This is a genomic window from Clostridium lentum (genome assembly GCF_014287815.1).
Lineage (GTDB): Bacteria > Bacillota > Clostridia > Clostridiales > Clostridiaceae > Clostridium > Clostridium lentum.
In genome coordinates this window covers 1-57,671 of record NZ_JACOOQ010000017.1, presented here as the reverse complement: position 1 = coordinate 57,671, position 57,671 = coordinate 1, and the positions used below count along the sequence as shown (strand labels likewise).

General features: G+C 28.5%; 58 protein-coding genes, 2 pseudogenes and 1 riboswitch (1 of these 61 running past the window's edge). Of the genes and pseudogenes, 50 read left to right on the top strand and 10 right to left on the bottom strand.

Annotation, left to right across the window (positions count from 1 at the left end; all coding sequences use genetic code 11):
• The 6 genes and pseudogenes from H8R92_RS10360 to H8R92_RS10330 form a co-directional block, all read left to right on the top strand.
• On the top strand, nt 1–1,050 hold the 3' portion of the coding sequence (locus tag H8R92_RS10360) for a mannitol-1-phosphate 5-dehydrogenase (RefSeq protein WP_186835411.1). Its footprint begins 111 nt before the window's first position; only the last 1,050 of its 1,161 coding nucleotides appear in the window; its start codon lies off the left edge, out of view; the stop codon is at nt 1,048–1,050.
• A gap of 410 nt (nt 1,051–1,460) precedes the next feature.
• Nucleotides 1,461–2,597: an N-acetylglucosamine-6-phosphate deacetylase gene (gene nagA, locus H8R92_RS10350; protein WP_186835410.1), complete on the top strand. Its 1,137-nt coding sequence runs from the start codon at nt 1,461–1,463 to the stop codon at nt 2,595–2,597.
• A gap of 38 nt (nt 2,598–2,635) precedes the next feature.
• Nucleotides 2,636–3,546 (top strand): annotated as a pseudogene (locus H8R92_RS10345) (PTS transporter subunit EIIC).
• Between the two features lie 193 nt (nt 3,547–3,739).
• Entirely contained in the window at nt 3,740–4,318 is a 579-nt protein-coding gene (locus tag H8R92_RS10340) for a TetR/AcrR family transcriptional regulator (RefSeq protein ID WP_022211910.1), read from the top strand.
• 169 nt (nt 4,319–4,487) lie between these two features.
• On the top strand, nt 4,488–6,257 hold the full coding sequence (locus tag H8R92_RS10335; protein WP_186835409.1) for an oleate hydratase: 1,770 nt from the start codon (nt 4,488–4,490) through the stop codon (nt 6,255–6,257).
• Nucleotides 6,258–6,412: 155 nt separating this feature from the next.
• Nucleotides 6,413–6,847, top strand: a complete 435-nt coding sequence (locus H8R92_RS10330; RefSeq protein ID WP_186835408.1) for a GatB/YqeY domain-containing protein — start codon at nt 6,413–6,415, stop codon at nt 6,845–6,847.
• A gap of 34 nt (nt 6,848–6,881) precedes the next feature.
• On the opposite strand, the gene H8R92_RS10325 is transcribed toward H8R92_RS10330, so the two are convergent.
• A complete protein-coding gene (locus tag H8R92_RS10325) occupies nt 6,882–7,349 on the bottom strand; it encodes a GreA/GreB family elongation factor (RefSeq protein ID WP_022211908.1) in 468 nt (155 codons plus the stop codon).
• A 234-nt stretch (nt 7,350–7,583) separates the two neighbouring features.
• Between H8R92_RS10325 and H8R92_RS10320 the strand changes: the two genes are divergently transcribed.
• The 18 genes from H8R92_RS10320 (at nt 7,584) to H8R92_RS10235 (ending at nt 26,005) form a co-directional block, all read left to right on the top strand.
• Nucleotides 7,584–9,884 carry an ABC transporter ATP-binding protein/permease gene (locus H8R92_RS10320; protein WP_186835407.1) on the top strand — a complete coding sequence of 767 codons (2,301 nt, stop codon included), beginning with the start codon at nt 7,584–7,586 and terminating at the stop codon, nt 9,882–9,884.
• A gap of 107 nt (nt 9,885–9,991) precedes the next feature.
• Complete coding sequence (locus H8R92_RS10315) at nt 9,992–10,594, top strand: TetR/AcrR family transcriptional regulator (RefSeq protein ID WP_186835406.1); 603 nt, start codon at nt 9,992–9,994, stop codon at nt 10,592–10,594.
• A 174-nt stretch (nt 10,595–10,768) separates the two neighbouring features.
• Nucleotides 10,769–11,959 carry a phosphopentomutase gene (locus H8R92_RS10310; protein WP_186835405.1) on the top strand — a complete coding sequence of 397 codons (1,191 nt, stop codon included), beginning with the start codon at nt 10,769–10,771 and terminating at the stop codon, nt 11,957–11,959.
• A gap of 200 nt (nt 11,960–12,159) precedes the next feature.
• Entirely contained in the window at nt 12,160–12,315 is a 156-nt protein-coding gene (locus H8R92_RS10305; protein WP_022211904.1) for a zinc-ribbon domain-containing protein, read from the top strand.
• Between the two features lie 148 nt (nt 12,316–12,463).
• Nucleotides 12,464–12,946: a thiol peroxidase gene (gene tpx, locus H8R92_RS10300; protein ID WP_186835404.1), complete on the top strand. Its 483-nt coding sequence runs from the start codon at nt 12,464–12,466 to the stop codon at nt 12,944–12,946.
• 12 nt (nt 12,947–12,958) lie between these two features.
• A complete protein-coding gene (locus tag H8R92_RS10295) occupies nt 12,959–13,207 on the top strand; it encodes a hypothetical protein (RefSeq protein ID WP_022211902.1) in 249 nt (82 codons plus the stop codon).
• Nucleotides 13,208–13,363: 156 nt separating this feature from the next.
• Nucleotides 13,364–14,017 (top strand): HAD family hydrolase, encoded by a 654-nt coding sequence (locus H8R92_RS10290; RefSeq protein WP_186835403.1) that lies wholly within the window; start codon nt 13,364–13,366, stop codon nt 14,015–14,017.
• Nucleotides 14,018–14,353: 336 nt separating this feature from the next.
• A complete protein-coding gene (locus H8R92_RS10285; protein ID WP_022211900.1) occupies nt 14,354–14,692 on the top strand; it encodes a PepSY domain-containing protein in 339 nt (112 codons plus the stop codon).
• Nucleotides 14,693–14,722: 30 nt separating this feature from the next.
• Entirely contained in the window at nt 14,723–15,394 is a 672-nt protein-coding gene (locus tag H8R92_RS10280) for a response regulator transcription factor (RefSeq protein ID WP_022211899.1), read from the top strand.
• On the top strand, nt 15,394–16,755 hold the full coding sequence (locus H8R92_RS10275; protein ID WP_186835402.1) for a sensor histidine kinase: 1,362 nt from the start codon (nt 15,394–15,396) through the stop codon (nt 16,753–16,755). Before H8R92_RS10280 ends, H8R92_RS10275 begins: the two co-directional genes overlap by 1 nt.
• Before the next feature lie 152 nt (nt 16,756–16,907).
• Complete coding sequence (locus H8R92_RS10270) at nt 16,908–17,798, top strand: ROK family protein (RefSeq protein WP_022211897.1); 891 nt, start codon at nt 16,908–16,910, stop codon at nt 17,796–17,798.
• 62 nt (nt 17,799–17,860) lie between these two features.
• Nucleotides 17,861–18,592 (top strand): MurR/RpiR family transcriptional regulator, encoded by a 732-nt coding sequence (locus H8R92_RS10265; RefSeq protein ID WP_022211896.1) that lies wholly within the window; start codon nt 17,861–17,863, stop codon nt 18,590–18,592.
• Nucleotides 18,593–18,795: 203 nt separating this feature from the next.
• Nucleotides 18,796–20,235 carry a glycoside hydrolase family 1 protein gene (locus tag H8R92_RS10260; RefSeq protein ID WP_022211895.1) on the top strand — a complete coding sequence of 480 codons (1,440 nt, stop codon included), beginning with the start codon at nt 18,796–18,798 and terminating at the stop codon, nt 20,233–20,235.
• 37 nt (nt 20,236–20,272) lie between these two features.
• On the top strand, nt 20,273–20,575 hold the full coding sequence (locus H8R92_RS10255) for a PTS sugar transporter subunit IIB (protein ID WP_022211894.1): 303 nt from the start codon (nt 20,273–20,275) through the stop codon (nt 20,573–20,575).
• Nucleotides 20,576–20,615: 40 nt separating this feature from the next.
• Nucleotides 20,616–21,986 carry a PTS sugar transporter subunit IIC gene (locus tag H8R92_RS10250; RefSeq protein WP_022211893.1) on the top strand — a complete coding sequence of 457 codons (1,371 nt, stop codon included), beginning with the start codon at nt 20,616–20,618 and terminating at the stop codon, nt 21,984–21,986.
• Between the two features lie 24 nt (nt 21,987–22,010).
• Nucleotides 22,011–22,322 carry a PTS sugar transporter subunit IIA gene (locus H8R92_RS10245; protein ID WP_022211892.1) on the top strand — a complete coding sequence of 104 codons (312 nt, stop codon included), beginning with the start codon at nt 22,011–22,013 and terminating at the stop codon, nt 22,320–22,322.
• Nucleotides 22,323–22,439: 117 nt separating this feature from the next.
• Nucleotides 22,440–23,165, top strand: a complete 726-nt coding sequence (bglS, locus tag H8R92_RS10240) for a beta-glucanase (RefSeq protein WP_022211891.1) — start codon at nt 22,440–22,442, stop codon at nt 23,163–23,165.
• Between the two features lie 38 nt (nt 23,166–23,203).
• On the top strand, nt 23,204–26,005 hold the full coding sequence (locus H8R92_RS10235) for a carbohydrate binding domain-containing protein (protein ID WP_186835401.1): 2,802 nt from the start codon (nt 23,204–23,206) through the stop codon (nt 26,003–26,005).
• A gap of 61 nt (nt 26,006–26,066) precedes the next feature.
• Here H8R92_RS10235 and H8R92_RS10230 read toward each other — a convergent pair whose 3' ends face one another.
• Nucleotides 26,067–27,581: a bifunctional metallophosphatase/5'-nucleotidase gene (locus H8R92_RS10230; protein ID WP_186835400.1), complete on the bottom strand. Its 1,515-nt coding sequence runs from the start codon at nt 27,579–27,581 to the stop codon at nt 26,067–26,069.
• A 234-nt stretch (nt 27,582–27,815) separates the two neighbouring features.
• On the opposite strand from H8R92_RS10230, the gene H8R92_RS10225 reads away from it, so the two are divergent.
• Entirely contained in the window at nt 27,816–29,180 is a 1,365-nt protein-coding gene (locus H8R92_RS10225; protein ID WP_186835399.1) for a Na+/H+ antiporter NhaC family protein, read from the top strand.
• Here the strand turns inward: H8R92_RS10225 and H8R92_RS10220 are convergent.
• Nucleotides 29,157–29,552, bottom strand: coding sequence for a hypothetical protein (locus H8R92_RS10220; protein WP_022211887.1), 396 nt, complete (start codon nt 29,550–29,552; stop codon nt 29,157–29,159). The two genes, H8R92_RS10225 and H8R92_RS10220, sit on opposite strands and share 24 nt — an antisense overlap.
• Before the next feature lie 118 nt (nt 29,553–29,670).
• Nucleotides 29,671–30,249 (bottom strand): protein kinase family protein, encoded by a 579-nt coding sequence (locus H8R92_RS10215; RefSeq protein WP_186835398.1) that lies wholly within the window; start codon nt 30,247–30,249, stop codon nt 29,671–29,673.
• A 150-nt stretch (nt 30,250–30,399) separates the two neighbouring features.
• Between H8R92_RS10215 and H8R92_RS10210 the strand changes: the two genes are divergently transcribed.
• On the top strand, nt 30,400–30,975 hold the full coding sequence (locus tag H8R92_RS10210; protein ID WP_186835397.1) for a hypothetical protein: 576 nt from the start codon (nt 30,400–30,402) through the stop codon (nt 30,973–30,975).
• 59 nt (nt 30,976–31,034) lie between these two features.
• Nucleotides 31,035–32,276, top strand: coding sequence for an NAD(P)-dependent oxidoreductase (locus H8R92_RS10205; RefSeq protein WP_186835396.1), 1,242 nt, complete (start codon nt 31,035–31,037; stop codon nt 32,274–32,276).
• 40 nt (nt 32,277–32,316) lie between these two features.
• Here H8R92_RS10205 and H8R92_RS10200 read toward each other — a convergent pair whose 3' ends face one another.
• The 4 genes from H8R92_RS10200 to H8R92_RS10185 are packed head-to-tail and all read right to left on the bottom strand — an operon-like array spanning nt 32,317 to nt 35,031.
• Entirely contained in the window at nt 32,317–32,760 is a 444-nt protein-coding gene (locus H8R92_RS10200; RefSeq protein WP_022166363.1) for a gamma-glutamylcyclotransferase family protein, read from the bottom strand.
• On the bottom strand, nt 32,760–33,401 hold the full coding sequence (pcp, locus tag H8R92_RS10195; RefSeq protein WP_022211883.1) for a pyroglutamyl-peptidase I: 642 nt from the start codon (nt 33,399–33,401) through the stop codon (nt 32,760–32,762). Before pcp ends, H8R92_RS10200 begins: the two co-directional genes overlap by 1 nt.
• Nucleotides 33,402–33,414: 13 nt before the next feature.
• Entirely contained in the window at nt 33,415–34,344 is a 930-nt protein-coding gene (locus tag H8R92_RS10190) for a DUF979 domain-containing protein (protein ID WP_022211882.1), read from the bottom strand.
• A 21-nt stretch (nt 34,345–34,365) separates the two neighbouring features.
• Nucleotides 34,366–35,031: a DUF969 domain-containing protein gene (locus H8R92_RS10185; RefSeq protein WP_022211881.1), complete on the bottom strand. Its 666-nt coding sequence runs from the start codon at nt 35,029–35,031 to the stop codon at nt 34,366–34,368.
• Between the two features lie 296 nt (nt 35,032–35,327).
• On the opposite strand from H8R92_RS10185, the gene H8R92_RS10180 reads away from it, so the two are divergent.
• From H8R92_RS10180 to H8R92_RS10170, 3 genes are all read left to right on the top strand, one after another.
• A complete protein-coding gene (locus H8R92_RS10180) occupies nt 35,328–35,768 on the top strand; it encodes a hypothetical protein (protein WP_022211880.1) in 441 nt (146 codons plus the stop codon).
• A gap of 226 nt (nt 35,769–35,994) precedes the next feature.
• A complete protein-coding gene (locus H8R92_RS10175; RefSeq protein ID WP_186835395.1) occupies nt 35,995–36,795 on the top strand; it encodes a glycerophosphodiester phosphodiesterase in 801 nt (266 codons plus the stop codon).
• Between the two features lie 110 nt (nt 36,796–36,905).
• Nucleotides 36,906–37,604, top strand: coding sequence for a pseudouridine synthase (locus tag H8R92_RS10170; protein WP_186835415.1), 699 nt, complete (start codon nt 36,906–36,908; stop codon nt 37,602–37,604).
• Between the two features lie 97 nt (nt 37,605–37,701).
• Here the strand turns inward: H8R92_RS10170 and H8R92_RS10165 are convergent, their stop codons facing one another.
• Entirely contained in the window at nt 37,702–38,124 is a 423-nt protein-coding gene (locus tag H8R92_RS10165; protein WP_022211877.1) for a cytidine deaminase, read from the bottom strand.
• Between the two features lie 106 nt (nt 38,125–38,230).
• Here H8R92_RS10165 and H8R92_RS10160 point away from each other — a divergent pair, with 106 nt between their 5' ends.
• Entirely contained in the window at nt 38,231–38,404 is a 174-nt protein-coding gene (locus H8R92_RS10160) for a hypothetical protein (protein ID WP_186835394.1), read from the top strand.
• Between the two features lie 72 nt (nt 38,405–38,476).
• Here the strand turns inward: H8R92_RS10160 and H8R92_RS10155 are convergent, their stop codons facing one another.
• The gene (locus tag H8R92_RS10155; RefSeq protein ID WP_022211875.1) at nt 38,477–39,346 is read right to left on the bottom strand and encodes a methionyl aminopeptidase; all 870 of its coding nucleotides are present in this window, start codon (nt 39,344–39,346) and stop codon (nt 38,477–38,479) included.
• A gap of 228 nt (nt 39,347–39,574) precedes the next feature.
• Between H8R92_RS10155 and H8R92_RS10150 the strand changes: the two genes are divergently transcribed.
• The 19 genes and pseudogenes from H8R92_RS10150 (at nt 39,575) to H8R92_RS10060 (ending at nt 57,447) form a co-directional block, all read left to right on the top strand.
• Entirely contained in the window at nt 39,575–40,078 is a 504-nt protein-coding gene (locus H8R92_RS10150) for a DedA family protein (protein ID WP_186835393.1), read from the top strand.
• 159 nt (nt 40,079–40,237) lie between these two features.
• Entirely contained in the window at nt 40,238–40,741 is a 504-nt protein-coding gene (locus H8R92_RS10145) for a DedA family protein (protein ID WP_186835392.1), read from the top strand.
• Nucleotides 40,742–40,981: 240 nt separating this feature from the next.
• Nucleotides 40,982–41,713 (top strand): glycerophosphodiester phosphodiesterase, encoded by a 732-nt coding sequence (locus H8R92_RS10140; RefSeq protein WP_186835391.1) that lies wholly within the window; start codon nt 40,982–40,984, stop codon nt 41,711–41,713.
• Between the two features lie 171 nt (nt 41,714–41,884).
• Entirely contained in the window at nt 41,885–42,373 is a 489-nt protein-coding gene (locus H8R92_RS10135) for a QueT transporter family protein (RefSeq protein WP_186835390.1), read from the top strand.
• Nucleotides 42,374–42,376: 3 nt separating this feature from the next.
• Nucleotides 42,377–42,850 carry a preQ(1) synthase gene (gene queF, locus H8R92_RS10130; RefSeq protein WP_022211871.1) on the top strand — a complete coding sequence of 158 codons (474 nt, stop codon included), beginning with the start codon at nt 42,377–42,379 and terminating at the stop codon, nt 42,848–42,850.
• 88 nt (nt 42,851–42,938) lie between these two features.
• On the top strand, nt 42,939–43,607 hold the full coding sequence (locus tag H8R92_RS10125; RefSeq protein WP_186835389.1) for a response regulator transcription factor: 669 nt from the start codon (nt 42,939–42,941) through the stop codon (nt 43,605–43,607).
• Nucleotides 43,604–44,620 carry a sensor histidine kinase gene (locus tag H8R92_RS10120; RefSeq protein ID WP_022211869.1) on the top strand — a complete coding sequence of 339 codons (1,017 nt, stop codon included), beginning with the start codon at nt 43,604–43,606 and terminating at the stop codon, nt 44,618–44,620. The genes H8R92_RS10125 and H8R92_RS10120 overlap by 4 nt, the downstream gene beginning before the upstream one ends.
• Nucleotides 44,621–44,789: 169 nt before the next feature.
• Nucleotides 44,790–45,560: an ABC transporter ATP-binding protein gene (locus H8R92_RS10115; protein WP_022168413.1), complete on the top strand. Its 771-nt coding sequence runs from the start codon at nt 44,790–44,792 to the stop codon at nt 45,558–45,560.
• On the top strand, nt 45,550–47,529 hold the full coding sequence (locus tag H8R92_RS10110) for an ABC transporter permease (protein ID WP_186835388.1): 1,980 nt from the start codon (nt 45,550–45,552) through the stop codon (nt 47,527–47,529). The genes H8R92_RS10115 and H8R92_RS10110 overlap by 11 nt, the downstream gene beginning before the upstream one ends.
• Nucleotides 47,530–48,019: 490 nt before the next feature.
• The gene (locus H8R92_RS10105; RefSeq protein ID WP_186835387.1) at nt 48,020–49,225 is read left to right on the top strand and encodes a BaiN/RdsA family NAD(P)/FAD-dependent oxidoreductase; all 1,206 of its coding nucleotides are present in this window, start codon (nt 48,020–48,022) and stop codon (nt 49,223–49,225) included.
• 181 nt (nt 49,226–49,406) lie between these two features.
• Nucleotides 49,407–49,979, top strand: a complete 573-nt coding sequence (locus tag H8R92_RS10100; protein ID WP_186835386.1) for a prefoldin domain-containing protein — start codon at nt 49,407–49,409, stop codon at nt 49,977–49,979.
• 49 nt (nt 49,980–50,028) lie between these two features.
• On the top strand, nt 50,029–50,586 hold the full coding sequence (locus H8R92_RS10095; protein ID WP_022211864.1) for a hypothetical protein: 558 nt from the start codon (nt 50,029–50,031) through the stop codon (nt 50,584–50,586).
• Nucleotides 50,587–50,642: 56 nt separating this feature from the next.
• A pseudogene (locus H8R92_RS10090) lies at nt 50,643–50,738 on the top strand (aminopeptidase P family N-terminal domain-containing protein); the annotation flags it as partial.
• A gap of 66 nt (nt 50,739–50,804) precedes the next feature.
• A riboswitch (TPP riboswitch) is annotated at nt 50,805–50,906 on the top strand.
• Nucleotides 50,907–51,055: 149 nt separating this feature from the next.
• Nucleotides 51,056–51,868: a bifunctional hydroxymethylpyrimidine kinase/phosphomethylpyrimidine kinase gene (gene thiD, locus H8R92_RS10085; RefSeq protein ID WP_186835385.1), complete on the top strand. Its 813-nt coding sequence runs from the start codon at nt 51,056–51,058 to the stop codon at nt 51,866–51,868.
• A 29-nt stretch (nt 51,869–51,897) separates the two neighbouring features.
• Nucleotides 51,898–52,695, top strand: a complete 798-nt coding sequence (thiM, locus tag H8R92_RS10080; protein WP_186835384.1) for a hydroxyethylthiazole kinase — start codon at nt 51,898–51,900, stop codon at nt 52,693–52,695.
• A 15-nt stretch (nt 52,696–52,710) separates the two neighbouring features.
• Nucleotides 52,711–53,295, top strand: coding sequence for an energy-coupled thiamine transporter ThiT (gene thiT, locus H8R92_RS10075; protein WP_186835383.1), 585 nt, complete (start codon nt 52,711–52,713; stop codon nt 53,293–53,295).
• A 6-nt stretch (nt 53,296–53,301) separates the two neighbouring features.
• Nucleotides 53,302–53,928, top strand: coding sequence for a thiamine phosphate synthase (thiE, locus tag H8R92_RS10070; RefSeq protein ID WP_186835382.1), 627 nt, complete (start codon nt 53,302–53,304; stop codon nt 53,926–53,928).
• Nucleotides 53,929–54,035: 107 nt separating this feature from the next.
• Entirely contained in the window at nt 54,036–55,220 is a 1,185-nt protein-coding gene (locus H8R92_RS10065) for a cation:proton antiporter (protein WP_186835381.1), read from the top strand.
• A gap of 61 nt (nt 55,221–55,281) precedes the next feature.
• Complete coding sequence (locus H8R92_RS10060) at nt 55,282–57,447, top strand: HelD family protein (RefSeq protein WP_186835380.1); 2,166 nt, start codon at nt 55,282–55,284, stop codon at nt 57,445–57,447.
• The last annotated feature ends 224 nt before the right edge of the window (nt 57,448–57,671 follow it).

Below are 57,671 nucleotides of genomic sequence, written 5' to 3'. Positions count from 1 at the left end.
ATAAGCAAGATTAATGAAGATAAATGTTATACAATTCATATAATGGATGTTGAATGTAAAGATGAAAAAGTAGAAAACATTAGTGGTGTTATATCAACAAGTGATGAAATATTAGAAGAAATTAGAACATCAGATATAATTACAACTGCTGTAGGTCCTGTAGTATTGCCAAGAATAGCATCAACTATAGCTAATGGAATTAAGTTAAGAAAGATAACAGGTGTAACTAGTTATTTAAATATAGTAGCTTGTGAAAATGCAATAAAAGCAAGTTCACAATTAGAAGAAGAAGTTAAAAAATATTTAAATGAAGAAGAGATAGCTTATTTAAATGAATATGTAGGTTTCCCTAATTGCTCAGTGGATAGAATAGTACCACCAGTTAAAAGTGAAAATATATTAGATGTAGTTGTGGAAAATTTCTATGAATGGAATGTAGAAGAAAAAGCATTTAAAGGTGAAATTCCTAAAATATATGGAATGAATTTAGCTGATAATTTAATGGCATATATAGAAAGAAAATTATTTACATTAAATACTGGACATGCAATAACAGCTTATTTTGGATATTTAAAAGGTTATAATACTGTTGATGAAAGCATAAAAGATGAAGTTATCCAAGATTTAGTTAAAAAGGCCATGATAGAAAGTGGACAAGGACTTATAGCTAAATATAATTTTGATAAAGAAGAGCATTTTAAATATATAGATAAGATAATTGGAAGATTTAAAAATCCATATTTAAAGGATGATGTAGCTAGAGTTGGAAGAGAGCCTTTAAGAAAATTAAATGAAAATGACAGATTAATTAAACCTCTAATGACAGCAAAGAGTTTTAATTTAGACATAGACAATCTATTATTAGGAGTTGGAGCTGCTCTTAATTATAATAATGAAGAAGATAGTCAAAGTGTAGAACTTCAAAGCCTAATTTCTGAAAAAGGTGTTAAAGAATCGTTAGCTCATGTAGCTAATTTAGCACAAGAACAAGAAATTTTGTCTAAGGTTGAAAAATATTATAATGAAGTAAAAAGTATAATTAGTGCTTAATTTAATATAAATATTAAGAGTGATACCTCATAAATAATTTTAAAAATTTATGAGGTATCATTTTTTTAGATATATTTACTTATTCAAGATATAGATACAATTATTAAGCATATGAAAAATATCATCATTATAGACAACCTTGTTTACATAAATGATTCTCTGTAGGTTATTCAAAGTTGGTAAGTGGTGCTACTGTATTAATTTAAATAGACTAGTTAAGCGTGAGAAAAGAGCAATAAGTATCATTATTGTATTATGACTCTTTTTTGAAAGTTTGGTATTTTAGAAAAATAACCACAAATAATCCATCAACTATGTTAAAATTACATTTTGATGTAACTCTTATAATAGATAAAGAAATAGAGGAAGCATTAGAAAACTTATAATTGTTAACTAAAGGAGTTTTACTAATGATAATTAAAAATTGTAAAATTATATATAAAGATAAAATTGAAGAAGGATCAATATTAATTAAAGATGGTAAAATAGAAAAAATAAATACAGAAGATTTTAAAGGAGAGGTTTTAGATGCTAAAGGTTTATATCTTTCTCCAGGATTTATAGATGTACATATACATGGTGCTGGTGGATATGATACTATGGATGGTACAGTAGAAGCTCTCAATACTATAGCAAAGGTAATAGTGGAGCATGGAACTACATCTTTTTTACCAACAACAATGACTGTATCAATTGAAGATATTAATAAAGCCATGAAGGTCATTAAGAAGCTAAAAGAAGAAGGAACAGAGGGAGCAAATGTTTTAGGTGCACATTTAGAAGGACCATTTATCAGTCCCAAAGCCATTGGTGCTCAAAATCCTAATTTTCTTTTAAAGCCATCCATAGAATCATATGAAAAAGTAGTTGATGGATGTAGTGATGCTGTTGTATCACTTACCTTGGCACCGGAAGTTGAAGGAACTAAGGAACTTATAGAGTATACTACATCTAAAGGTATAGTTTGCTCCTTAGGACACACAAAAGCTACTTATGAGGAAGTAATAGAAGGAATCAACTGGGGAATTAGCCATTCAACGCATTTATATAATGCAATGACAGGTTTTAACCATAGAGAGCCAGGATGCGTAGGAGCAATATTTGATACTGATATTACAACAGAAACAATAGCTGATGGAATTCATATTTCATATCCAGCATTAAAGATAGCTTATAAAGTTAAAAGCACTGATAAAGTAATGTTAGTAAGCGACTCAATGATGGCTTGCTGCATGAGAGATGGTTGTTATTCTTTAGGTGGTCAAGATGTTGAAGTGATAAATGGTGCTGCTAGACTTAAAAATGGAGCCTTAGCTGGTTCAGTATTAACCATTGATAAAGCTGTTGCTAATGTATATAAAAATTGCGGAATACCTTTATATGAAGCAGTAAAGATGGCTACATATAATCCAGCAAAACACTGTAATGTTCATAGTTATAAAGGTTCTATAAAAGAAGGTTATGATGCAGATTTATTGTTATTTGATGAAAATATAACAATAAAGAAGGTATTTGTCAAAGGGAAAGAAGTTTATACTGAAAGATAATTTTTATCTTATCAAAAGAAAAAAGGGGAAATATTATTATCATGAAATATTTGCAAAAGCTAGGTAAATCATTAATGCTTCCAGTAGCATGTTTACCAGTTGCCAGTATACTTATGGGAATAGGATATTGGATAGATCCAGCAGGGTGGGGAGCTAATAATTTAATAGCTGCTTTTATGATTAAGGCAGGTAGTGCTCTAATAGACAATATGGGAATTCTTTTTGCTATAGGTGTAGGTATTGGGATGTCAGATGATAATGATGGGACAGCAGGTCTTGCAGGTCTTGTTTCATGGTTGATGATGACTACTTTATTATCAACTACTGCTGTTGCCATGTTTAAAGGTGTAGATGTATCTGAAGTACCAGCAGCCTTTGGTAAGATACAGACTCAGTTTACAGGTATTTTAGCAGGGATTATTGGAGCTACTTGTTATAATAAATTTAAATCTGTTAAGTTACCAGCAGGAGCTTTAGCAATGTATCATTGTGAAAAGAAGAATAAGAAAAAAAGTAGTATATGGATTATTACTTGCAGGATCAATTTCGGCATTCTTTACAGGTGTTACTGAGCCGTTAGAATTTGCCTTTATGTTTCTTAGCACCAGGACTATATTTTATACATGCAGTATTAAGTGGAATTTCTGCCGTAATATGTACAGTACTTCCTGTAAGAGCAGGATTTGTAGACTGGGTATTAAGTTTTAAGGCACCAATGGCTGAAATTATCTTAGAAGGTTTAGGTGGAAAAGAAAATATTATTTCTATTGATAATTGTGTTACAAGATTGCGTTTAGAAATTAAAGATAAATATAAAATAAACGAAAAGCTTATTAAATCCTCTGGGGCTTCAGGTATAATAAAACCAGGTAAAAAGAGCATTCAAATTATCATTGGAACAAAAGTGCAATTTGTATGTGATGAATTAAAAATATTATATTCAATGTAAGATAAAAAAGGGGCTGTCTAATAAATTATTTTTAAATGATTTATGAGACAGCCCCTTTTTATATATGAAAAACTAGAATATTAAGCTTTATTTTATATTATGGAATATTTACATTTATCTGTGGTACAATTATTTAGAAAGTTATGGAAAAAATATTAGCTATTTTAGCTGGTTAAAGATGGGAGGTTAACATATGTCAGAAATAACTAAAAGGGCTTTTGCAAGTTCGTTGAAAAAGATGTTAGCAAAAAAACCATTGGAGAAGATAAGGATTATAGATATTACAGAATATTGTGGGGTAAACCGTCAGACTTTTTATTATCATTTTAAAGATATATATGATTTACTGGAATGGGTATACACTAATGAAGCCACTAAAGCTTTAGGCGAAAAAAAGACATACGAAACATGGCAACAAGGGTTTAAGCAAATATTTCAATATATTGTGAATAATAAAGAATTTGTCTTAACTACTTTTAATTCTGTCAGCAGAGAATATTTAGAGAGATATTTATATAATGAAGTATATTTATTATTAATTGGTGTAGTAGAGGAAAAGGCAAAAGGCATTCCTGTTAGAGAAAAGGATAAATCCTTTATTGCTGATTTTTATAAGTATGCTTTTGTTGGAATTGTTTTAGACTGGATTAAGAGTGGTATGAAAGAAGAGTCAGATAAAATTATTGAAAGGCTTAATAAACTTATATATGGTAATATGGAAGAAGCGTTGGAAAGGTATAGAACAGACAAGACATATTCATATAAGAAATAAGATTAAAATAGACAAGTGCTAGCATTTGTCTATTTTTTTTACACTTTTATGAATGTGGATAAATATTAGACAGAGGAAAGATATTGTCTATATTAAAGAATATTAATAATCAGTAATATGAATTTATAAATAAAATAAATTATTGAGATAAATAGTGGGAGGCAATTATATGTATTATAGCAATGGAAATTATGAAGCATTTGCTAGACCAGAAAAACCAGCAGATGTAGAGAGAAAATCAGCATATTTAGTTGGCGCAGGGTTAGCTTCACTAGCTGCTGCATGTTTTTTAGTTAGAGATGGCCAAATGAAAGGTGAGCATATTCATATTTTAGAAGATGGAAATCTTCCAGGTGGTGCTTGTGATGGTATTAAAGATAATGAAAGAGGATTTATAATTCGTGGTGGACGTGAAATGGAAAATCATTTTGAGTGTTTATGGGATTTATTTAGATCAATACCTTCTCTAGAAATAGAAGGGGCCTCAGTGCTTGATGAATATTATTGGCTAAATAAGAAGGATCCAAATTATTCATTAATGAGAGCTACTGTCAAGAGAGGTGAAGATGCTCACACTGATGGCAAGTTTGGATTAAGTGATAAAGCTGCATTGGAGATAGTTCATTTATTCTTTACTAAAGATGAGGATTTATATGATGTAAAGATAAAAGATGTTTTTAGTAGTGACTTTTTTCAGTCAAATTTCTGGTTATATTGGAGGACTATGTTTGCCTTTGAGGATTGGCATAGTGCGTTAGAAATGAAGTTATATATACAAAGGTTTATCCATCATATTGGTGGATTACCAGATTTTAAAGCTTTAAAATTCACTAAATATAATCAATATGAATCATTGATTTTACCAATGATAAAATATTTAGAAGCTCATGAGGTAAACTTTCAATATAACACTACTGTTACAAATGTGCTATTTAAAAAAGAAGGTAGTAAAAAAGTAGCTAGTAAAATAATATGTACTCATAATGGGAAAGAGGAAAGCATTGATTTAGTTGAAGATGATCTTGTTTTTGTTACTAATGGAAGTTGTGTAGAAAATTCTACTTATGGTGATAATGATCATGCAGCAGTTTTGAATAATAAGGAAGGTGCATGTTGGAGATTATGGAGAAACATTGCAGCACAGGATAAGTCTTTTGGAAATCCTGATAAATTCTGTACTAATATAGAAGAGACAAATTGGGAGTCGGCGACGATAACAACTTTAGATGATAAGATTCCGCCATATATCGAAAAAATATGCAAGCGTAATCCATTTAGTGGTAAGGTTGTTACCGGAGGTATAATAACTGTTAAGGATTCATCTTGGTTAATGAGTTATACATTAAATAGACAACCTCATTTCAAGGAGCAAAAAGATAATCAATTAGTTGTATGGGTATATGGATTATTTACAGATGTGCCAGGAGACTTTATCAAGAAACCAATGAAGAACTGTACTGGTTATGAAATTACTCAGGAATGGCTATATCATTTAGGTGTACCAGAAGATCAAATTGCAGAAATGGCTAAGCAGTCAGCAAATTGTGTTCCATGCATGATGCCATATGTTACTGCTTTTTTTATGCCAAGAACTGCAGGAGACAGACCTAAGGTTGTACCAGAAGGTTGTGTAAACTTTGCCTTCTTAGGACAGTTTGCTGATACAGTAAGAGATACAGTATTCACTACAGAGTATTCTGTAAGGACAGCAATGGAAGCTGTTTATACATTACTTAATGTGGATCGTGGAGTTCCAGAAGTATTTGGTTCTTGTTATGATATTAGAGTGCTTTTAGATTCAACTTCAAAGATGATGGATGGAAAGAAGCTAACAGATATAAAACTATCTCTATCAGAATCAATAGCACAAAAGACTATGATGAAGAAGGTTTCAGGAACGGTTATTGAAGAATTGTTAATGAAATATAATTTAATATAGGGAAAGATAAGCTGTATCAAGTGAATATAGCTTATTCTTTACTCAATTAAATTAGGTACAAGCAAAGTCGCATATTGTAATGAATTATGTTATAATTTAGTAAAAATATTGGAAAGAGGTGAAGTGTTAGTATTTATGATACTAACGTAAAAGCTATGTTAAAAGAAATATTAAAAAAAGATGAAATATCAGCTATGAAAGCAAGAGATAAGGCTAAGGTAAGCGTATTAAGACTTGTTAATGCTGAAATTAAAGCATATGAAGTTAATAATAGAGAAGATATTTCAGATGAAAATGTAATAAAGATAATAGAAAAAAGTATAAAACAAAATAAAGAGGCTTTAGAGTATGCAAAGCAAGCTAATAATGAAGAAAAAATAGCTGAAGGAAACTTTGCTATAGAAATTTTAACACCATATCTTCCAAAGCAATTAACTGATGAGGAAGTTAATGAAATGCTTAAAGAAATTATTGAAAATGGTAGTTATACAGTTGCAGATATTGGAAAAATAATGAAGGAAATAATGCCAAAGATTAGTGGAAGGTTTGATAGATCAAAAATTAATCCAATGGTAAAAGCATTATTATAATTTATAAAACAATAATGGACTAAAGATTAAATCATTAGTCCATTATTTCTATAATTTCAATTGTATAGTTATCACCTGGAGCATTAACTTTCACTATATCTCCAGCTCTTTTTCCGCTCAATGCTCTTCCTAAATCAGACTCTATGCTGATAAGCATATTTTCAGGATCCATATCCATAGTTGTAACAAGCGTTATTATATCTTCAAAATCATCTTCAATAAACTTAATTTTAGCTTTACTATTAATTCCAAGAACAGATTTATCTAAGCTACTTTCATCTATTACAGTAGCAGTTGAAATCATGGTAAGTAGGTATTGTATCCTATTATCATTTTCTCTATATTCAGCACAAGCTGCTTTATACTCAGCATTTTCAGATCTATCTCCATGAGCAGCAGCAATCATTTTTTCTTTTGCTATTTCTGCTCTTTTCACCGTCATTCTATAATCTAATTCATCTTGTAATTTTTTTATATTTTCTATAGTTAATTGGTTATTCATTATTAAAAGCACCTCCCTAGAAGTATATTATATAATATTTTTATTTAAATGAAATACAAAAAATATATATTGGTAAATAATATTAAAGTATTTATATTTAAAAGTGAAACTTTGTTAAATTTAAGTAAATTGGATAGAATATTGATTGACATATGAAAATGTGTTATATATACTTTAGATGAATATGACACCTTGTCATAATATATATATAATTGGCAAAATGAGGATAAAGGTATGTTACAATTAAAAAATATTAAAAAGACATATAAGATTGGAGAAATTGAAACTCAGGCTCTTAAAGGTGTATCAGTTGCATTTAGAGAAAAAGAGTTTGTAGCTATATTAGGAACTAGTGGTTCAGGAAAGACAACTTGCTTAAATATTATTGGTGGATTAGACAATTATACTGATGGAGACTTAATACTAAATGGTAAATCTACTAAGGATTTTACAGAAAAGGATTGGAATAGCTATAGGAATAATTCCATTGGTTTTATATTTCAAAGCTATAATTTAATTGGACATTTAAGCATTGTTGAAAATGTTGAATTAGGTATGACTTTAAGTGGAGTAAGTGCTAAAGAAAAGCATGAAAAGGCATTAGAAGTTCTTAAAAATGTAGGCTTATCAGATCATTTACATAAAAGACCTAATCAATTGTCTGGTGGGCAGATGCAGAGAGTTGCCATAGCAAGAGCTCTTGCCAATAATCCTGACATAATATTAGCTGATGAGCCAACAGGAGCTTTAGATACTGAAACATCAGTAGAAATTATGAACCTTATAAAAGAAGTGGCAAAAGATAAGCTAATTATCATGGTAACACATAATCCAGAGTTAGCTCACCAGTATGCTGATAGAATAGTTGAATTTAAAGATGGAAATATTATTTCTGATAGCAATCCATATGATGAGAAGAATTATGAAAATAGTGGATTCAAGCTTAAAAAAACAAGCATGAGCTTTGCAACTGCTTTAAAGCTTTCATTTACTAATATTAAAACAAAAAAGGGTAGGACAGCTCTTACTGCTTTTGCTTCTAGTATAGGAATAATCGGTATTGCTACCATAATGTCATTATCTTCAGGATTCCAAGAGCAAATTAACAAATTCCAAAGTGATAGTTTTGCATCATTTCCTATTATGATAACGCAAGAAACTAATGAAATTGATATTGATAAGATTTCAGCAATGCAGAAGGAAATGCTAGGTATTACTGAAAATGAAAAAAGTTATAGTGATGCTAAAGAAGTTTATAGCTATAGTACTGATGAATATGTAATGACTCACAAAAATGTATTTACAGATGAATATATTGATTATATAGAAAATATTAATCCTGAATATGTTCAAAGTATAGGGTATACAAGAATAACTGGAGTAAATCTTTTAATGGAGCAACATGGTGAAGTGGTTCCGGTAAATACTAAAGATATTAATTTTGTATCATATCCAAAGGCTTTAACAGAAGAGGGGGAAGGGTATTTAGAAACAAATTATGATTTATTAATTGGAGAGTATCCACAAAATGCTAATGAGGTAGTATTAGTTATTGATGATAAAAATCAAGTACAAGACACTATTTTAAGGGCATTAGGATATGATCAGAAAACTATTTCTTTTGATGATTTATTAGGGTTAAGACTTAAAGCTATTTTAAATAATGACTATTACAGTGCAACAGATATGGGTATTTATACAATTAATACTAATTATGAAGAAATGTATAGCTCAAATAATGCAATTGATTTAAAAGTTGTTGGAATAATTAGAGGGAAAAAGGATGCAGGACTTGCAATGCTTATGCCAGGACTTGCATATTCAGATGAACTTTCAGAGATAATAATTGCAGATTCTATGAATTCAGATATTGTAAAATCACAGAAAGAAGCAGATTTTAATGTTTTAACTTTTGAAAAGGTTGATGAAACTACTAAGGAGCAGCTTATAGCATATTTAGGGGGAAATTCAACTCCATATATGATAAGTATATTCCCAACTTCATTTGATAATAAAGACTTTGTTGTGAAATATTTAGATGAGTATAATGAAGGAAAAGATGTTGAAGATCAAATTGTATATACTGATTTAGCAGATACTATAATGAGTATGACCAATGGAATAATGACAGGCATAACTTTGGTTTTAATTGCTTTTGCAGGAATATCATTAGTTGTTTCATTAATAATGATTGGAATAATTACTTATACATCAGTTTTAGAAAGAACGAAAGAAATTGGTATATTAAAAGCCTTAGGTGCTAGTAAAAAGGATATAACAAGAGTATTTGATGCTGAAACATGTATATTAGGTGTATTTTCAGGAGTATTAGGGATAGCTATAGCATACGGTCTAACATTCCCTATAAACTCAGTTATTTACAAAATGACAGATCTTAAAAATGTAGCTCAGCTTCCAGTAGTTTATGCTGTAATGCTTGTAATTATAAGTACAATTCTTACTATGCTTGGAGGACATATTCCAGCCAAGATGGCATCAAAGAAAGATGCAGTTGAAGCTCTTAGAAGTGAATAGTTTAAAATAAATAATAGCGGCTTTCTTTTGAGAGCCGCATTAATATTTATAAATATAAAATAATAAATGATATAATATATATTATTTTTATAGATGGGAGCTATTATATGCCGACTAATACTTTTTTTAATTTACCAATAGAAAAGAAAGAAAGGATTATAAATGCAGCCAAAAGTGAATTTGTAGAATATTCTTTTAATGATGCATCTATTAATAGAATTATAAAGAATGCTGAGATTTCAAGAGGATCATTTTATATGTATTTCGAAAATAAAGAAGACTTATTTTTATATATATTAGATGGATATAGAGAAGAAGCTTTAGCTGAAATAGTTAGTAGTCTTAATGGTGAGAAGTGTGATATATTTCAAATGGGAATTTATATTTATGATTATGCTACCAGTGAATATCTTAGTAAAGAAATGTATGAATTTATTATAAAGACATTACATAAGGTGGATATGAATTTGATCAATTATTTTTTTAGACTTGATTGTAGAGAAATTAAACTTAACGTTGCTAAAAAGTATATAGATTTATCTAAGATAGTTTTTACTGATGATGAAGAACTTTTAAATATATTAGAAGTAGTAGAAAATACAATGATTACGGAATTGATAGCTGTACTTTTAGGAAAACACAATTGTTCTATAGGAAAAGCAAAGCTTATTGGCAAATTCAATATTATAAAAAATGGAGTATTAAAATAGAGAATGATAAGCTAATGGATATGAATACCATGAAGTAAGAGTTCATCAAATGTTTATGAATATAAAAATAAGACTATAAAAAAGATAGGTTATATTATACAATATAAATGTACATATATAAGAGAAAAAATGAGGAAAAATATAAATAATAAATTAATTAAAGGGGATAAGAATATGAAAAGATATAATAGAATATTTACAATAGTTATAGATTCTTTAGGAATAGGAGCTATGGATGATTCGAAGGAATATGGCGATATAAATGTAGATACACTTGGACATATAGCAGAATCAGTAGATTCTTTAAATATTGCTAATCTTCAAAGAATGGGGATAGCAAACCTACATAAAATAAAACATGTAGCAAGTATAGAAAATCCACTTGGATATCAAATGAAATTAAAAGAAGCAAGCGTTGGTAAAGATACAATGACAGGTCATTGGGAAATGATGGGTCTTCATATAACTAAACCATTTAAAACTTTTACAGATACAGGATTTCCAAAGAATCTACTAGATGAATTAGAAGTAAAAACAGGACATAAGATTGTTGGAAATAAAAGTGCTAGCGGGACAGAAATATTAGATGAATTAGGAGAGCACCAAATGAAAACAGGAGACATGATTGTTTATACTTCTGCAGATTCAGTTCTTCAAATTTGTGGTCACGAAGAAACTTTTGGATTAGATGAATTATACAGATGTTGTGAAATAGCAAGAGAAATAACTTTAAAGGATGAATGGAAAGTTGGTAGAGTTATAGCAAGACCATACGTAGGCGAGAAAAAAGGTGAATTTAAGAGAACGAGCAATAGACATGATTATGCTTTAAAGCCATATGGTGAAACAGTTTTAAATGTTTTAAAAGATAATAATTATGATGTTATATCAGTAGGAAAAATAAGTGATATCTTTGATGGAGAAGGAATCACTGAAAGCCACAAATCAAAGAGTTCAGTTCATGGTATGGAGCAAACTTTGGAATTGATGGATAGGGATTTTAAAGGATTATGTTTTGTTAATTTAGTTGATTTTGATGCTTTATGGGGACATAGAAGAAATCCTAAAGGATATGCAGAAGAGTTAGAAAGATTTGATGTAAACTTAGGAAAAGTACTAGATAAGTTAAAAGAAGATGATTTATTAATAATTACAGCAGATCATGGTAATGACCCAACTTATAGTGGAAGTGATCATACAAGAGAATATGTTCCGTTTTTAGCATACTCTCCATCAATGAAAAATCATGGCCAATTAGGAACTGGTAAAAGTTTTGCAGATATCGGTGCAACAATAGCTGATAATTTTGAGGTGCAAATGCCAAAGGGTACAATTGGAAAATCTATTTTAAATAGCTTAAAATAAGGTTGAAAATTAGAAGCCTTATTTTATTGAAAATCTCTTTGTAAAATTTAAAAAAAATATTGTAATTTGTATAAATAAGTGTTAGTATGAGTATAAGCAGTGTATACTGCTATTTAAATAAAGTTTCTTTAATGTAATGGTTTCTCGTAGTTTAAGAGATTATTATCACATTAGAATCTTTAAAATTAGGAGGAATTATTATGACAGATAAGACATTAACTTGCAAAGATTGTGGTGCTGAATTCGTATTCACAGTTGGAGAACAAGAATTCTACAAAGAAAAAGGATTCGATAACGAACCAAAGAGATGTTTAGCTTGTAGAAGAGCTAAGAAAGCACAACAAAGCGATAGATAATTATTGAAATTGTTGATAGAGCTGTAGTTTATGCTACAGCTTTTTTAAAATTATAAATAAGTATGGAGTTTTATTTTTTAGAATAATAAAGAAAAAAGTTAGGAAATATAAATATGAGAAAAATAAAAAGGAGGTAAGAAAATATAATATGATTACATTTAAGGGAACACCAGTTACTTTGGAAGATAAATATATAAATGTTGGTGATTCTGCTCCAGATTTTCATTTAACCAACAAAGAATTAAAGGAAATAACCTTAAAGGATACCAGTGGAAAAAGAATATTTGTAATAGTTCCATCAGTTGATACACCAGTATGTGATAGGGAAGTAAGAAGATTTAATGAAGAAGCAGCAAAACTAAATAATGTAAGTATATATGTGGTATCAATGGATTTACCTTTTGCTCAAAGTAGATGGTGTGGTAGTGCAGGAATAGATAAGGTTACTATTTTATCAGATTATAAAAATAGAGATTTTGGTAAGAATTATGGTGTTTATATTAAAGAACTAGGACTTTTAACTAGGGCAATTATTATTGTAGATGAAAATAATAAAGTTTCGTATGTTGAGTACTGTAATGAAGTTTCTAGTGAACCAGATTATGAAGCAGCTTTAAATGCTGTAAAATAAGGAGTGGATTTTATGACTTTTAAAGAAAAAGTTAATGAAATGAAAATTCATCATGAAGAACATAAAGAAGAAAGACATGAAAGACATGAAGAAAAGAAATTTGCTCATGAAATAAAACATCAAATGAAGGAAGAAGAAAGGCTTAAAAAGCATGAAGAAAAGATTCATGAAAAAGAAGCTAAAAAATTAGCAAAAGATATTGAACATGATATAAAAAAGGAAGAAAAGTTTGCTAAAAAAGAAAATAAAATATTTGATTAATCTACCTAAATATAAGAAAGCTATATCATATTGATATAGCTTTCTTATATTTAGGTAGATTATAATATTATGGTGATATAAGTGAATAGCACATAAATAAAAGCGTGAAGAGAATTTTAGAGTTAAAGAAAAAATATAATATGATGGAGTGATTTTATGGGAAAAGAAGCAGTGATATTTGATATGGATGGAGTAATTTTTGATACGGAAAAAGTGTATTTAGATATTTGGCAAAGAGTTTTTGAAAAGTATGGATATAAAATGACTAAAGAATTATATATTACTGTAATGGGGACAGGAAGAGAAAATGTAATAAAGATATTTTTGGATAATTTTGGTGATGGACTTCCCATTGAAAAGATGTATGAAGAAAAGGATAAGCAGCTATTTTTTATCATAGAAAATGAGGGTATTCCCTTAAAAGAAGGTGTAAAAGAATTATTTTCAATGCTTAAAGAAAGAAACTATAAAATAGCTTTAGGGACATCCGCAAAAAGGGAGAGAGTGGAAAAACAGATAAAAGATAAATGGCTTAAAGAAAGCTTTGATGCAATAGTATGTGGTGATGATGTGGAAAAAGGAAAACCAAATCCAGATATATTTTTAAAAGCAGCAAAAGAAATTAATGTTAAACCTGAAGATTGTTTTGTTGTAGAAGATTCACCAGCAGGGATAAAAGCAGCTTTTTCTGGAGGAATGAAAGGAATTCATGTAGAGGATTTAAAGGTGGCTGATGAAGAAATATTAAGATATTGTAAAAAAAGCTTTAAGAATTTAAAAGAAATAAAGGAGTATTTAAGTTGTGAGTAAATTTAACAATATTAATAAAATATTATATTAAATTAAAAAATGTATTATAGAAAGAATAAGATATTAATATATGTGACACTAACAGATAATATTAGTTATGCAATAAAATTATATAAATAAGGCGTTGTTAAGCCTAATGCACTTATTTGGGAGATAAAATGATAATTCTTTAAATTAAGGTTAAAAAGGGATATTTAGAAATTCAAAGCATGGATAATAATCAAAAAGAGTAATTATTAAAAATTTTTAATAATTCTATAATATTAAATTCATTCTTTAATAACTATTTTTTTATAAGATGTATATATAAATAATAATAGTAAAGGAAGAAATGAAATGAACGAAAAAATAAATCTTATAGTAAAGACAATTAAAGAGAAAAAAAGAAAAATAATAAAAACTATGATTAAGCTAATGATAGTATTAGGAGTAATTGGAGTTATAATAGCAGGTATATTTTATGGGTATGTAAAATCTAATATAAATTATAGTAGAAGTGAAGCAGAGAAAATTGCTTTAGCAAGTATAAATGGACAAATAGTAGGGTATAGAATTGATTTGGAAGATGGTATTTTAGAATATGAATTTAAAATAAAAGATGGTAATAATAGATTATATGAAGTAAAAGTAAATTCTAAATATGGTGCAATAACTGATATAGATTACAATGGTTAATATACAGAAATTTTTGAAAGAAGTGATTTTGTGAAAAAAATTCTAATAATAGAAGATGAATCTAATATATCAGATTTTGTAAAGATGGAACTGGAATATGAAGGCTATGAGGCAGAGATAAGTGAAGATGGCAAAGAAGGATTAATAAAAGCGTTAAGAGAAGATTATGATTTGATAGTGCTTGATTTAATGCTACCAGGTATTAGTGGTTTAGAAGTCTGTAGAAGATTAAAGAAAGAAAAAGATATTCCAGTTATAATGCTAAGTGCAAAAGATAGCGTAATGGATAAGGTAGCAGGACTACAAATTGGAGCAGATGACTATATAGCTAAGCCTTTTGCTATAGAAGAGCTTATTGCAAGGATTCAAGTTATATTTAGAAGAGCGGAAAAAGTAAAATCAAATATTATAAAGTTTAAAGATTTAAGTATTCAATTAGAATCAAGAACAGTTATGAAAAATGAAGAAAAAATTAATTTAACCAATAAAGAATATGAACTTTTAATATTGCTTTTAAACAATAAAGGAAAGGTTGTTACGAGAGATAACATATTAAATGAAGTATGGGGTTATGATTATGATGCAGGAACTAATGTAGTGGATGTTTATGTAAGTTATTTAAGAAATAAATTAGATGAAAAAAATAAAGAGGCATATATAGAAACTGTGAGAGCTGTTGGCTATATTATTAGTGAAAAGTAATGAAAAAACGAAAAAGATTACCGATATTTTTAGAATTTAGTATTATTTCTTCAATAATAATAGTATCAATAATTTGTGTTTATTCAGTGGTACAACTAATAAGCATGAATATGCTCACTATTGAATATGAAGAGGAGCAAATTGAAAAGAGATACGAAGAGTTAAGTTATATACTATCTAATATTGAATTAAAAGATAATACTTTAAATGATATTATAAAAGATGATGATGAAATTATAAGAATATATCAGGATAATTATATAAAATATAAAAGTAAAAATGATATTTGGGATAAGATACCGTTAAGTACTAATGAGGAGCTAAAAGTTAATTTTAGATATATAGATTGGGATTTATATGTTGTATTAGATGGAAAGATAGAAATTGAAAATAAAGATTATAGAATTCAAATTGTACATGGAGATATGATTTTTGATGAAATAATGGAAAATTATTTTCAAACATTATTAATATCATTATTTATTGGAATTATATTAAGTATAATTGGAGCTATTTATTTATCAAAAAGATTTGTTGGTAGATTAAAAAATTTATCTAATACAATAAATGAAGTAAAGGAAAATGGCATAAAATATAGAGTAGAAATATCAAATACTAATGATGAATTTGATAAAGTTAATATATTATTTAATGATATGTTAGATGAAGTAGAAGAAGCATTTAATGAGCAAAGCAGGTTTGTTTCTGATGCATCTCATGAATTAAGAACTCCTCTTACAGCTTTGCAAGGTCATCTTAGAATGATAAAAAGATGGGGAAAGAATGATAAAGAGCGTTTAGAAAAATCATTAGATATATGTATTAGTGAAACAGAAAGATTAACAAAAATTGTTGGAGATTTATTAACATTATCAAGATGTGATAATGAGATAATAAATCTAAGTGAAATTGAAAAAATTCAAGCTAAACAAATAATTTTACAAATTATAGAACACTATAAGATATTAAATAATACTACTAAATTTAAATTAATAATGGATGAAAATCTAATGTTAAAAATTAAGCAGGATCATTTAAAGCAAATATTAATTATCTTTATTGATAATGCTATTAAGTATAATGATAAAGATGAATGTGTTATTGATATAAATATATTTGAAAAGAATGAAAATATATTATTTAATATAAGAGATAATGGTAAAGGAATACCAAAAGATGAAATACCTTATATTTTAAATAGATTTTATAAGGTTGATAAATCAAGAAAAAACAATAATTCCTTTGGATTAGGACTTTCAATTGCAGATAAAATAATTTCTTTATATGGTGGAAGAATTAAAATATATAGCGAAGAAGGAATATATACAGAAATAGTTCTTAAAATAAAAAATGAGTTATAGTGAAATAAAACATATTTTACTATAACTCATTTTTTATAAAACAATAAGTGATTTATTATTAAAAAAGTATATATTTTTACAAAAAGTATTTAATTTATTAAATACATATGTTATTGTATAATTTGTAAAATATGGTTAAAGGGGGATTTGAAATGAAAAAAATAGGAATTGATATTGGAGGAACTTTTATTAAATATGCCTTAGTAGATGAATCGTATAAAATTATGGAGAAATGGAAAGTTGAAACTATTAAGTTTGAGACAAAAGATGAGCTTTATGATTATATATGCCATAACATGAGAGGGATTGAGGATATAGATGTAATAGGTATAAGTGCTCCAGGTGTTATAGATGAAGAAGCTAATGTTAGATCGTATGCAGCACCTAATTTAAGAATTATGTATGGAACTAATATAGTTCATGAAATACAAAATAGAACAAATAAAAAAGTTGCAGCAATAAATGATGCTAAAGCTGCAGGGTTATGTGAGTTTGAAATAGGAAATGCAAAAGATAGCAAATCATCGGCATTTTTAATATTAGGTACAGGAACAGGTGGATGTATTTGTAATGAAAATGGAGTGATATATGGAAAGGACTCTTTTGCTGGTGAATTTCATAAGCTTCCATTTATAAATTTTAGTAATGGAAAGATGGATAATATGGGTGATTATGCATCAATGACGGCTTTAATAAATATATATAATGACAAAGTTGATGAAAACGTTAAAGTGAGATATGGACATGAGGTATGTAATAAATATTTCGAAGGAGATAATACAGCAAAAGAAACTGTGGATCAGTGGATAAATTATATACTTGTACAGTTGATAACTATTACAGTTTTCTATAATCCAGAAGTTATTTGTATAGGTGGAGGAATATCTGAAGAAGAATGGTTTATTAATAGGATTAAAGAGAAGTATAGGGAAGAGTGTATTAGACATACCGAATGTGATGTTATTACAACTAAAATAGATAGATGTAAGTATAATAATGATGCAAATATACTTGGTGCAGTAATAAATGCAATTAAAAAATAGTTAGTATAAATAAATGAAAAGTTAAATCAAAAGAGTAGAAGAAGCTAACTTGAGGTGAAGATATGTTTAGATATGAAGTGATACAAAGTTTAAACAACTTAGAATTATCCCTATATGAATATATTATGAAAAACAGTAAAAAAGTAATATATATGAGAATACGGGAACTTGCAGAGGAAGCACATGTATCTACAACTACAATATTGAGATTTTGCAAGAAATTGAACTGTGAAGGATTTTCAGAATTTAAAGTCAAATTTAAAATGTATATTGAAGAAAATAATATTAAAAAGGTAAATGATGATACATCAGAAATAATAAATTTTCTGAAAAATATTGAAGGCAGTGATTTAGATAATAGATTAGATACATTATGTAATATGCTTAAAACGGCTAATAGTATTATATTTTTAGGAATAGGATCCTCAGGAATACTGTGTAAATATGCAGCTAGATATTTTTCTGCTATTGGAAAGTTTACCTTTCATATTGATGATCCATTTTTCCCTAAGAATTTTAAATGTTATGGTGAGTGTCTCATAATAGCTTTATCAGTATCAGGAGAAACATCAACTACTATAGAAAATATTGTTAGATTTAAAAAAGAAAACTGTACAATTGCCAGTATAACAAATACGGAAAATTGTACTATAGCTAAAATATCAGATTTAAATTTACCTTATTATGTGCAACAAGTTAAAGTTAATTATAGTGATATTACAACACAAATTCCTGTATTATATATGATAGAGAGGATTGGCAAAAAGCTATATAATGAATATGGTATAGAGTAAGAAAGCACATATAGACTCAATTTTTTGAGTGTATATGTGCCTTTTATTTATATATTTTTAGTGTTTTTTAAAAAACACCTTGTTTTATTTTTGTATGTATTTTTTAAAGGTGGAACATGTTTTTTTTGCTTTAGAAAATGATTACAAACCAGAAAATGTATTATATACTAAATTCATGAAGTGAAACAAGGAGAGATGATTTAATGATTTATGAAAAGTTAGAAAAATTTAGTGATGGATTCTTGTGGGGATCTGCCTCTGCAGCTTATCAAGTAGAAGGAGCATGGAACCAAGATGGAAAAGGAGAAAGTATCTGGGATGTATATACTAAGCTACCTGGAAAAACATATAAAGGTACTAACGGTGATGTAGCTGTTGATCACTATAATAGGTACAAAGAAGATGTAGCTTTAATGGCTGAGATGGGATTAAAGGCATATAGATTTTCAATAGCATGGACTAGAATATATCCTAAAGGTCGTGGAGAAGTAAATGAAGCTGGTTTAAAGTTTTATGAAGATTTAATAAACGAGCTTATAAAAAATAATATTAAACCAATCATAACACTATATCATTGGGATTTACCGCAATATTTACAAGACTTATATGGTGGTTGGGAATCAAGAGAAATAATAAATGATTTTAACAATTACTGTATAACGTTATTTAAGAGATTTGGTGATAAAGTTAAATATTGGGTAAGTTTAAATGAACAAAATGTATTTATAAATTTAGGATACATGACAGCATTACATCCACCAGGAGTTAAAGATTTAAAGAGAATGTTACAAGCTAATCATATTGCAAACTTAGCTAATGCAAAAGTTATTGAATCTTTTAGAGCTTATGTACCAAATGGAATGATTGGTCCAAGCTTTGCATTCTCACCAATATATGCAAATACATGTAATCCAGAGGATGTTATAGCAGCAGAAAATGCAGAAGAATTAAATAATAACTGGTGGCTTGATGTTTATTGTAAAGGTATATATCCAGCATTTGCAATGAAGTATTATGAAAAATTAGGAGTAGCACCAGTGATTGAAGATGGTGATTTAGAATTATTAGAAAGAGCAAAACCTGATTTCATTGGAATAAATTACTATCAAACAACAACAATTGAAAAAAATGGATTAGATGGTGTAGGTGCTGTAGAAGGAATGAATAACACTGGTAAAAAGGGAACAGCACAAGACAGTGGTATACCAGGAGTATTTAAAAATATTAAAAATCAATATTTAGAATATACAAATTGGGATTGGGCAATAGATCCTGAAGGATTAAGAATAGGATTAAGAAGATTAACAAGTAGATATGGGTTACCTATTTTAATTACTGAAAATGGTTTAGGTGAATTTGATAAATTAGAAGAAAATGAAGTTGTAAATGATGATTACAGAATAAAATATTTAAGCAATCATGTTAGAGCTTGTAAAGAAGCTATCACAGATGGTGTTGAATTGTTAGGATATTGTACATGGTCATTTACAGATTTATTAAGTTGGTTAAATGGATATCAAAAACGTTATGGTTTTATATATATAGATAGAGATGAAAAAGAAATCAAAGAATTAAAAAGAATTAAAAAGAAAAGTTTCTATTGGTATAAGAAAGTAATAGAAACTAATGGAGAAGAATTATAAAAATATTATAATAAAAAAATTTATGAGGTGATTAATTATGAAAAAAATATTATTAGTATGTTCAGCAGGAATGTCAACAAGTTTATTAGTTAATAAAATGAAGAGCGCAGCTCAAGATATGAATGTGGAAGTAGAAATTGAAGCATTACCAGTATCAGAATGTTCAACAAAAATTAATGAAGTTGATATAGTTCTTTTAGGACCACAAGTACGTTTCCAAAAACCAGTAGTGGAAAAATTAGCATGTGGAAGAATACCAGTAGACGTAATCGATATGAGATTATATGGAATAATGGATGGAAAATCAATATTAATAAGTACATTAGAAAAAATTAAATAGTAAAATAAAAAATTAATAAAGAATGAAAGAAGGGTATATTATGAGTTTTATGGAAAAATTTCAATCTCAAATTGAAAGATTTCTAGTGCCGTTAGCAAGTAAGTTGAATTCACAAAGACATATTTGTGCAGTAAGAGATGCATTTATATTAACATTCCCATTAACAATGGCTGGATCATTAATGGTATTAATTAATTCAGTATTTTTATCACCAGATGGATTTGTTTGTAAGATGTTAAGATTACAAAAGATATTTCCCAATATTGCAGAATATCAAGCTATATTTAGTCCAGTATTAAAAGGATCAACAGATATTCTTGCAATATTAGTAACATTCTTGATTGCAAGAAATTTAGCTAAACAGCTTAAATCTGATGATTTATTATCAGGATTAACAGCAGTATCTGTTTATTTTATAATATATCCTGATTATGTAAATGTAGAAGGCGCAAAGCATTTAGCAACTCAATTTTTTGGGCCACAAGGTCTATTTGTTGCAATAATAGTTGGTTTATTAGTTGGTGAACTAATGTCAGCTTTATCAAAATCTAATAAGTTAGAAATCAAAATGCCAGAGCAAGTACCACCAGCAGTAGCTAGAACCTTTAAGTTATTAGTACCTATAATAATAACAACAGTTTCATTCACTTTTGTAAACTTCTTTATTAAGAAAATTGCACCAGGTGGATTGAACGAAATAATTTACAATGTAATTCAACAACCATTAACTAAATTATCACAAAATGTAGGATCAGTTTTAATATTAACATTAATATCTCAAACACTTTGGGTTATGGGTATCCATGGACCAAATACTATTGCGGCTGTACGTGATACTATGTTCTCAGAAGTAACTAATGCTAACCTTTCATATGCTGCAGCAAATGGAACTGCATGGGGAGCACCTTATCCAGTAACATTCAATGCTTTATATGATGGATTTGGAGCATACGGTGGATCAGGAGCAACATTAGGTTTAATAATTGCTCTATTCTTATTTAGTAAAGCAAAAGAACATAAGAGTATTGCTAAACTTTCATTTGCACCAGGATTATTCAATATAAATGAAATGGTTATCTTTGGATTACCAATAGTATTAAACCCAATATACATGATACCATTTATTTTAACGCCATTAGTAGGTGAAATGATTGGTTATTTATCAATAGCTGTATTTAAAATCATACCACCAATTGCTTTCCAAGTACCTTGGACAACACCAGGACCATTAGCACCATTCTTAGGCACAGGTGGAAATATATTAGCATTAATAATGGGATTTGTTTCTCTTGCTGTTAGTGTATTGATGTATGCACCATTTGTAATTGCTGCTAGTAAAGCAGAAGTAAAAGCAGAAGAAGACAGAAGAAAACATGAGTTAAGTAATAGTAAAGATACTGTAACTATTTAAAAATTAAAGTAGGAGTTGTAAGTAATGGAAGGATTAGAATTAATAGCATTTGAGATAATTAGTAATGTTGGTATGGCTAAATCATTAGCTATTGAGGCATTAAGAGTAGTAAGAAGTGGTAACTATGCAGAAGGTGAAGAGAGATTATCTGAAGCAGCGAAATATCTTACGGAAGGGCATCATGCACATACTTCATTAATACAAAAGGAAGCAGCAGGAGAAAAGACAGAATTTTCATTAATGCTTATGCATGCAGAAGATCAAATGATGAGTGCAGAAGTTATTAAATCTTTAGCTGAAGAAATGATAGAAATGTATAAAGAGTTAAAAGGCTAAGAACTTTTAATCTAAAACTCTATAAAATAAATTGATAAATAATAATATTTATCAATTTATTTTATTCTTAATGTAAACATTTTCTATTAGAGGTATATTTTTAAAGGAGTGAATAATATGAAAATAAAATTATCAAAAATTATTACAGGTATTTTATTAGCAGGAACATTATTATCAACTCAAGTTTCAGCATTAACAACTAGTCATTTTGGAGATGGACTTAGTTATATGAACTCAAGAGATTGGAGCAAATCAGATGGATGGTCCAATGGAGGTATGTTTGATTGCACATGGAGAGGACAAAACGTTAATTTTTATAATGGAACTATGGAATTGGCAATAACTAGAGATTATCAAGGTGGTGTTTCACAATATGCTGGTGGGGAATATAGAAGTAATGATACTTATGGATATGGACTTTATCAAGTTAGAATGAAGCCAGCGAAAAATACAGGAGTAGTTTCTTCATTTTTCACTTATATAGGACCAACTGATAATAGCCCATGGGATGAAATAGATATAGAGTTTTTAGGTAAAGACACTACTAAGGTACAGTTTAATTATTATACAAATGGTGTAGGAAACCATGAATATCTTTATGATTTAGGTTTTGATGCATCACAAAGTTTTCATACTTATGCTTTTAATTGGCAGCCAAATTACATTGCATGGTTAGTTGATGGTAAGGAAGTTTATAGAGCATATGATAATATTCCATCACATCCAGGAAAAATAATGATGAATTTATGGCCAGGAAAAAATGTAGATTCATGGCTTGGCAGATTCAATGGTGCTACGCCAATTAAAGCGTACTATGATTGGGTATCTTATGATCCAATGTAATAAAAATTAAAGAATAATAACTATAATAGGAGGATAGAATGAAGAAAAAGATTTGTAATGTGTTAGTTGGCACTTTAGTAACAAGTATGATGAGTAATACGGTTAATGTTAGTAATGTATATGCTGATAGTAATATTGATTTTATGAAAGAAACTAGTGAAGACTGGAAACTAGTGTGGGAAGATAATTTTGATGGTGATTCATTAAATATGGAAGACTGGAATTATGAAACACATGAACCAGGATGGGTAAACAATGAATTACAAGAGTATACTGACTCTACAGATAATATTTATGTAAAAGATGGAGAGCTAGTTCTTAAAGCCATCAAAGATGAAACTGAAGATGGTGTTAAATATACTTCAGGGAAAGTAACAACTCAAAATAAACGAGATTATAAATATGGTCGTTTTGAAGCTAGATTAAAAGTTCCAGAAGGACAAGGGTTATGGCCAGCCTTTTGGATGATGCCAACAGATGAGAATCTTTATGGTTCTTGGCCAAGATGTGGTGAAATAGATATTATGGAGGTATTAGGACATGAGCCAGAAAAAGCTTATGGAACAATACATTATGGTAATCCACATAGAGAGCAGCAAGGGACTTATATTTTAGATGGAACTACATTTGCTGATGATTATCATGTATTTTCAGTGGAGTGGGAACCAAGTGAAATGCGTTTCTATATAGATGGAAACTTATATCATACAGTGAATGATTGGTATACTAAGCAAGAAGGTGATGATGAGAAAACATATCCAGCACCTTTTGATCAAACATTTTATCTTCAATTCAATTTAGCAGTTGGTGGAAATTGGCCAGGTAATCCAGACGAAACTACTGATTTTGAAAATGCTGAACTTAAGGTGGATTATGTTAAGGTTTATCAGTTAGATAGCTATGATGAAAATGTTACTAAGCCAGAAAAAGAACCAGTTGATTTAAGAGATCCAGATGCTACTGGAAACTATATTAATAATGGAGATTTTTCTGTAAATGAAGATTTAACTGATAATGAAGGTTGGATTAAACTTACAACTCTTGGTGGAAGAGGAGAAAGCATAATTGAAAATAATAAAATTATTCTTACTACTGAAGAAGTAGGAAAGGAAAATTACTCATTACAATTAGTTCAACCTCAATTACCTTTAAAGCAATATGGTGAATATAGACTTACTTTTGATGCAAGAGCAGATGAAGATAGAACAATGATAGTAAATGTTACTTCACCAGATAGAGGATATGTGAGACAATTTGAAGATACAGTAGTTAATCTTACAAATGAATTACAAAGCTATTCTTATGATTTTATTATGAAAGACATTGATGAGGCTAATGGTAGAGTAGAATTTAGCTATGGTAATCAAGGATCATTAGCTACTATTGAAATAAGTAATGTTAGATTAGAAAAAATAGGTCAACATGAAGCAGAAGATAACAATAAAAAAACAGTTCTTCCGGATGGAAACTATGTATATAATGGTACATTTGATGTAGGACAAGACCGTATGAAATATTGGGATATAGAATCTACAATAGATAATGTTTCTATTGGTGTACCAAATATCAATAATTCAAGAGAGCTAAAAGTAGATGTTAAAGAAAATCCAGCATCATTAAGTGATGTAATAGTTAAGCAAACAGACCTTGCTATAGCAAAAAATAAAGAATATACTCTTTCATTTGATGCTTATGGCGAAGAAGATAAAACTATTAAGGCGCAAATTAATGGTGAAAGCTTTGAAGCAAATATTACTACAGAAAAGACTAACTTCAAATATAAATTTAAAACAGGAGAAGTTTTAAATAATTCAAATTTAGAATTATTATTAGGTGCTTATGGAGTAACTTATATTGATAATGTTAGAATTAAAGAAACAGGTTTAATCACAAATGGAGATTTCGGCAATGGATTTGCTAAGTGGGAGTTATTTGCAGATAGCAGTGTATCATCTAAAGTATCATCTTCAATAGATAACTCTACAGGTGATCCTTCAGCAAGAATAGATATTCAAGATACTGGTGATGCTGATTGGAAAATACAACTTAAGCAAAGTAATGTAAAACTAGAAAAAGGAAAGAAGTATGTATTATCTCTTGATGCAAAAAGTACAATTGATAGATCAATAATGTTTACTATTCAAAGAGATGGAAGCAGTGATAACGACTGGAGACCATATTCTCCTAATGAAATAGTTGAGTTAAAAGGTGAATACAATAAATATCAAGTAATTTTTGAAATGACAGAAGAAAGTGATGAAAATTCAATTTTCAGTATAGCTATGGGAGCTGTTAATGGAACACAAATTACTGATGAACATTCAATAAATATAGATAATGTAAAATTAGAAGAATATATTCCACTAGTTACTGAAAATTTATTTAATACTATTAAAAATGCAAAAGTAATAGTATATAGTGATGAATTTGATGAAATAGTTGAAGAAGATAGAGAAAAGCTAATTGCTGCATTAAATGAAGCAGAAGAAGTGTATGAGAATGCAGTTTCAGAAAATCCAACAGTAACACAAGAAATAATTGACAATGCAGAGCAAAATTTAAAAAATATTATGGATAATTTAAGAAAAGAAGAACAAAAAGAACCTGGTCAAGATGACAATAATCAAGATGAAAACAATAAGCCAGGAAATAATAAACCTGGAGATAACAAACCAGGAAATAACAAACCTGGAGCAGACAATAAAAATGAAGGCATTAATAAGAATAATAAATCTTTAGTTAATACTGGAAGTGAAGCTCATGTAATAATATTAGCTTCAGCTCTAGTAATGGTTGCAGTTGGAGTTAAAATTATAAAAAGGAAAAAGAGCATAAATTAATTTAAAACCTATAGTTGAATTTATTTTCAACTATAGGTTTATTTTTATAAGTATAGTTTTTTTAGTAAACAACATTTATATATTTAGTGCAGTCTACTTGAACATTTGTATGCTTTCTAAAGTAATTAATTATTACTTCAGGCATTTCGCATTGTATTTCTTTTATCATAGGACATTCCGTTAAGAATTCATAGCCACCAGCACCTGTAGCCCTATAATTATTCATTACAAGTGATAATGATGTATTATCAGATAGCTCTTGGCCTTTAAATTTTATAGAAGTTACTCTTGAACCTACAGGTTTTCTTAAATCAAAAGTATATTCAATATTATTAAAATAATCATAATTATAATGTTGCACTTTAGGCTTTAGAAACCTATTTGAGATTGAAATAGTTTCATTATCTATATGGAAGTAGCTAGCACATCTTTCTAAAGCTAATTTTAAGTATTTTCTATTTACTTCTAAAACTGCAAGGGTGTTTGGAAATTTATAAGTAGACATTATATCTCTTACAGTAACATTTTTATTAAAGCCTTTTATTTCGTTAGAAAAAGAAGTACAAGAAATATCAGCTCCGCTTTCAGCAATTTGAATTTGATTAATAAAATTAGCTAGTTCTGAACCATTTAGAGCCATTTCTAAGTGTGATGAAGGCATTAATTCTTTGTTTAGGAAGCCAACAGGTGTATCAAGCCATTCTTGAATTTTTTCTTCCAATGGAAGATATTTTTCATACATTTCTTTTTGTGGATTTATAGATACATCTTTTAAAGATGATTCAATAGTTTTTATTCCATCATTTTGTAATGTAAGATCTAATTCTAGATACTTAGTTCCATTAAAAGGCGTTTGAGCTATATGAGTGCCATGAAGTGTCTGCCCAGCGATAGACATATGTTGATGGCCTGTTAGGAGAATATCAAAAGAAAAATCTTCACATAATTTATAGGCTATATTTTCTGATGTTTTAGTAAGCTGTTTATGTGTTTCTAAGTCATACTCAAAGCCACCATGATAAATACCAATAAGTACGTCACAAGAAGATTTTACTTCATCAAAATAATATGAAACAGCTTTATATGTAGTACTAATTGTTAGATTTTCAATATTTTCAGCACGTTCCCATCTATTTATAAAATCTGTTGTAATACCGATTATACCAACTCTTAAACCATTACCTAATGTTTTAATATCGTATGGTAATATAGGAAGCTGTCCAGTTTTATCCACTATGTTTGCACATAAGCATTTAGCTTTTAATGTATGGAGATATTTATTTAAATAAGTAAGACCATAATTAAAATCATGGTTTCCTAAAGTTATATAATCATAGCCAGCAGCATTCATTATGTCTGCTATTGGATGAGTAGTGAAATCATTATTACTTAAATAGTTTGTAAAAGGAGAACCTTGAATAGTATCACCACAATCAATTATTAGAGTATTATCATCCTTTTTAAAATTTGACATTATGTTTAAAAGTCCAATGTTTTTTTCACTTCTATCAACATAATTAGTAGGATAAATATATCCATGCATGTCAGAAGTAAAGTAAATTTTTAAATTTTTCATATTATTACCTCATCTATAATATAGTATTTTCATAAGTTTGCTATCTACATTTAGATTATAACATTTATTGTATGATAAAAAATATAGATATATTTATATAAGTATGTAAAAAACAGAAAATATATAAAAAAATTAATTTTTTTTATATATTTTATTGTAGTACTAATGTATACTTAATAGGGCTTTAAATAAAGTACTAAAATATAATTTTATAAAACGGAAGGGGAATGATAAGTGGAATACGGTGTATTAAGTATTTTACCAGCATTGATTGTTATAATCTTTGCTTTATTAACAAAAAAAACATTAGAAGCATTATTATTAGGAACATTATCAACCTATATAATAATGTACGGGTTTGGGTTCGGTAGTAAATGGTCTGAGGCCTTTTTTACATCTGCTGGTAATCCAGATAATCAATGGGTATTAATTGTATGTGGTTTATTTGGGAGTTTAATTGCATTACTTAGAAAGTCTAAAGGAACATTAGGGTTTGCAGGAAAGTTAGAAAGATATTGTAAAACCCAAAAAAGTACATTGATTACAACCTGGATATTAGGGATTTTAATTTTTGTTGATGAATACTTAAACATCATGACCTTAGGGGCATGTATGAAAAATATAAGTGATAAGAAAAAAGTTCCAAGAGAATCATTAGCGTATATAATAGATTCTACAGGAGCACCAGTTTGTGTATTATTACCATTTTCAACATGGGCAATATTTTATGCCAGTGTTTTTGGAAAAGAGCCTGCTGTTGCAGCATTAAATTATGGAAGTGATATAGCTACATATCTTAAAGTTATTCCATTTACTTTTTATGCATGGGCATCAGTTATTATAGTGCCACTTTTCATTTTAGGGATAATACCTAAAATTGGTAAAATGAAAGACGCTTATAAGAGAGTGGAAACAACGGGAAAAGTTTATGGTGAAACTAGTAGTAAGTTTAATTCGGATTTGCTTGATGAATATGCAAATGGAGAAGGAAAGCTTATTGACTTTTTATTACCAATGGGTGTGTTAATTGGTATGACAATAATTAGCGGAGATTTATTTATATCTGTTATAGCAGCACTGTTTGTGTGTCTTGTACTATATGTACCAAGAAAGAAAATGACATTTGATGAATTTTGTGATATTTATATAAGAGGATTCTGTGACATGGTGCCAACAATAGCCATTGTGTTTATGGCCTTTGTTATGCAGCAAGCAGCTAATGATATAGGGTTGCCTAACTATGTAATAGAAACAGTTGCTCCATATTTAAATGGAGATATTTTCCCGGCAGTATCATTTATTGTGGTTGCATTACTTACATTTATTACAGGAAGCAACTGGGGCATACCAGCAGTATGCGTACCAATTATTCTTCCACTTGGAGCATCATTAGGTGCTAACTTAGTTTTAGTAATGGCAGCAGTATTATCTGGAGGAGCATTAGGTAGTCATGCTTGTTTCTACTCAGACGCTACAGTATTAACATCTAGTTCATGCAGTATTGATAATATGGATCATGCACTAAGTCAAATTCCATATGCACTGATTGCAAGTGCAGTAAGCTTAGCAGGATTTTTAATTTGTGGATTTATTCTTTAATAATTCCATGGCTTTTTCCTTTGCATAAAGAAAAGAGTCTTTTACTAATTGGAATTCTTTTTCGGTGGAAATAGGACGATAATATCCTTCTAAACATACTCCTTTAGAAGGACCATGAACATTAATGGTCATATTCATATAAGCAGGTATGCCATAAATACATTCATCACAGTTATGTTCTATGGATTTGAAAAGTTCAAAATTATTACGAAGGGCTATAAGATGATTGTCTATATCTGTACTTTTTATGATAATTGATATATTACCACCGTTGGGGTCAAGAGGAAGGAATGAATATTGGATAAACCACTTATTATTAACGATTGTGAGAATTCCACCACAGGGTAGTTTTTCATAATAAGGTAAAGTCAAAATAAAACCTCCTTGTAAAATTTGGTTATAAATATATTTTAAGATATATGTAAATTTCTTTCAAGGATATTTAAAACAGCTAGTTTTACTGACTAGCTGTTTTGCTTTTACCAGCAAATTAACATATCTTTAATTTGATAAAATATTTCTTCTTAGACATTTTAATATAATAGTCATATCCTAATGACCAATATTTTAAGAGAGAAGGTTTATATTCAGCTAAATATTTTAAAAAATCATCAAAAAGTTTAAGTTTTACAAGTACATGAATGATATCTTTAGGATAAGGTGTGTTTTTTATATATGGTTTTCTTGGGTCTATAACTTTAATTTTTTCATTGCTATCAATGAAAATATGCGCGCTTCTAATATTAATTCGTGTAAAATTTAAATTTTTAAATTCCTCTACAAGCTCAATTATTTCAACAGCAATATTATACGATAAGCCGTGCTTATAAAGATAATTTCCTAAATTTTCACCAGAAATATATTCTCTAAGAACCATTTTGTTTGCTATAAATAGAACATTAGGAAAGAAGCGACTATTTTTAACTTTTTCTAAAATTTTTACTTCATCATGGGCATTTTTGGTTTTATAAAATATTTTTAAAGCAAATCCTTCCGGTGTGAGATAGACACGACCTTCGTGTCCTTTTCCAATAAATTTACATTTTTTTATATCTAGAATGTATCTCATTTTATCACTTTAATATATTGATTTAATAATATTATATGAAGTATATTGAAATATGATTATTGGGAAAAGTAGAGTTATGCTGAAAACACTATATATAAGTATAATAAATATGATATAATAATAATTATTATTAAATAGGAGTGTATATATATGGAAAATAAAATAGCTTTAGTGTATTCTGGTGGACAATATACAGTTAATATAAATGGAACTTTGATACATAAGGGAAATGATGCTGAAGAGATGTTTGAAAAATTTCAAAATGTTATAAAGAATAATTCAATTAGAGAAACAACATCATGGGAATATATAAAAAATAAAATTAATGAATTAGCTTTAAGTGAAGTTGAAATAAATGAAGTGTATAAGACTATTCAATTCCAAGATATTAAATACTTCCATAATATAAATAAGTTATTTAATATGGCAGGAGATTCAATGGTGGAACTGGCAGGTGCTTATAATTTATTCTACTTTATTTTACAAATGAATAAGGCTGGATATATTACATATTCTAAAGATTTAGTTGATATATGTATGGTTTCAATGGACAATAAAGCAAATTATAGATATTACGATACTAACTTTATTATTACAAGTGCAATGTTTAATTATGGTGTTGCTGAATATAATTTTGCAACTGGTAAAATACATAAAGGAGTATCAATAGAAAAAAGTACATTTGAAGAATTTAAGAAATACGTATTTGGTGTATTTGATAAATAATACTTAAATTTGATAAAATAAATGCTATAAGTCTTTTTAAAAACAGAGGGGAGAAACAAATGAAAGAATTATTATTAGAAGCAGATAGATGTTTATTATGCAAAAAGCCAAGATGTAGAATGAACTGTCCAATTGATACACCAATACCGGAAGTTATTTCTTTATTTAAAGAAGGAAAAATCCATGAAGCAGGAGAAGTGCTTTTTGAGAATAATCCATTATCAGCTATTTGTGCAGTGGTATGCCCTCATGAGGATCAATGCAAAGGAAATTGTATAAGAGGAATTAAAAGTGAGCCAGTGAGATTTTGTGAAATGGAAGAGTTTATATCAAGTGAATATCTAGATAAAATTCATTTTGAGAACCTTCCAAAAAATAAACATAGTGTTGCTATTATAGGTGGTGGCCCTGCTGGTATTACATTAGCATTTATTTTAGCTAGAAAAGGATATAAGATTACTATTTTTGATGCTCATGAAAAAATAGGTGGAGTATTAAGATATGGAATACCTGAATATAGACTTCCTAATGAGACTATAGATAAATATGAGGAAAAGCTTTTAGAGCTTGGAGTGGTAATTAGGCCTAATACACTTATAGGACCGGTAATCACAGTTGACAAATTATTAACTGATGGATATAAGGCTGTATTTATTGGTACAGGGCTTTGGAATCCTAAGCCGTTAAATATAAAAGGGGAAAGTTTAGGAAATGTACATTATGCCATAGATTATTTAAAATCTCCATCTGTATATAGATTAGGTAATAAGGTTGTTGTAATTGGTGCTGGAAATGTAGCCATGGATGCAGCGAGAACTGCAAAGAGAAGTGGAGCAGATGAAGTATATGTATTATATAGAAAAGGATTTGAAAATATGACATGTACTAAGGTTGAACTAGAAGAAGCAAAGGAAGATGGCGTAAAGTTTGAATTATTTAAAGCACCACTGGAAATTACAGAGGAAGGTGTTAAATACATAGAAACAGAAAATGCAGAAGATGATAATGGTAAAATTATAACAGTAAATAAAGAAGGTACAGAAGGTTTATTTGAATGTGATTCTGTTATTATAGCTATTAGCCAAGCGGCAAGAAATAATATAGTATCCAATACCACTGGCCTTGAAATAAATAAATGGGGATTATTAATAACTGATAAAAGTGGGCATACCACAAAAGAAGGTGTGTTTGCATCAGGGGATGTTGTTACAGGGGCAGATACTGTAGTTAGAGCTGCAGCACATGCAAAACTTGTGGCAGAAGAAATAGATAAATTTATTAAAATAAAATATGAAGACTAAAAGTTAATAATAAATTATTAAATATAAATAAAGACTCTGCTTATTTAGCAGAGTCTTTATTTATATTTAACATATAGTTTTTCCAGTCACCATCACTGATAAAGACTGCTTTTTCATTAAAGTCTTTATCAATATCAGCATTGTAGAAATATGTATAACATTTTTCTTTTTTATTAGAATTTAAATGATTAACTTCTAAAAGAATTTTATGATATTCATTATTAGGATTATTTTCTCCTAAAAATCCTTCCATGATGTCAATTGCTTTTACTGTAGAATCATAATCTTTAACAGTAATTATTTCACCAACAACTACACCAGTACCTTTAGTAATTGCAGGATAGCCTTTGTAAGGCATATGATATAAATCCATATTTTTTAAAACTGCAGGCTTTATATCAAGTGTTTTTCCTTCTAAATATTTTTCAAAGTTAAAGAAGTTTGGCCTTAAGCTTCCATATACAAAAAGGTTATATTGTTCCATTAGCAGATTTCGCCTCCAACAGCTTTAACATCTTCTTTGTTTTCTACAGCAGCTTTGATAGATAATTCTAGACCTTTTGTTATATCAGATGCTGACATAGAAGGCATGTTAGGCTTAGTAACTACTTGAGAAGGTATATATGGTACATGGATAAATCCACCTTTTATATTAGGATATTTTTTATCTATCATATACATTATACCGTACATAACGTGATTACATACAAATGTACCAGCTGTATTTGAAACAGAAGCAGGAATTCCTCCATCTTGCATTTCTTTTACCATTGCCTTAATAGGAAGGTTAGTAAAATATGCCGTTTCTCCATCTTCAAATATAGTTATATCAATTGGTTGATTTTTTTCATTATCTTCAATTCTAGCATCATCAATATTTATAGCAACTCTTTCTGGCGTAACACCAAATCTTCCACCTGCTTGGCCAATTGATATTACGATATCAGGGCTGTGTTTTATTATGTTTTCTTCAATTTTTTCTAATGATTTTCTAAAAACAGTAGGTATTTCAAGTTTTATTATTTCTGCACCTGCAATTGTATCAGGTAATGCTTTAACTGCTTCTAAAGCAGGATTAACACTTTCTCCTCCAAAGGGATCAAAACCTGTTATTAATACTTTCATTATATATCACTCCTTAAAATCCTAAAAAATACATTAATAATATATGAATAGTTAATAAAGCAATAGCAAAAGGAGCTTGAGCTTTAATAACTAAATTCTTATCTTTCATTTCAAGTAATACTGCTGGTAACATATTAAAGTTAGCAGCCATTGGTGTTAATAATGTTCCACAGAACCCAGATGTTAATGCTAGAGCTGAACAAACAATAGGATCTCCACCTTGAGCAAATACAAAAGGAACACCTATACCTACAGTAATAACTGAAAAGGCAGCAAATCCATTACCCATGATAGCAGTGAATAAAGCCATACCAACACAGTAAGCAATAACACCAGCTAATCTGTTTCCATCAGGTATAACACCAGAAATTATATTAGAAATAACATCACCAACTCCAGCAGCTGTAAATAAAGCACCAAGTGAAGCTAGAAGTTGAGGTAATATAGCAAATACACCTACAGATTGGAACATTCTGTTACTATCTTCAATGTATTCTATTGGCTTAGCTTTAGTAAATGCAAATGTTAATAATAATGCAACAACAGCAGCGATACCGATAGCAACTGTACCAGATAATTTAGTGAATTGTGCTATAGCCATAGCAACAAAAGCAATAGCTAATGAAGGTATAAATATTTTTAAACCTAATTTATCAGCTTTTAATTGAGCAAATGTAGTATCAAGTTGTTTTAAAGTTCCTATGTTTATTTGTTTTAAAGCAGATAATATTGCTATTACAATAATAAGTGTACCAACTACTGCAGGAGGTAGCAACTTACCAAATATAAAAATTGCAGATACTATACCCCAAAAAAGAGCTGTACCTATTCTAGTTTTATGATTTTTATCTTTTAAAGTAAATACCATTGTAGTAGCCATGTATAGCCCTATCATGATATAAAATATTTCTAGTAATGTATTTGACAATTTTGTTATGTCCATATAGCTTTTTCCTCCTAACTATTATTTTTTGTTGTACTTTCTTTTTAGACTATTATCAAGAAGATAGTTTTGTAAAATACAAAGTGCAAATGCTGCTAATGCAATTGGAAGTGAAGCTTTAGCTATTTGTAAAGTATCTACATTATAGCCTAGTGATTCTAAAGTACCTGAAATTAGAAGAACTCCAGAGCTTGCCATAAAGACATTTTGACCAAAGAAGTTACCTATATTATCAGAAGCTGCTGAATAAGCTTTAATTTTATCAATATCTTTTTCATCTAAATTTCCATATTTAGCTATAGATGCACCTTCAGCCATTGGATTAATAAGAGGTCTTACAAATTGAGGATGTCCTCCAAGTGTTACTCCCATACCAATAGAAGCTTCTCTTATAAATGTATATCCACTTAATAATGCACCAGTAGATAACCCTTTTGCTTTTTTTATAAGGTCTATAGCTTTTGCTTTTAATCCATATCTTTCACATAATCCTATTACAGGTAAAGTTAACATAAAAAGACATGTTGTTCTATTGTTAATAAATGCTGTTCCTAAAGTAGAAAGTATTTCTGAAATACTCATATCTGCAACTAATCCTGTAACTACACCAGCAGAAACAACAACTGCTATTGTATCAAGTTTTAGTGCAAAGCCTACTATAATAATTAAAATTCCAATTAATGACATAATTATCTATTCCTTTCTTTATTATATACTTGTTTTTTTATTATACAAATAAAATAAATAAAAATCCATGTAAAATAATTACAATATTTAAAAACAAATATGAAAATGTCGAATAAATATATTAAATTAAAATAAAAAATATAAAAAAATACAAAAATATAATAAAAAATGCAAAGTGGTTGCATAAATATACGGTTTTAAGGTATATGTATTGTAGAAAAATTTATTTTTATTACGAATAAAGCATTAAGTGCATATATTAAATATAAACTAGGAGTTAATTTAATAGGTTTATTATGAAAGATAAAAAGAAATCATTTAAAAGTAAATCAAGCAATATTGAAAATAATAACTCAAATCAAGAGCAAGGAGAAATATACAAAGAATTATATATTGTTAACATATCAATATGGGCTGTATTTTTAATTCTTTATGGAGTTATAATTAATATAGAATATCTTTTTTGGCAAAGAAATGTAATTTTAGATAATATAAATAATACTAATTTTACAGAAAATATGGAGGATTTAAGTGATAGTCCTAGAAAATCTAATTTAATATATTTAATAGTTACTGCTATATTTGTTGGGATTCTTTGGGATGCATATAATACTGTGAAAAATAATAGCAATTCTCAACCAAAAGATATTGAAAAAGCTTATAAAAACTTAATTGCAGTAATAATATTATTACTAGGTACATCTATTAATTTTGATGTGTTAAATAATAATTATTAAAGTTAATTTTTTTGTGCTTGTGAAGAATATATAGATAAATTAATGGAGTTAAGGAAAGAGTTACTATAATATTTTAAGCTTAAGTTGAAAGAGCTAATAATTATTCAAAATATGGGCATTAATACTAAGGGAGAATTAATTAATCATTAAAAATATATAATATAGGAGGGGGATTTTAAGAAGTTTTCTTAGAATCCTTTTTTTTAAAGTTAAAGAAGGTGATAAGATGTACTTTAAATTTTTTAGGCGTTTAATAATAGTATTTATATTTATTTTTTCTTATAATTTGTTAGAACATAAAATTCTTTCTGAAGAAAAAAATTGTGAAAAGCACAGGGTTTTTATAACAGCTCACAGAGGAAGTTCATTAAAAGCAAGAGATAATAGTATTGAAGCCATTAATATTGCCATTGAAGAAAAAGCAGACTACATAGAGATTGATGTTCGCAGGACAAAGGATAATAAGCTTGTTTTAAGTCATGATGATGTATTTATTAAAAATTCTGGTGAAAGTTTTAATATTTCTGAAAGCAATTTTAATGATATTAATAGAAAAAGAATTTTTTCTATAGGGAAAGATGATAAAATTGTTACTTTAGAAAAGGCACTAAAAGTTATAAGAGGAAAGTCAAAGATAAATATTGATTTAAAGGTAAATAACGATGAAGAGTTAATATCTAAGCTTGTAGCGGAATTAATAGAAAAATGCAAGATGGAGGAAGAAGTAATAATAACCTCCAGTAATTATGGAGTATTGCTAAAGGTTAGAAATTATAATAGTAATATAAAAATAGGATATATTACTAGAAGTTTAGCAGAAAATTTTAATATTGATGAAATTGATGCTATTTCTATAGCCTATGAAGGATTAAATGAAAGAGTTGTAGAAAGAGTTCATAAACTTGGTAAGGAGATGTTTGTTTGGACAGTAAATAATGAAGAGGAAGGTCAGAGAGCTATTTATTTAGGGGTGGATAATATAATAACTAATGATGTAATAAGGATTAGAAGTCTTATAAATAATTAAAAAATTATAAAGGAATTCGCACTTTTGATAAAATATAGGGTTTTAGATATGTTAAAGATTAAGTATGGTATAATTTAGATATTATACAAATGATAGAATTAGGTGATATAGTGAGAATTAATAAATTATTAAGCAATTTAGGAATATGTTCAAGAAAAGAAGCTGCAAGATATATAGAAGATGGAAGAGTCAAGGTTAATGGTATTTTATCTATACCAGGTCAATGGGTGGAGGAAAGTGATGAAATACTTATTGATGATGAGCCGGTTTCTGCCAGAGAAAAGATATATATAGCACTTAATAAGCCTGTGGGGATAACATGTACAGCAGAAAAGACTGTGAAGGGTAATATTATAGAATATATGAATTATCCAGAGTATATTTTTCCTGTAGGAAGATTAGATAAGCCATCGCAAGGACTTATTATTTTAACCAATGATGGTGTTTTAGCTAATAAGATTTTAGAATCAGAAAATGAACACGAAAAAGAGTATATTGTAACTTTAGATAGGGAATTTGATGAAGAATTTATTAAAGGTATGTCCAGTGGAGTTGAAATATGTGGACAAGTCACTAGATCATGTAAGGTGTTTAGAATGGACAATAATACTTTTAAAATTATTCTCACTCAAGGATTAAATAAACAGATAAGGAGAATGAGCAAAGTTTTTGGCTATAATGTAGTAAAGCTTGAAAGAGTGAGAATTATGAATATAACATTAGATGGTATTGAGTATGGAAAATATAGATTTATTTCTAAAAATGAAGTAGAGGAAATGTTAAGATTAACTGAAAAAAATAATTTGTAAAAAATATTGAAATTTTTAAATTAGCTTGATATAATATGTTTTTAAAAGATTAGTGCTGCAACACTAATCTTTTAAAACTTTTACTATTAAATTAGAATTATTTAAAGTCTTTACTAGTGAAACCTAAAGGTAATAATTCTTTTAATAAGAATTCTTTGTAATCATCAGGACTTTTAGCTAAGATAACTCTAAAAGTTTCTGGATTGCAGAATTCGGCCATTACTTGTCTACACACACCACATGGAGCGCAATAATCACCTTCGCCCATTTTAACATCAGCTTTGTTTCCTACAATAACAATAGCTGAGAAATCTTGTTGTCCTTCTGAAACAGCTTTAAAGAAAGCAGTTCTTTCAGCACAGTTTGTTGGAGAAAAGGCAGCATTTTCAATATTACATCCTTGATAAACCTTTCCATTAGTGCCAAGTAGTGCAGCACCTACATTGAAGTTTGAATATGGAGTGTAACAAAAGTTTTGAGCTTCAAATGCTTTTACAATTAACTCTCTATCACTTATCATTTAGTTCACCTAAACCTTTCAAATTTAAATAAATTATATACAATAACACCAATATATATTATTGTATAAAGGAATAATATTATATCAGAAAAAATATTAAAAGTAAATGGCAATTAAACTAATAGTACATGTAATGCTGATGTTTGTTCCTAAAGTAAGCATGGATAGTAGTTATACTTTAAATATAGCAGTTTATTCAGTGGTATTTTTAGGATATGCCATATGCAGAGTGATAAAAGCAGTAAGTGCTAAAAATGGAGAATTAGTAAAGGAACTATAGAAAATAAGTTGTAGGTTTAAAATAATCTACAACTTATTTTTTATACTTTAAATAATTACTTAGTTAATAAAATTAGTAAGTTAATATTTCAGCACCATCTTCAGTGATTAATATTGTATATTCCCATTGAGCAGATGGGTATCCATCTGCTGTTAATGCAGTCCAATCATTATCTGCATCGATAAATAAATCTGGAGCTCCCATATTAATCATTGGTTCAATAGTAAAAGTCATTCCTGGTACTAGAAGCATACCTGTTCCTGCTTTACCAACATGAGAAACAAAAGGATCTTCGTGGAATTGTAAGCCTATTCCGTGTCCACCAAATTCTCTAACTACAGAGTAGCCATTGGATTCAGCATGTTTTTGAACAGCTTCAGCAATATCACCCATGAATCCCCATGGCTTAGCAGCCTTTAAACCACAATCTAGACATTCCTTAGCAACATTAACTAACTTATCAAGCTCAGGGTGTACAGCACCTATTTTGAACATTCTTGAAGCATCTGAGAAGTAACCATTAAGTATTGTTGAAACATCAACATTTATTATATCTCCATCTTTAAGAATTACATCTTCACTAGGAATTCCGTGACATATTTCATCGTTAATTGATGTACAGCAGCTTTTTGGGAAACCTTGATAGTTTAAAGGAGCAGGTATAGCTCCTTGAGATACAGTAAAGTCATGAACAAGTTTATCTATTTCAGCTGTAGACATTCCTGCTTTAATATTTTTAGCAACTAGGTCTAAAACTGCAGTATTTATTTTAGCACTAGCTTTTATACCTTCAATTTGTGCTGGAGTTTTTATAATTTCTCTTGGAGGAACTTCAGCACCATTTCTTTGATGGTGTGCTATTTTTTCGTCAAATTGTAAGTGACATTGTTTATATTTTTTATTACTACCACACCAGCAGTGGTCATTTCTGTTTAAAGTCATTTCATTATCTCCTTATTATCGAATATATAGTTATTATATTACTATATTTAAAAAAGAAAAAGGGAAAATAGAATAAGTGATAATTATTTTCAATTATTTTGTAAAAAATATAGCGTGATTTAATTCATAAGTAATAATATGGTAAAAAGTGGTAAATATTATTAATGATGTAATACTTTAAAAGAATTATGATATAAGCAAATAGTAATGAAGAAAGGAAAATGATATATGAATAATTCTCAAATAATAATCCAATATATATTAAAGTATGGAACAGCAGTTATATTTTTACTTTTATTTTTAGAACAGTTAAATTTTCCAGGTTTAGCATCATCAATTTTAATGCCAGCCATAGGGGTTTTTGTAGCCAAGTATGAATATAGTTTTATTTACGTGTTTATACTAACGTTAGTAGCTGCAATATTAGGAAGTTTGACGTTGTATTATTTAGGATATTTCATAGGGAATCCTATGATTAATTGGGTAAAGAATAGGTTTCCTAAAAGCAAGGAAACAATAGATAAAATTTTAATGTATACAAATAAATATGGTAGTAATGGTGTACTTTTATGCAGATTTATTCCTGGAGTGCGAACATTGGTATCTTTAGTATGTGGAAGTGTAAAGGAAAGTTTAATAGAGTTTTTAATATTTTCATCAATTGGTATTGGGATATGGAATTTAGTATTAATGTTAAGTGGTTATTTAACAATAAATTTAATTAACAGATAATAAGATATATAGTGATATAGTTATTTATACGATAAATAACTATATCACTATAGTAAAAAGCTTTAGAGTATAATATATAGAAAAGGTGACCATATCTAATATATAATAGAAATATAAAATTAAGTATATTCGTTTTAAGAATGATTATGAGGTAAGTTTATGATAAATAATGTTAATTTAGTTGTTGAATACATATTAAAGTATGGAATAATATTTTTGTTTTTTATAGTGTATCTAGAGTATTTAAATCTTCCTGGGTTGCCAGGTGGAGTAATACTACCAGCCATAGGAGTACTTATTGCCAATAATGAATATAGCTTTTTTGGAATGTTTATAATATCTGTTTTAGCTGGTGTTTTAGGAAGTATATCACTATATTATGTAGGATATTATGTAGGAAATCCTTTATTAGAATGGATAAAGAAAAAATTTCCTAAAGCAAAGGGTTCCATTGATAAAGCTTTTGATTTTAGTAAAAGATTTGGTAGTAAAGGTGTGTTTGTTTGTAGGCTTTTGCCAGTTGTACGGACTATAGTTTCTTTGATTTCAGGAACTGTTAAAGAAGATATATTTGAATTTACAATTTATTCTACCATGGGTATAGCTATATGGAATTTAGTATTTATCTTTGGGGGATATATAACAAGTAAAGCACTGCTGTGATAATAATGAATTATGAATGATGAGTTGAAAAAGGAGCTTTCTTAAGGAAGCCACTTTTTTATATTTTTAGAAAAAGAGTATTTACTGGTTTTTTATGCGGAGTAGGTATTATAGGAATTTTGTGTGAAATGGTTAAATATGTACTATAAATTCTAAGAATATTATAATTAAAATAATGTATTAGTTTATGGAAATAAGAATATGAATTATATTGAGTAAGAAATAGGAGGCTTATGTATAATGATAAATTTTGCCCATAGAGGAGCAAGTTCTGATTATCCAGAAAATACATTGCTTGCTTTTGAAGAAGGAATAAAGTGTGGAGCATCAGGAATTGAACTTGATGTTCAGAAAACAAAGGATAATAAGATAGTTGTTATTCATGATGAAGAGGTTGAGAGAACCTTTAAAGGAAAAGGGTTGGTAAAGGATTTTACTTTAAGGGAGCTTAAAGAACTTCAAACTAGAAGAGCTTTGTTTGAAGGAGTGCAAGGAACAGGGATTCCAACTTTAGAAGAAGTATTAAACTTAATAAGGAATAGTGATGTGATTTTAAATATCGAATTAAAGACAGATATGATACATTATGCAGGAATTGAACAAGATGTAATAAATATGATTGAAGATTATGAAATGAAAGAAAGAGTAATTATCTCAAGCTTTAATCCAAACTCTATAAAGTTATGTAAGCAAATAGATGGAGAAATTAAAACAGGATTATTATATTATGAGCCTATAGAAAATATAGTTAAAGTTGCTAAGGAGTTAAAGGCTGATGCAATTCATCCAGATTTAAGACTGGTTTCAGCAGAGTTAATAAAGGAAGTCCATGCCAATAATTTAAAGATTAATGTATATACAGTTGATTTACCTCTATATATGAGGCTACTTATTGCAGCTAAGGTAGATGGGATTATTACTAATTATCCAGCGTTGTTAGATGAAATTATGCAAGAAGAACTTAAAGGATAAAATTATAAAAATAGTTGATTTTAGGTAAAATGTATGATATTCTCAATTAGGTGAATTTAATAAGACAGTTCGTGACCCTCCTGTCTATAAACAAAACTAGGAAGTGAAGATTATATTCTAAAACAATAGGGCATTTTTATGCCCTTTTTTTATGCTTTGGAGGTGATTTTCATGGAAAATAATATAAAAATTAATTCAACAAAAAGGTTAACATTATCAGCATTAGTAATTGCTCTTTATGTAGTTATAATGTTTTGTACACAATCTTTTGCTTTTGGGCAATTTCAAATAAGGATTGCCACAACAATATATTCTTTATCATACATCTTCCCTTTTCTAGTTTTACCATTAGGTATTGCAAATATAATATCTAACACAATAATGGGAGGTTTAGGAGTCTTAGATATGCTAGGTGGAGGATTAGTTGGAATAACAACATCATTCCTTATTGTTCTTATAAGAAAGTATAAGCTAAATATAAATTTAGCAGCAATTTCAATAATATTTGTGCCGGGACTAGGGGTAGCTACTTGGTTATCATATTTATTAGGAATACCTTATAAAGCTATGGCATTTAGCTTATGTGTAGGACAAGTTATACCAGGTATATTAGGAGTAATTATAATAAAAATACTTAGCAGTAAGATTAAGGAGATTTAATTTATGAAGGAAATAACTTTACTTGGAAATCAAAATACTAAATATGAATATGATTATAATCCTAAAATATTAGAAAGATTTGAAAATAAACATCCAGATAATGATTATTTTGTAAAGTTTAATTGTCCAGAGTTTACAAGCCTTTGTCCAATAACTGGTCAACCAGATTTTGCAACTATCTACATATCATACGTACCTGATAAATACATGGTTGAAAGTAAATCATTAAAGTTATATTTATTTACCTTTAGAAATCATGGTGATTTCCATGAGGATTGTATGAATATAATAATGAAGGATTTAATAAAGCTTATGGAACCTAAGTATATAGAGGTATGGGGAAAGTTTACACCAAGAGGTGGAATTTCCATAGATCCATATTGCAACTATGGAAAGCCAGGAACAAGGTGGGAAGAGGTTGCTTTTAACAGATTAGCAAATCATGATTTATATCCTGAAAAAATAGATAATAGATAAATTTTATGTGCTATATTAATAAAAATTAATATGGCACTATTATTTTTATGTAAAATATGGATATAATTTATTGAGAGGTGACTTATATATGAATAAAGTTTTTATTATTGAAGATGATGTAAAGATAAATGAACAGTTAGGTAGCTTTTTAAAAAGATATGGTTATGAAGTAGCTACTTCCTTTGACTTTGAAAATATAGTGGACATAGCTTTGGAAGAAAACCCAAAAATAATACTATTAGATATAAATCTACCTGTTTTTGATGGATATTATATATGCAAGGAAATAAGAAAGCAGTCCAATGTACCTATCATAGTTGTAACTAGCAGGGATACTGAAATGGATGAGCTTATAAGCATGAATCTTGGAGCCGATGATTTTATTACTAAGCCATATAATGCAGCCATTTTATTGGCAAGAATAGAATCAATCATAAGAAGAGTTTATGGAAATAATAGTATGGAGATACATGAATATAATGGATTAAGATATAACCTTTCCACCAGTGAAATGGAATATGAAGGTAATAAAAGTGACCTTACTAAAAATGAAAGTAGGATTCTTTACACTTTAATAAAGAATAAAGGAAAAATAGTTTCTCGTAGTGAACTTATGAAGTATTTATGGCAAAATGATGAGTTTGTAGATGATAATACTTTAACAGTTAATATAAATAGGCTAAGAAAAAAGATGGAGGAAATTGGAGCCAATAATATGCTTACAACTAAGAGAGGACAAGGTTATATATTAGTATGAAATTAATTGAATATATTAAAGAAAAATTTGTTTTTATGGTTATTAATATTGTAATGACTCTTTCAGGTGTTGTTATTTTAAAAGCATTAAAAGTAGATACATATACAATAGTATTTATCAGCATATTAAATCTTATAGGAGTATTTAGCTGTTATATTTATGATTATTTTAATAGGAAAAAATATTATGATAATTTATTTAAGAATTTAGATGGGCTAGATAAAAAGTATTTTATAGCAGAAATATTAGAGTCAGGAGATTTTATTGAGAGTAATATTATTTATTCTGTACTGGAGGAATGTACTAAATCCATGAAGGATGAAGTAGCAGATTTAAAAAGGAATATTAATGATTATAAAGAGTATATTGAAACATGGGTACATGAAATAAAGACACCTATAGCATCTGCTAGGCTTATTTTAGAAAATGATGAAGGATATATTAATAAAAGTGTCTTGGAGGAAATTGAAAAAGTAGAAGGTTTTATAGAACAAGTATTATTTTATGCTAGAAGCAGTACAGTAGAGAGGGATTATATAATCAAGAAAATACCATTAAAAAATAGTATAAATTCAGTTATAAGAAAAAATGCAAACATACTTATTGAAAAAAGAGTTAAGATTCAACTAGAAGATATAGAAAAAAAGGTCTATTGCGATAGCAAATGGATTGAATTTATCTTGCAACAAATAATTTCTAATTCAGTGAAATATATGGATAAGGATGAAAAGTATATAAAGATTAGGTGTTTAGAAAAAGATAAGAATATTATTTTAAAAATTTTAGATAATGGTATTGGAATAAGTGAAAAGTCAATAGAAAAAGTATTTGAAAAAGGCTATACTGGGGAAAATGGTAGAAAATATAATAACTCAACAGGTATGGGCTTATATTTATGTAAGAAATTATGTTTAAAACTAGGTTTAGGCATAAGTATTAAATCAAAGTTAGGAGTAGGAACAGAAGTAACAATAGTATTTCCTATTAATAACTATAATTTAGCGGAAGATTAATATTAATTATAAACTCTGGAGATTTATTCAGTCACTCATAATTCATAAGATTGTTGGTAATCTATGAGCTTATGTTACAAAAGTGTAAGGTTATTGTTACATAGTTCTATGGATACCATGATGAATTAACGATATTATATGAGTATAGTAAATACTGGAGGTTAGAGAAATGAGTAATGAAATATTAAGGGTAAGTAATATTGAAAAATACTATGGTAAGAATGGCAATATTACTAAAGCAATTAATAATATAAGCTTTACTGTGAATAAAGGAGAGTTTGTAGGTATTATGGGAGCATCAGGCAGTGGAAAAACAACGCTCCTTAACTGCATTTCAACTATAGATAAAGCTAGTAGTGGTCATATATATATAAATAATAATGATATAACAAAACTTTCGTCAAAAAAAATAGCAAAGTTTAGAAGAGAAGAGTTAGGATTTATTTTTCAAGATTTTAATCTTTTAGATACATTAACAGCTTATGAAAATATAGCATTAGCTTTAACTATATGTAAGATTAATTATGGAGAAATTAATAAGAGAATAACAAATATTGCAGATAAATTAAATATTAAAGATATTTTAAATAAATATCCATATGAAATGTCAGGTGGACAAAAGCAGAGAGTTGCAGCTGCAAGAGCAATAATAACTAATCCATCACTTATATTAGCAGATGAACCTACAGGAGCATTAGATTCAAAATCAGCAAAGGTATTATTAGAAAGTATGGAAAAGTTAAACAAGGATTTAAATGCAACAATTATGATGGTAACTCATGATGCTTTTACTGCTAGTTATGCTGACAGGATACTGTTTATTAAAGATGGAAAGATATTTAATGAACTTATAAAAGGTAATGATAGCAGAAACAAGTTCTTTGATAGGATCATAGATGTAATTACACTTCTAGGAGGAGATGTGAGAGATGTATGCTAAACTTGCAATAAGAAATATAAAAAGAAGTTTTAAGGATTATTCAATTTACTTTTTAACATTAGTATTTGGGGTAGCGATATTTTACACATTTAACTCCATAGAATCACAAACAATTATGATGAACTTAAGTGAGGCTGAAAAAAGTGCCTTCGAAATGGTCAATGTAGTTATGAGCGTAGCATCGGTATTTATTTCTGCTATCTTAGGATTCTTAATTATTTATGCCAGCAATTATTTAATAAAAAGAAGAAAAAAAGAATTTGGAATATATATGACTTTAGGGATGGAAAAAGGAACTCTTTCAAAAATATTATTTATTGAAACATTATGTATAGGTATTCTCTCTTTAATTGTAGGCTTAGTGGTAGGAACATTGTTATCGCAAGGGTTATCAATATTTACAGCCAAGTTATTCCAAGTGGATATTGTAAGATTTAAATTTGTTTTTTCAAAAAGTGCATTTATAAAAACATTGGTATGTTTTGCAATAATATACTTGATAGTTTTATTATTTAATTCTAATGTTATTAGAAAAGTTAAATTAATTGATTTGTTAAATGCTGCAAAGAAAAATCAAGATATCAAAGTAAGAAATCTTTGGCTATCAGTTGTTATCTTTATAATAAGTATTACTTTATTAGGTGGAGCATATTATTATGTGTTAAAAATGGGTGTTGCCATTATTACATCATCATTATTTATCATCGTAGCTATGGGAGCCTTAGGAACATTTTTATTTTTCTTTGCTCTTTCAGGTTTTTTATTAAAAGTAATGCAAAGTAATAAAAATAAATATTTTAAAAATTTAAATATGTTTATCTTAAGACAAATTAACAGCAAGATAAATACAACCTTTATTTCCATGACTTTTATATGCTTAATGCTTTTTGTTTCTATATGCACATTATCAGGTGGCCTTGGAATAAATAAATCAATAAACCAAGGTTTGAAATATTCGAGTCAATTTGATGCTACTTTTTGGAATTATCAAGGGTTAGATATAAAAGAAGAACTTATGAATAAAGGAATAGATTTAGATAGTATTGCCAACAGTTATTCAGAGTATAAGTTATATGATAATGATTATAGTTATAGAGATTTTCTTACTGAAGAGGCTATAAATAAAACTAAAAAGTATTATCCTGTATTTTCAAATGAAAACATACCAGTAATGAAGGTTTCAGAGTTTAACAGTGTTATGGAAATGATAGGAAAAGAACAAGTTAAATTAGCAGATGATAAATATATGGTATGTAGCGATGTAAAAGATTTTAAAAAGTATATAATGGAAGCTACTAAAAACAATACTGAAATAGTTGTAAACGGAGAAAAATTATTACCAGCACAAATAGAGTCTATAGAAGTGACTACTTATAATCAAATGCTAGAAAATAATTTATGTACTTTTATAGTTAATGATGAAGTTTTAAATGGAGTGGAACCATATAATTCATATTTAAATATTAATTATAAAAATAGTGAAGGTGATGAATATTTAGCTAGCAAATTTAGAGAAAATAATATTGATGACTCTGTATATGTATATTATCTTACAAAGAAAGATTTATTAGCTAATTCAGCTGGATTTGGCACAATGATTTCTTATCTTGCTATTTATATTGGAAGTGTCTTTTTAATAGCATCAGCAGCAGTATTAGCATTACAGCAGTTATCAGAAGCAGCAGATAATATAGACAGATATGCATTACTTAGAAAAATTGGTGTAGATGAAGAGATGATTAATAGATCTATTTTAGTACAAATAGCAATTTATTTTATGATTCCTTTATCACTTGCTATAGTACATTCAATTTTAGGATTAAAGATTTCTTCAGATATAGTTTCTGTTTTTGGTGATGGATCTATAATGAATTATATTATAGTAACAATGATTATAATGATTATAATATATGGTGGATATTTTATTGCAGCATATAATGGAGCTAAGAAAATGTTAAAATATTGCTAAAAAGAGAACTTATTAAATTAAAAATCATAAAATATTTATATAGCAATATTATAGGATGAGACATGAATAATTTGGATTATTATAATTTTGATAGTAACTGCAATAGCGGTAGTACTTTGGATAGCATAATAAATGGTTTGCCTTTGGATGACTTAGCTGATGCTTTACTAAGTAATGCCAATAATCCCAATAATCAATTTACTTATTGTGATTTTTTTAATATATTACTATGTTATGGATCGCAGTTTATAAATTTGATTTATGTAATATTATTTTTATATTGGTGGAGTAATCAAAGTATTTATTGCTTCTTAATGAATCAAAATTGTCAGTTGACAAATGGCTTAAGTGATGCACTACAACAATGTATGGATAATTGTTGTAGATAGAAATAGCTTATTGGCTATTTCTTATTTTTTTATATATACATAATATGTTTTCTGTTATAATAAGAAAATAAACAAATTATTGGTAGTGAGGTGTAGGCAAAATGGCAAAGGTTATTGTTATAGGAGGTGGGCCAGCAGGTATTATGGCAGCTATAACGGCAGCTAAAAATAATGAAGTTATCTTAATAGAAAGAAATAATGAAATAGGTAAGAAGTTAAAGCTTACTGGTGGTGGAAGATGTAATATCACTAATAACAGAGATATTGAAGAGTTCTTTAGTAAAATAGTAACTAATAACAAATTTTTATATAGTGCTTTATACACTTTTTCAAACTATCAACTACTGGAGTACTTAAGTGAAAAAGGACTAGAATATAAGGTGGAATATGATGAAAAAGTATATACAAAAAGCGATAAAGCAGATGAAGTAATATCTTTATTTGAAAATGAGTTAAGAGAGAACAATGTTAAGATATTGTATAATACAAAGGTTGAAGATTTAATTGTGAAAGATAATGTAGTAAAAGGTGTGATACTTGACACAGGTAAGTCTATTAATGGAGATAAAGTGATAGTTACAACAGGAGGGAAAAGTTTTCCCACAACTGGTTCAGATGGAAGTATGTATGATGTTATTAAGAAATATGGTCATACAATAACACCTATTTATCCAGCTTTAATTCCACTTGTCATAAAGGAGGAATTTGTTAAAAATCTTCAAGGGATAGCTATGAAGGATGTACATATACAGGCAAAATTTAAAAAGAAGAAGTTTGAAAAAGAAGGAGATATGATATTTACTCACTTTGGAATATCAGGTCCAGCAGTATTAAAAATTTCTTCATACTTAAATAAAGCTTTAGCTGATGGTGAAGTTGAAGTCGTTTTAGATTTTCTTAAAGATAGGTCAAAGGAGGAACTTGCACAGATAATTAGAAGTAACAGTAATAGGTTCGTTTTAAATAATTTAAAGGGAATTTTGCCACAAAATTTCTTGAAGCAGATATTTGAAATGCTTAACTTAGTAGAAGTTAAAGCCAGTGACTTGAAAAAGGAAGATGAAATTAAGATAATTGAGTATATAAAAGAAATGAAGCTTACAGTAAGGGAAACTTTAACTATAAAAGCTGCACAGGTAACGTCAGGTGGAGTTAAAGTAAAGGAAATTAATGCTTCTACCATGGAATCAAAATTAATAAATAATTTATATTTTGCTGGAGAAGTAATTGATATAGATGCTGAAACAGGAGGATATAATCTTCAAATGGCATTTTCAACAGGATATTTAGCAGGAAGTGATTTTTAAGTAAAAAAAAGCCTCGTAGTAGATTTACTATGAGGCTTAGCTTTATGCCGAAAGATAGGAGTATAACTTTTGCTTAGTGTTATAATATATATTATGAAAAGGCATAATAAGATGTTACTAAAATAAAAATAAAGCATAAAATACTAATATATTAATTTTACGTGAAGTTTTAGAATGAAAAATGAATATGTATGATTTAAATGAAATATATGAAATGCTTAAGAGAAATGGATATGTGAAAAACGAAGATGATGTGTCAAATAATATTCCTGAGGTAGATCCTTCAGGGGGAGGGAATAGTAATTGTTGTGCTAATCTAAATTTAGATATTCCTGGAGGGTTTCAAGATATAAATCCCATAGTTTTTATAACTATTGGTGAGTTGATTGGTAATATTATAGCTGGAAATGTACCTTTTAATGTAGCTGTGGCTATATCTAATTGGCTTAATTTAGTGGGACAAGCAATAGAAACTTATGGAGCACAACAGCAATACTTTCAAAATGGACCAGGACGTTATTATGACTTAAGATATAAAAATGTAAATAATCCTTTTTGTAGTTGCGATTCCAAGGAAAATTCCAATAGTGATTGTAATGACAGTGAAAATATTAGGAATAGTTCAGAAAAGAGCAATATCAATGGCTGTGAAAGATTAGAAAGTCTTATGGAAGAATTGAAAGAGCAGATAGAAAAATTAAAAACAAGAGTAACTTCTTTAGAAAAGACTTTGGTAGATAATATGAACACCTAAGTTTAATTATACGTAATATGGTAATAGCAATAATAATTATGGAGAAAATATGGCTTGGGATGCAGATATTATTGATGATAGAGTTAAAGACCAATATGATAGTAAAAAGAATAATAAAAATAAATTCAATAATAAGTGTAAAATAGATCCAACTGGTGGTGCAAATTCTAATGAGTATAAATATTGTGATTTAGATATTCCGTTTGGTTTTCAAGATATAGATCCAATGCTTATTACTGTTTTAGGAGAAGTGGTTGGCAGTATATTATCAGGTAATATGCCTACAAATGTAGCCAATGCGTTTGGAAATTGGGTACAGTTAATTGCCCAGGTAATAGTAATGTTTAATGCTCAGCAACAATATTCACAAGCAGGGCCAGGAAGGTACTATAGTCCAGACTATCGAAATATATCCAACCCATTTACAGCAGAACCTTCAACTTCTGATGGTTATGAACAAATTGTTAAGAAGAAAAATAAAAAGAAATCTCATAAAGAAAGAAAACAAAGTCATAATGGAAAATATGAAGAAGATATTATAAATCAATTAAATGATAAAATCTTAGCTTTGGAAAGAGAAATAGAGGAATTGAAAAATAAAATGTAAGTTATCTAAGGAGCTTTACATTTTATTTTTTTATTTTAAAATAGTAATTAAATTTAGGTTTTACTGGTTCAGTAGGTACTTTATTAGTAAGTAAAAATAAGGCAAAGCTTTGGACTGATGGGAGATATTTTATTCAAGCAGAGGAAGAATTAAATTTAAAAAATAAGGTATTGTAAAAAAATAAATATAAGTTTACAATAAAAAGGACAATAATATATATAATTTGCTAGGGGTGCTATAAAAAGCTGAGAGATATAACATAATCAACCCTTGTACCTGAACTGGATAATGCCAGCGGAGGAAAGCGTAAATCGATGACGAATTATTAATGATGAATTAAAATGAAACTACTTTTATTTAAGTAGATTAATTATTCATATTCAATAGCTGTACTCTGGATAAGAGTGCAGCTTTTTTTTATATTTATCGTTGATAATTTGTAATTAACTTAATGGGAGGGGGAATAATTTTGAGAAATTACAGAGTACCAACATTGACTATTGCAGGATCTGATTCTTCAGGAGGTGCAGGAATTCAAGCAGATTTAAAAACATTTAGTGCTATTGGTACATATGGCATGAGTGTTATTACGGCAGTAACAGCACAAAATACAGAAGGTGTCTTTGCTGTTGAGGAGTTAAGTGGTGAAATAATAAAAAGTCAAATAAAAGCGATTTTTGATGATATTGAGCCAGCAGCTGTGAAAATAGGTATGGTGTCTAGTCCAGAAATAATAGTGGATATAGTAAATACCATGAAGAAATATAATCCAAGTTTTTTGGTAGTTGATCCAGTGATGATTTCTAAAAGTGGATATTCATTATTAAAGTCTGAAGCAAAGGAAAATTTAATAAAATATCTAATACCTATGGCTTATTTAGTAACGCCTAATGTTCCTGAAGCAGAAGAAATTACAGGGATAAAGATTAATTCTGTTACAGATATGAAAGTAGCCGGGAAAAAAATATTTGAGCTGGGGCCTAAATTTGTGCTGGTGAAAGGTGGTCATTTAGATGGTGAAGCAGTAGATGTATTAATTGGTGAGAATATTTTTGAAGTATTTGAAACAAAGCGTATAAATAGAAAAAATACCCATGGTACTGGCTGCACAATATCATCAGCAATAACAGCTTATCTTGCATTAGGATATGGTATTAAAGAAGCTGTAGAATTAAGTAAGAAGTATATTACTGAAGCTATTGAGCATAGCTTTGATATTGGACATGGAGTGGGGCCAGTTCATCATTTTTATAAATTTGAAGGGTTAACATTCAGTAAATAAGAAAGATAAAGCATCGAGGGAGTTAAGATATGTATGAGTTAATAAACAAGGTTAAGGAAATAAATCCACTGGTAGTACATTATACTAATGAAGTAACAATAAATGATTGTGCAAATGTGACTTTAGCACTGGGAGCTAGTCCTCTTATGAGCTATAGTTATGAAGAAGTAGAAGAGGTCATAGGCATTTCTTCAGCAGTAGTCATTAATATAGGAACTATGAATTCATCAAGACTTGATTTATTTGTGAAAGCTGGAAAAGCAGCTAATAAATATAATAAACCTGTTATTTTTGATCCAGTGGGAGTTTTTGCAACAAATACAAGAAGTGAGTTTGTTAATAAACTTTTAAATGAAGTTAAGTTTGATGTGGTTAAGGGAAATGTAGCAGAAATTAAATATATATGTGGTCTAGATGTTAAAGGAAAAGGTGTAGACTCTCTTGATGATGGAGAAGATATAATCCAAATAGTGAAGAAAGCTGCCAAAAGATTAGAATGTGTAGTAGTTGCTACAGGAGTTAACGATTATATATCTGATGGGAAAAATGTATTAAGAATTGAAAATGGAACAGCGAAATTAAAAGGAATAACAGGTACTGGATGTATGACTGGTAGTTTAATAGGAAGTTTTTTAGGAACAGGAGAAAATAGATTGGAAGCCACTGTTATGGCAATGCTTGTTATGGGTATTGCAGGAGAGTTAGCAGATAAAGGTGATACTCCTTTGGGAACCTTTAAAATTAAATTAATGGATAATATATATAAATTAAATAAGAAGTTACTTGAAGAAAATTCAAGAATAATAAAGATAGAAGAAAAACAATAAGTAGGGGGAATAAAGATGATAATATTTTTAGGAATAATTTCAGCAATTATAGTGATATCATATGTAATTGATTTAAAAAATAATAGGATGAACACTAAGGAGATGGTAATGGCTTCATTAATAGCGGCAATTTCTTTTATATTAAGTCTTATTCAAATAATTAGATATCCACAAGGTGGAGGTATTGCACTATTTTCAATGCTACCAGTAATGCTTTTTTCATTACTTTACGGTAAGACAGCAGGTGTAACTGCAGGTCTTGTATTTGGATTATTATCACTATTAGATGGGCCGTATGTAATTCATCCAGTACAATTTTTACTAGATTATATATTTCCAACAATGGCCTTAGGATTAGCAGGTACCTTTGGCAGTGATACAAGAATAAAAAGAATATTTGGACCTTTAATGGCGGTAGTGCTTAATGTATTTTCAAAGTTCTTATCAGGGGTTGTATTCTTTGGAGCTTTTGCACCAGAAAATATGGGAGCAGTATTATATTCATTAGTATATAATGGTTCAACAGCAGGTGTTGAAGGAATTCTTTGTGTTGTAATACTAGCAATAATGCCATTTGACAGATTGAAAAAACATGTATGATATTAAATGGATGGAGTTATGGAAGAGCTAAAACTATATTTAATTACTGATAGTGATATATTAAAGGGCCGTGATTTTTATCATTGTATAGAAGAGGCTTTAAAGGGTGGAGTTACCATGTTGCAGTTAAGGGAAAAAGAAGCTGATGGTAAAGAATTTTTAGAAAAAGCTATGAACCTTAGAGAGCTTACTAGGAAGTATGGTGTTAAATTTATCATAAATGATAGAATAGATATAGCAATGCTTTGTGATGCTGATGGAGTGCATCTTGGGCAAAGTGATATTCCAGCAAAGGAAGCAAGAAAATTGATGCCAGGAAAAATAATTGGTGTTTCTTGTAGGACGATGGAAGAAGCTGAAAGGGCCAAGGTAGATGGAGCAGACTATCTAGGGGTAGGAGATATTTTTGGTACTAAAACAAAGCTTGATGCTAAAAGAGTATCATTAGATACCTTAAAAGAGATTAAAGAGAAAGTAAATTTGCCAGTAGCAGCAATAGGCGGCTTAAACTTAGATAACATAGATTATGTTAAAAAATGCAATATTGATGGATATGCTGTTATTTCAGCTATATTAGCTAAGCAAAATATTAAAAAAGAATGTGGAAGCTGGATAATAAAAATAAATAATTAATAAATGTGACAAGTCATAGGAAAAAAACAAGTATGTTTCTATGACTTTTTATTATTAATAAATGGTAAAATTTATGTAAGACAAAGTTATATAGGAGGTAATGATATATGTCATATGGATATTTATTAGATCTTGCACTTATTTTACTGAGTACAAAAGTTTTATCTTTGGTTACTAAGAGATTTAAATTACCACAGGTGGTTGGAGCATTATTGGCTGGTTTAATATTAGGACCTGCGGTATTTAATGTAATAGATGAAACAGATTTTATTAAGCAACTAGCAGAAGTGGGAGTTATAGTATTATTATTTACTGCAGGTCTAGAAAGCAATTTAAGTGAATTTAAGAAAAGTGGAAAGACTTCATTTATAGTAGCAACAATGGGAGTAATAATACCTTTAATTGGAGGCACAATATTAGCATATTGCATCAATGATGGAAAGGTAGGCAATGTAAATATCTTTGTGCAAAATATATTTATAGGCTCTGTTTTAACAGCGACATCTGTTAGTATAACAGTAGAAACTTTACGGGAGCTTGGAAAAGTATCCACTTCTGTAGGAAATATAATCGTAGGAGCAGCCATTATTGATGATGTTTTAGGAATGTTGGTTTTAACGGTTATTACAAGTTTAGCTGATTCATCTGTAAGTGTAGTAATGGTTGTTGTAAAAATGGTAGCATTTTTTATATTTAGTGTGATTGTAGGAATTATCACTTATACATTATTTAATAAATGGGTGGATAAATATGACATTGATAAAAGGAGATTTGTTATAGTATCTTTTGTAATATGTTTATTACTATCATTTAGTGCAGAAAAGTTTTTTGGTGTTGCCGATATAACTGGTGCATATATAGCAGGACTTGTACTTTCATCCAATAAGGAAACTATATATATAACAAAGAGATTTGAAACATTATCATATATATTATTATCACCAGTATTTTTTGCTAGTGTTGGGTTAAATGTAAAGCTACCATATTTAAATGGAGAAATAGTAATGGTTACTATAGCGTTAATTATAGTAGCTGTTCTTACAAAGATTATAGGATGTGGTTTAGGTGCTAAGTTATGTGGATATAATAATATGGAATCAATACAGATTGGTAGCGGCATGGTTACTAGAGGTGAAGTAACACTTATTATTGCCAGCAAAGGATTAACTTTAGGGTTAATAAGTAGTTATTTTTTAGCTCCAATTATAATAATGGTGGTATTTACAAGTATATTTACACCAATATTATTAAAAATTGTTTTTTCAAGAGATAAAAGTAGTGTTCAATGTTGATTTTATAGAAAGCAATCAAGTATAATAATAAACTGATTATTAAATACAGAGGAGAAAAAATATGTATATTGGTAGAAGTCAACAAGAGGAAGAAAAGTATTTACAAACAACCATCAAGGCTATTAATGAACTTATAGAGGAATTTGATGGATTAAGTACTGAACAGGATAAAGAAATAAGAAAACAAAGAAAATTTTTATGGGATAATAGAAATGAATTTGATGAATTTGAGGTTTTAGAAAATTGTAGTCAAATTGCTTTAGAAGAAAAGACTTATGCTAATAAATTAAATAAATTAAAAAGCTTAGAAAGACAATTAAAATCTCCTTACTTTGCTAGATTGGATTTTAAAGAAAAAGGTGAAGAAGGAGATAGTTTTTATATAGGGCTTGCTAGTGTTGAGGATAAAGATAATTTTGATTTTTATGTTTTTGATTGGCGTTCACCTGTGGCAAATATGTTTTATGATTTTGAAGTAGGTCCAGCATTTTATAATGCACCTATAGGAAAAATAGAAGGTGATATTGAATTTAGTAGACAATTTAATATTAAGAATTCAAAAATTGTTTTTACTCATGATTCAGGAGCAGCTTTATGCGATGAATCTTTAACAGCAATGTTAGATAGGAATGCTACAGATAAAATGAAGAATATAGTAGCTACAATACAAAAAGAACAAAATGATATTATTAGGAATGATGATGCAAAAACTTTATTTATTCAAGGTGCAGCAGGTTCAGGAAAAACATCTATAGCTCTTCATAGGGCAGCATATCTTTTATATAAGCATAGAAAAAATCTTCAAGCAGATAATATATTGATTTTCAGTCCTAATGAAGTGTTTGCTGAATATATTAGTGATGTATTACCTGAGCTTGGAGAAAATAATGTTCTTCAGACTACTTTTGATGCATATGCAAAAAAATCTTTACCAGCAGATTATTATTTTGAAAATAAGGCGGAGCATTTAGATTATTTATATAGTGGTGATCAAGAATTAGCCAATAGAGTTTTAGCCATGGAATATAAAAATAGCATGAAATTTATGGAGATTATCGAAAGTTTCTGCAGAGATTTACCAGAAAAGTTGGTAAAATGTAAACCAATATTTATAGATGGTAAGCAGATTATTCCAGTTAAAAGTGTTGCTAATACATTCTTAAAGAGATTTAATGATATACCTTTATTAAATAGGCTTGATGTAGTTAAACAAAGTATTTTTTCACAAGTTGAGAATAGGTTTTTAAATAGCGATTCAGGAGATTATGATTTTGAATATGTAGAAGATAAAGAAAACTTTTATGAACATTGTAAGACAGAAATTAATGCTCAAATAGATAATATGGTAGTAACATTTAATACTGTAGAAATATATAAATTATTATGGAGTAATATTGAAAATTATTGTAATGATGATTTAAGTAAGGTAAAAGAAATAACGTTAGGATATTTAAATAATAGAGAAGTAAAATATGAAGATATAACACCTATGCTATATATAAGAGCAGCCATGGAAGGTTTCAGAAACTATAAGAATGTTAAGCATATCTTAATAGATGAAGCACAAGATTATAGTCCATTATTCTATGAGCTTATTAGAAAATCATTTAAGAATGCAGCAATAACAATTATGGGAGATTTAAATCAAAGAATAGATGAACATTCAAATGTTAAGAATAGAAATGCAATAACAGAAATATTTAATGATATAAAAATTGAAGTGTTATCAAAGAGTTATCGTTCAACAGCCAACATAACTAATTTTACAAGAGAGCTACTTGATACACATGAACCAATTGAAGCAGTAGAAAGAAGTGGAGATAATCCTAAGGTTATAATCACAAAAAATAGAATAGTTGAGGTGGCCAAGACTATTGAAACCATGCAAGAAAAAGGCTATAAATCTATAGCTGTTATATGTAAGACAAAAGCTATAACCAATGATGTTTATAATAAGCTTAAAGAGGTTTTAGATGAAATTAATCTTATTGATACTGAGACTTCAGAGTTTAAAGTAGGAGTAAATGTAATTTCTTCTTACTTATCTAAAGGACTTGAGTTTGATGGGGTAATAGTGTCAGATGGTGAAGAATATTTAAATGAAAGCAATAAGAACTTATTCTATACAGTATGTACTAGAGCTTTACATGAATTAAAAATATTTACTAACAAGGATTTGGCAGAAATGCTACCAAAAGATAAGACTTTATATGAAGTTGAAGAGTGATAATAGAAAGCTAAAAATAAGTATTTGCTTATTTTTAGCTTTTTTAAAGTACAGGAAAGTATAAAATTTTCGATGGCTGAAAGTTAGATGTTATCTAGCTTTCAGCCTTTAAATATGTTAAATTTATTAATTATAAATTAGAGGTTTTTACATATGAAAAAAGGTAAAATAAAAATAATACTAGAAGATCACTGGCATGGGTTCTTAAAAATATATGAAAATAA

Bases quoted from the DNA above. Each gene is read 5' to 3' on its own strand.
- H8R92_RS10110 (WP_186835388.1), top strand. From the start codon at position 45,550: ATGTATGCTAAACTTGCAATAAGAAATATAAAAAGAAGTTTTAAGGAT.
- H8R92_RS10310 (WP_186835405.1), top strand. From the start codon at position 10,769: ATGAAAAGATATAATAGAATATTTACAATAGTTATAGATTCTTTAGGA.
- H8R92_RS10275 (WP_186835402.1), top strand. From the start codon at position 15,394: ATGAAAAAACGAAAAAGATTACCGATATTTTTAGAATTTAGTATTATT.
- H8R92_RS10190 (WP_022211882.1), bottom strand. From the start codon at position 34,344: ATGGACATAACAAAATTGTCAAATACATTACTAGAAATATTTTATATC.
- H8R92_RS10290 (WP_186835403.1), top strand. From the start codon at position 13,364: ATGGGAAAAGAAGCAGTGATATTTGATATGGATGGAGTAATTTTTGAT.
- H8R92_RS10065 (WP_186835381.1), top strand. From the start codon at position 54,036: ATGTCATATGGATATTTATTAGATCTTGCACTTATTTTACTGAGTACA.
- H8R92_RS10265 (WP_022211896.1), top strand. From the start codon at position 17,861: ATGTTTAGATATGAAGTGATACAAAGTTTAAACAACTTAGAATTATCC.
- H8R92_RS10185 (WP_022211881.1), bottom strand. From the start codon at position 35,031: ATGTCATTAATTGGAATTTTAATTATTATAGTAGGCTTTGCACTAAAA.
- H8R92_RS10120 (WP_022211869.1), top strand. From the start codon at position 43,604: ATGAAATTAATTGAATATATTAAAGAAAAATTTGTTTTTATGGTTATT.
- H8R92_RS10245 (WP_022211892.1), top strand. From the start codon at position 22,011: ATGGAAGGATTAGAATTAATAGCATTTGAGATAATTAGTAATGTTGGT.
- bglS (WP_022211891.1), top strand. From the start codon at position 22,440: ATGAAAATAAAATTATCAAAAATTATTACAGGTATTTTATTAGCAGGA.
- H8R92_RS10150 (WP_186835393.1), top strand. From the start codon at position 39,575: ATGAATAATTCTCAAATAATAATCCAATATATATTAAAGTATGGAACA.
- H8R92_RS10210 (WP_186835397.1), top strand. From the start codon at position 30,400: ATGGAAAATAAAATAGCTTTAGTGTATTCTGGTGGACAATATACAGTT.
- H8R92_RS10155 (WP_022211875.1), bottom strand. From the start codon at position 39,346: ATGACTTTAAACAGAAATGACCACTGCTGGTGTGGTAGTAATAAAAAA.
- H8R92_RS10125 (WP_186835389.1), top strand. From the start codon at position 42,939: ATGAATAAAGTTTTTATTATTGAAGATGATGTAAAGATAAATGAACAG.
- nagA (WP_186835410.1), top strand. From the start codon at position 1,461: ATGATAATTAAAAATTGTAAAATTATATATAAAGATAAAATTGAAGAA.
- H8R92_RS10250 (WP_022211893.1), top strand. From the start codon at position 20,616: ATGAGTTTTATGGAAAAATTTCAATCTCAAATTGAAAGATTTCTAGTG.
- H8R92_RS10315 (WP_186835406.1), top strand. From the start codon at position 9,992: ATGCCGACTAATACTTTTTTTAATTTACCAATAGAAAAGAAAGAAAGG.
- H8R92_RS10095 (WP_022211864.1), top strand. From the start codon at position 50,029: ATGGCTTGGGATGCAGATATTATTGATGATAGAGTTAAAGACCAATAT.
- H8R92_RS10100 (WP_186835386.1), top strand. From the start codon at position 49,407: ATGAATATGTATGATTTAAATGAAATATATGAAATGCTTAAGAGAAAT.
- H8R92_RS10200 (WP_022166363.1), bottom strand. From the start codon at position 32,760: ATGGAACAATATAACCTTTTTGTATATGGAAGCTTAAGGCCAAACTTC.
- thiE (WP_186835382.1), top strand. From the start codon at position 53,302: ATGGATGGAGTTATGGAAGAGCTAAAACTATATTTAATTACTGATAGT.
- H8R92_RS10270 (WP_022211897.1), top strand. From the start codon at position 16,908: ATGAAAAAAATAGGAATTGATATTGGAGGAACTTTTATTAAATATGCC.
- H8R92_RS10160 (WP_186835394.1), top strand. From the start codon at position 38,231: ATGGCAATTAAACTAATAGTACATGTAATGCTGATGTTTGTTCCTAAA.
- H8R92_RS10215 (WP_186835398.1), bottom strand. From the start codon at position 30,249: ATGAGATACATTCTAGATATAAAAAAATGTAAATTTATTGGAAAAGGA.
- H8R92_RS10255 (WP_022211894.1), top strand. From the start codon at position 20,273: ATGAAAAAAATATTATTAGTATGTTCAGCAGGAATGTCAACAAGTTTA.
- H8R92_RS10205 (WP_186835396.1), top strand. From the start codon at position 31,035: ATGAAAGAATTATTATTAGAAGCAGATAGATGTTTATTATGCAAAAAG.
- H8R92_RS10060 (WP_186835380.1), top strand. From the start codon at position 55,282: ATGTATATTGGTAGAAGTCAACAAGAGGAAGAAAAGTATTTACAAACA.
- H8R92_RS10235 (WP_186835401.1), top strand. From the start codon at position 23,204: ATGAAGAAAAAGATTTGTAATGTGTTAGTTGGCACTTTAGTAACAAGT.
- H8R92_RS10260 (WP_022211895.1), top strand. From the start codon at position 18,796: ATGATTTATGAAAAGTTAGAAAAATTTAGTGATGGATTCTTGTGGGGA.
- H8R92_RS10140 (WP_186835391.1), top strand. From the start codon at position 40,982: ATGATAAATTTTGCCCATAGAGGAGCAAGTTCTGATTATCCAGAAAAT.
- H8R92_RS10335 (WP_186835409.1), top strand. From the start codon at position 4,488: ATGTATTATAGCAATGGAAATTATGAAGCATTTGCTAGACCAGAAAAA.
- H8R92_RS10305 (WP_022211904.1), top strand. From the start codon at position 12,160: ATGACAGATAAGACATTAACTTGCAAAGATTGTGGTGCTGAATTCGTA.
- H8R92_RS10165 (WP_022211877.1), bottom strand. From the start codon at position 38,124: ATGATAAGTGATAGAGAGTTAATTGTAAAAGCATTTGAAGCTCAAAAC.
- H8R92_RS10180 (WP_022211880.1), top strand. From the start codon at position 35,328: ATGAAAGATAAAAAGAAATCATTTAAAAGTAAATCAAGCAATATTGAA.
- H8R92_RS10105 (WP_186835387.1), top strand. From the start codon at position 48,020: ATGGCAAAGGTTATTGTTATAGGAGGTGGGCCAGCAGGTATTATGGCA.
- H8R92_RS10330 (WP_186835408.1), top strand. From the start codon at position 6,413: ATGTTAAAAGAAATATTAAAAAAAGATGAAATATCAGCTATGAAAGCA.
- queF (WP_022211871.1), top strand. From the start codon at position 42,377: ATGAAGGAAATAACTTTACTTGGAAATCAAAATACTAAATATGAATAT.
- H8R92_RS10145 (WP_186835392.1), top strand. From the start codon at position 40,238: ATGATAAATAATGTTAATTTAGTTGTTGAATACATATTAAAGTATGGA.
- H8R92_RS10175 (WP_186835395.1), top strand. From the start codon at position 35,995: ATGTACTTTAAATTTTTTAGGCGTTTAATAATAGTATTTATATTTATT.
- H8R92_RS10295 (WP_022211902.1), top strand. From the start codon at position 12,959: ATGACTTTTAAAGAAAAAGTTAATGAAATGAAAATTCATCATGAAGAA.
- H8R92_RS10325 (WP_022211908.1), bottom strand. From the start codon at position 7,349: ATGAATAACCAATTAACTATAGAAAATATAAAAAAATTACAAGATGAA.
- H8R92_RS10285 (WP_022211900.1), top strand. From the start codon at position 14,354: ATGAACGAAAAAATAAATCTTATAGTAAAGACAATTAAAGAGAAAAAA.
- H8R92_RS10135 (WP_186835390.1), top strand. From the start codon at position 41,885: ATGGAAAATAATATAAAAATTAATTCAACAAAAAGGTTAACATTATCA.
- tpx (WP_186835404.1), top strand. From the start codon at position 12,464: ATGATTACATTTAAGGGAACACCAGTTACTTTGGAAGATAAATATATA.
- thiM (WP_186835384.1), top strand. From the start codon at position 51,898: ATGTATGAGTTAATAAACAAGGTTAAGGAAATAAATCCACTGGTAGTA.
- H8R92_RS10320 (WP_186835407.1), top strand. From the start codon at position 7,584: ATGTTACAATTAAAAAATATTAAAAAGACATATAAGATTGGAGAAATT.
- H8R92_RS10230 (WP_186835400.1), bottom strand. From the start codon at position 27,581: ATGAAAAATTTAAAAATTTACTTTACTTCTGACATGCATGGATATATT.
- thiT (WP_186835383.1), top strand. From the start codon at position 52,711: ATGATAATATTTTTAGGAATAATTTCAGCAATTATAGTGATATCATAT.
- pcp (WP_022211883.1), bottom strand. From the start codon at position 33,401: ATGAAAGTATTAATAACAGGTTTTGATCCCTTTGGAGGAGAAAGTGTT.
- H8R92_RS10115 (WP_022168413.1), top strand. From the start codon at position 44,790: ATGAGTAATGAAATATTAAGGGTAAGTAATATTGAAAAATACTATGGT.
- H8R92_RS10340 (WP_022211910.1), top strand. From the start codon at position 3,740: ATGTCAGAAATAACTAAAAGGGCTTTTGCAAGTTCGTTGAAAAAGATG.